Origin of the sequence: Bacillus sp. LUNF1 (assembly GCF_011008975.1) — a bacterium.
GTDB lineage: Bacteria > Bacillota > Bacilli > Bacillales > Bacillaceae > Bacillus > Bacillus velezensis.
Map to the genome: position 1 here is coordinate 2,977,501 of NZ_CP048876.1, position 56,727 is coordinate 3,034,227.

Annotated in this window: 56 protein-coding genes, 1 tRNA gene, 1 rRNA gene, 1 pseudogene and 1 riboswitch (2 of these 60 cut by a window edge); of the genes and pseudogenes, 23 read left to right on the top strand and 36 right to left on the bottom strand. The window is 46.5% G+C overall.

The features are described from left to right. Window positions 1–738: ribosomal RNA gene (locus G4O42_RS14705) — 16S ribosomal RNA — on the bottom strand (it extends 812 nt beyond the left edge of the window). 366 nt (window positions 739–1,104) lie between these two features. Then, window positions 1,105–1,205: riboswitch (TPP riboswitch) on the top strand. Window positions 1,206–1,305: 100 nt separating this feature from the next. On the opposite strand from G4O42_RS14705, the gene thiT reads away from it, so the two are divergent. Next, on the top strand, window positions 1,306–1,887 hold the full coding sequence (gene thiT / locus G4O42_RS14710) for an energy-coupled thiamine transporter ThiT (RefSeq protein ID WP_032876884.1): 582 nt from the start codon (window positions 1,306–1,308) through the stop codon (window positions 1,885–1,887). Between the two features lie 30 nt (window positions 1,888–1,917). Here the strand turns inward: thiT and G4O42_RS14715 are convergent, their stop codons facing one another. Both G4O42_RS14715 and G4O42_RS14720 read right to left on the bottom strand, forming a co-directional pair. Then, a complete protein-coding gene (locus G4O42_RS14715) occupies window positions 1,918–3,447 on the bottom strand; it encodes a flotillin lipid rafts scaffold protein FloT (protein WP_032876881.1) in 1,530 nt (509 codons plus the stop codon). Window positions 3,448–3,466: 19 nt separating this feature from the next. After that, window positions 3,467–3,997 (bottom strand): NfeD family protein, encoded by a 531-nt coding sequence (locus G4O42_RS14720; RefSeq protein WP_032876878.1) that lies wholly within the window; start codon window positions 3,995–3,997, stop codon window positions 3,467–3,469. Window positions 3,998–4,143: 146 nt separating this feature from the next. Here G4O42_RS14720 and G4O42_RS14725 point away from each other — a divergent pair, with 146 nt between their 5' ends. Continuing rightward, complete coding sequence (locus tag G4O42_RS14725) at window positions 4,144–4,632, top strand: DinB family protein (protein ID WP_032876875.1); 489 nt, start codon at window positions 4,144–4,146, stop codon at window positions 4,630–4,632. 1 nt (window position 4,633) lies between these two features. Here G4O42_RS14725 and G4O42_RS14730 read toward each other — a convergent pair whose 3' ends face one another. The 3 genes from G4O42_RS14730 to betB all read right to left on the bottom strand — a co-directional run bounded on the left by G4O42_RS14730 (window position 4,634) and on the right by betB (window position 7,985). After that, entirely contained in the window at window positions 4,634–5,215 is a 582-nt protein-coding gene (locus G4O42_RS14730) for an MOSC domain-containing protein (protein ID WP_003152182.1), read from the bottom strand. Window positions 5,216–5,286: 71 nt separating this feature from the next. Beyond that, window positions 5,287–6,495 (bottom strand): choline dehydrogenase, encoded by a 1,209-nt coding sequence (gene gbsB, locus G4O42_RS14735; protein WP_003152181.1) that lies wholly within the window; start codon window positions 6,493–6,495, stop codon window positions 5,287–5,289. Between the two features lie 17 nt (window positions 6,496–6,512). Beyond that, window positions 6,513–7,985, bottom strand: a complete 1,473-nt coding sequence (gene betB, locus G4O42_RS14740; RefSeq protein WP_032876872.1) for a betaine-aldehyde dehydrogenase — start codon at window positions 7,983–7,985, stop codon at window positions 6,513–6,515. Between the two features lie 200 nt (window positions 7,986–8,185). Here betB and cudC point away from each other — a divergent pair, with 200 nt between their 5' ends. From cudC to ktrA, 3 genes are all read left to right on the top strand, one after another. Next, complete coding sequence (gene cudC / locus G4O42_RS14745; RefSeq protein WP_007613329.1) at window positions 8,186–8,740, top strand: transcriptional regulator GbsR; 555 nt, start codon at window positions 8,186–8,188, stop codon at window positions 8,738–8,740. Window positions 8,741–8,897: 157 nt separating this feature from the next. After that, a complete protein-coding gene (gene bslA, locus G4O42_RS14750; RefSeq protein ID WP_032876869.1) occupies window positions 8,898–9,434 on the top strand; it encodes a biofilm surface layer hydrophobin BslA in 537 nt (178 codons plus the stop codon). A gap of 166 nt (window positions 9,435–9,600) precedes the next feature. Next, complete coding sequence (gene ktrA / locus G4O42_RS14755) at window positions 9,601–10,269, top strand: potassium uptake protein KtrA (RefSeq protein ID WP_007613331.1); 669 nt, start codon at window positions 9,601–9,603, stop codon at window positions 10,267–10,269. Between the two features lie 33 nt (window positions 10,270–10,302). Here the strand turns inward: ktrA and G4O42_RS14760 are convergent, their stop codons facing one another. Continuing rightward, the gene (locus tag G4O42_RS14760) at window positions 10,303–11,148 is read right to left on the bottom strand and encodes a glucosaminidase domain-containing protein (RefSeq protein ID WP_007613332.1); all 846 of its coding nucleotides are present in this window, start codon (window positions 11,146–11,148) and stop codon (window positions 10,303–10,305) included. A gap of 141 nt (window positions 11,149–11,289) precedes the next feature. Beyond that, the gene (gene hmpA, locus G4O42_RS14765; RefSeq protein WP_032876996.1) at window positions 11,290–12,465 is read right to left on the bottom strand and encodes an NO-inducible flavohemoprotein; all 1,176 of its coding nucleotides are present in this window, start codon (window positions 12,463–12,465) and stop codon (window positions 11,290–11,292) included. 217 nt (window positions 12,466–12,682) lie between these two features. Between hmpA and G4O42_RS14770 the strand changes: the two genes are divergently transcribed. Next, window positions 12,683–13,324, top strand: a complete 642-nt coding sequence (locus G4O42_RS14770; RefSeq protein WP_032876866.1) for a cupin domain-containing protein — start codon at window positions 12,683–12,685, stop codon at window positions 13,322–13,324. 66 nt (window positions 13,325–13,390) lie between these two features. Here G4O42_RS14770 and G4O42_RS14775 read toward each other — a convergent pair whose 3' ends face one another. The 4 genes from G4O42_RS14775 to G4O42_RS14790 form a co-directional block, all read right to left on the bottom strand. After that, the gene (locus tag G4O42_RS14775) at window positions 13,391–13,711 is read right to left on the bottom strand and encodes a hypothetical protein (RefSeq protein WP_032876862.1); all 321 of its coding nucleotides are present in this window, start codon (window positions 13,709–13,711) and stop codon (window positions 13,391–13,393) included. 112 nt (window positions 13,712–13,823) lie between these two features. Further along, window positions 13,824–13,896, bottom strand: a tRNA-Ala gene (locus tag G4O42_RS14780). Window positions 13,897–14,023: 127 nt separating this feature from the next. Next, window positions 14,024–14,854, bottom strand: a complete 831-nt coding sequence (locus tag G4O42_RS14785; protein ID WP_007613337.1) for an undecaprenyl-diphosphate phosphatase — start codon at window positions 14,852–14,854, stop codon at window positions 14,024–14,026. Between the two features lie 91 nt (window positions 14,855–14,945). After that, window positions 14,946–16,106 carry an AI-2E family transporter gene (locus G4O42_RS14790; RefSeq protein WP_007613339.1) on the bottom strand — a complete coding sequence of 387 codons (1,161 nt, stop codon included), beginning with the start codon at window positions 16,104–16,106 and terminating at the stop codon, window positions 14,946–14,948. Between the two features lie 179 nt (window positions 16,107–16,285). On the opposite strand from G4O42_RS14790, the gene G4O42_RS14795 reads away from it, so the two are divergent. Next, entirely contained in the window at window positions 16,286–17,272 is a 987-nt protein-coding gene (locus tag G4O42_RS14795; RefSeq protein WP_032876860.1) for a Gfo/Idh/MocA family protein, read from the top strand. 31 nt (window positions 17,273–17,303) lie between these two features. Here the strand turns inward: G4O42_RS14795 and G4O42_RS14800 are convergent, their stop codons facing one another. The 6 genes and pseudogenes from G4O42_RS14800 to G4O42_RS14820 form a co-directional block, all read right to left on the bottom strand. Beyond that, window positions 17,304–17,828 (bottom strand): type 1 glutamine amidotransferase domain-containing protein, encoded by a 525-nt coding sequence (locus tag G4O42_RS14800; protein WP_163263800.1) that lies wholly within the window; start codon window positions 17,826–17,828, stop codon window positions 17,304–17,306. Between the two features lie 65 nt (window positions 17,829–17,893). After that, window positions 17,894–18,865 (bottom strand): methyl-accepting chemotaxis protein, encoded by a 972-nt coding sequence (locus tag G4O42_RS20285; RefSeq protein WP_425340276.1) that lies wholly within the window; start codon window positions 18,863–18,865, stop codon window positions 17,894–17,896. After that, window positions 18,860–19,996: pseudogene (locus G4O42_RS20290) on the bottom strand (HAMP domain-containing protein); the annotation flags it as partial. The pseudogene G4O42_RS20290 and the gene G4O42_RS20285, both read right to left, overlap by 6 nt. Before the next feature lie 19 nt (window positions 19,997–20,015). Then, complete coding sequence (locus G4O42_RS14810) at window positions 20,016–22,001, bottom strand: HAMP domain-containing methyl-accepting chemotaxis protein (RefSeq protein ID WP_032876853.1); 1,986 nt, start codon at window positions 21,999–22,001, stop codon at window positions 20,016–20,018. A 127-nt stretch (window positions 22,002–22,128) separates the two neighbouring features. Further along, on the bottom strand, window positions 22,129–24,117 hold the full coding sequence (locus tag G4O42_RS14815; protein WP_032876850.1) for a methyl-accepting chemotaxis protein: 1,989 nt from the start codon (window positions 24,115–24,117) through the stop codon (window positions 22,129–22,131). A 184-nt stretch (window positions 24,118–24,301) separates the two neighbouring features. After that, on the bottom strand, window positions 24,302–26,287 hold the full coding sequence (locus G4O42_RS14820) for a methyl-accepting chemotaxis protein (protein ID WP_032876993.1): 1,986 nt from the start codon (window positions 26,285–26,287) through the stop codon (window positions 24,302–24,304). A 143-nt stretch (window positions 26,288–26,430) separates the two neighbouring features. On the opposite strand from G4O42_RS14820, the gene G4O42_RS14825 reads away from it, so the two are divergent. Next, complete coding sequence (locus tag G4O42_RS14825; protein WP_007408635.1) at window positions 26,431–27,168, top strand: protein-glutamine gamma-glutamyltransferase; 738 nt, start codon at window positions 26,431–26,433, stop codon at window positions 27,166–27,168. Window positions 27,169–27,185: 17 nt separating this feature from the next. Here G4O42_RS14825 and G4O42_RS14830 read toward each other — a convergent pair whose 3' ends face one another. The 7 genes from G4O42_RS14830 to G4O42_RS14860 form a co-directional block, all read right to left on the bottom strand. Next, window positions 27,186–27,437 (bottom strand): hypothetical protein, encoded by a 252-nt coding sequence (locus G4O42_RS14830; RefSeq protein ID WP_032876847.1) that lies wholly within the window; start codon window positions 27,435–27,437, stop codon window positions 27,186–27,188. 25 nt (window positions 27,438–27,462) lie between these two features. Beyond that, complete coding sequence (locus G4O42_RS14835; protein WP_032876844.1) at window positions 27,463–28,494, bottom strand: NAD(P)H-dependent flavin oxidoreductase; 1,032 nt, start codon at window positions 28,492–28,494, stop codon at window positions 27,463–27,465. Further along, window positions 28,491–28,907: a secondary thiamine-phosphate synthase enzyme YjbQ gene (locus G4O42_RS14840; RefSeq protein ID WP_032876991.1), complete on the bottom strand. Its 417-nt coding sequence runs from the start codon at window positions 28,905–28,907 to the stop codon at window positions 28,491–28,493. The genes G4O42_RS14835 and G4O42_RS14840 overlap by 4 nt, the downstream gene beginning before the upstream one ends. Before the next feature lie 121 nt (window positions 28,908–29,028). Continuing rightward, window positions 29,029–30,687 carry a glycoside hydrolase family 13 protein gene (locus tag G4O42_RS14845; RefSeq protein WP_032876841.1) on the bottom strand — a complete coding sequence of 553 codons (1,659 nt, stop codon included), beginning with the start codon at window positions 30,685–30,687 and terminating at the stop codon, window positions 29,029–29,031. Window positions 30,688–30,776: 89 nt separating this feature from the next. Next, window positions 30,777–32,066: a hemolysin family protein gene (locus tag G4O42_RS14850; protein ID WP_007408640.1), complete on the bottom strand. Its 1,290-nt coding sequence runs from the start codon at window positions 32,064–32,066 to the stop codon at window positions 30,777–30,779. Window positions 32,067–32,108: 42 nt separating this feature from the next. Continuing rightward, a complete protein-coding gene (locus G4O42_RS14855; protein ID WP_003152125.1) occupies window positions 32,109–32,786 on the bottom strand; it encodes a zinc metallopeptidase in 678 nt (225 codons plus the stop codon). A gap of 46 nt (window positions 32,787–32,832) precedes the next feature. After that, window positions 32,833–33,096, bottom strand: coding sequence for a YuzI family membrane protein (locus tag G4O42_RS14860; protein WP_032876839.1), 264 nt, complete (start codon window positions 33,094–33,096; stop codon window positions 32,833–32,835). A 132-nt stretch (window positions 33,097–33,228) separates the two neighbouring features. Here G4O42_RS14860 and G4O42_RS14865 point away from each other — a divergent pair, with 132 nt between their 5' ends. Next, complete coding sequence (locus tag G4O42_RS14865) at window positions 33,229–33,483, top strand: Atypical membrane-integrating protein (RefSeq protein ID WP_015418086.1); 255 nt, start codon at window positions 33,229–33,231, stop codon at window positions 33,481–33,483. Then, complete coding sequence (locus G4O42_RS14870) at window positions 33,480–34,466, top strand: potassium channel family protein (RefSeq protein ID WP_007408644.1); 987 nt, start codon at window positions 33,480–33,482, stop codon at window positions 34,464–34,466. The genes G4O42_RS14865 and G4O42_RS14870 overlap by 4 nt, the downstream gene beginning before the upstream one ends. On the opposite strand, the gene G4O42_RS14875 is transcribed toward G4O42_RS14870, so the two are convergent. Genes G4O42_RS14875 through G4O42_RS14885 form a run of 3 tightly spaced genes read right to left on the bottom strand, consistent with a single transcriptional unit; the run spans window position 34,463 to window position 36,662 of the window. Continuing rightward, window positions 34,463–34,867, bottom strand: a complete 405-nt coding sequence (locus tag G4O42_RS14875; RefSeq protein WP_032876836.1) for a YugN-like family protein — start codon at window positions 34,865–34,867, stop codon at window positions 34,463–34,465. The genes G4O42_RS14870 and G4O42_RS14875 overlap by 4 nt on opposite strands. Before the next feature lie 22 nt (window positions 34,868–34,889). Further along, on the bottom strand, window positions 34,890–35,288 hold the full coding sequence (locus tag G4O42_RS14880; protein ID WP_032876834.1) for a hypothetical protein: 399 nt from the start codon (window positions 35,286–35,288) through the stop codon (window positions 34,890–34,892). 21 nt (window positions 35,289–35,309) lie between these two features. After that, window positions 35,310–36,662, bottom strand: a complete 1,353-nt coding sequence (locus G4O42_RS14885; RefSeq protein ID WP_032876832.1) for a glucose-6-phosphate isomerase — start codon at window positions 36,660–36,662, stop codon at window positions 35,310–35,312. A gap of 397 nt (window positions 36,663–37,059) precedes the next feature. Between G4O42_RS14885 and G4O42_RS14890 the strand changes: the two genes are divergently transcribed. Continuing rightward, window positions 37,060–37,626, top strand: a complete 567-nt coding sequence (locus G4O42_RS14890; protein WP_032876830.1) for an NADPH-dependent FMN reductase — start codon at window positions 37,060–37,062, stop codon at window positions 37,624–37,626. A gap of 124 nt (window positions 37,627–37,750) precedes the next feature. After that, window positions 37,751–38,395: an isochorismate family cysteine hydrolase YcaC gene (gene ycaC / locus G4O42_RS14895; RefSeq protein ID WP_014418745.1), complete on the top strand. Its 645-nt coding sequence runs from the start codon at window positions 37,751–37,753 to the stop codon at window positions 38,393–38,395. Between the two features lie 309 nt (window positions 38,396–38,704). Here ycaC and G4O42_RS14900 read toward each other — a convergent pair whose 3' ends face one another. Together G4O42_RS14900 and G4O42_RS14905 are read right to left on the bottom strand one after the other, a co-directional pair. Further along, on the bottom strand, window positions 38,705–39,877 hold the full coding sequence (locus G4O42_RS14900) for an iron-containing alcohol dehydrogenase (protein ID WP_003152109.1): 1,173 nt from the start codon (window positions 39,875–39,877) through the stop codon (window positions 38,705–38,707). Window positions 39,878–39,963: 86 nt separating this feature from the next. Then, entirely contained in the window at window positions 39,964–41,127 is a 1,164-nt protein-coding gene (locus G4O42_RS14905; protein ID WP_032876828.1) for an iron-containing alcohol dehydrogenase, read from the bottom strand. Window positions 41,128–41,357: 230 nt separating this feature from the next. Between G4O42_RS14905 and G4O42_RS14910 the strand changes: the two genes are divergently transcribed. After that, window positions 41,358–41,594, top strand: a complete 237-nt coding sequence (locus G4O42_RS14910; RefSeq protein ID WP_003152104.1) for a DUF378 domain-containing protein — start codon at window positions 41,358–41,360, stop codon at window positions 41,592–41,594. 51 nt (window positions 41,595–41,645) lie between these two features. On the opposite strand, the gene yugI is transcribed toward G4O42_RS14910, so the two are convergent. The 3 genes from yugI to G4O42_RS14925 all read right to left on the bottom strand — a co-directional run bounded on the left by yugI (window position 41,646) and on the right by G4O42_RS14925 (window position 43,905). Continuing rightward, complete coding sequence (gene yugI / locus G4O42_RS14915) at window positions 41,646–42,038, bottom strand: S1 domain-containing post-transcriptional regulator GSP13 (RefSeq protein ID WP_007408653.1); 393 nt, start codon at window positions 42,036–42,038, stop codon at window positions 41,646–41,648. 196 nt (window positions 42,039–42,234) lie between these two features. After that, window positions 42,235–43,404: an aminotransferase gene (locus G4O42_RS14920; RefSeq protein ID WP_025285179.1), complete on the bottom strand. Its 1,170-nt coding sequence runs from the start codon at window positions 43,402–43,404 to the stop codon at window positions 42,235–42,237. After that, window positions 43,405–43,905 (bottom strand): Lrp/AsnC family transcriptional regulator, encoded by a 501-nt coding sequence (locus tag G4O42_RS14925; protein ID WP_003152098.1) that lies wholly within the window; start codon window positions 43,903–43,905, stop codon window positions 43,405–43,407. Between the two features lie 152 nt (window positions 43,906–44,057). On the opposite strand from G4O42_RS14925, the gene G4O42_RS14930 reads away from it, so the two are divergent. After that, window positions 44,058–44,879, top strand: coding sequence for an alpha/beta fold hydrolase (locus tag G4O42_RS14930; protein ID WP_032876825.1), 822 nt, complete (start codon window positions 44,058–44,060; stop codon window positions 44,877–44,879). A 24-nt stretch (window positions 44,880–44,903) separates the two neighbouring features. Here G4O42_RS14930 and G4O42_RS14935 read toward each other — a convergent pair whose 3' ends face one another. Beyond that, entirely contained in the window at window positions 44,904–45,164 is a 261-nt protein-coding gene (locus G4O42_RS14935) for a DUF1871 family protein (RefSeq protein WP_003152094.1), read from the bottom strand. Window positions 45,165–45,250: 86 nt separating this feature from the next. On the opposite strand from G4O42_RS14935, the gene G4O42_RS14940 reads away from it, so the two are divergent. The 3 genes from G4O42_RS14940 (at window position 45,251) to kapB (ending at window position 48,254) form a co-directional block, all read left to right on the top strand. Continuing rightward, entirely contained in the window at window positions 45,251–46,414 is a 1,164-nt protein-coding gene (locus G4O42_RS14940; protein ID WP_007613397.1) for a MalY/PatB family protein, read from the top strand. 122 nt (window positions 46,415–46,536) lie between these two features. Next, a complete protein-coding gene (locus G4O42_RS14945) occupies window positions 46,537–47,820 on the top strand; it encodes a sensor histidine kinase (RefSeq protein ID WP_032876822.1) in 1,284 nt (427 codons plus the stop codon). 47 nt (window positions 47,821–47,867) lie between these two features. Beyond that, window positions 47,868–48,254, top strand: a complete 387-nt coding sequence (kapB, locus tag G4O42_RS14950; protein ID WP_032876819.1) for a kinase-associated lipoprotein KapB — start codon at window positions 47,868–47,870, stop codon at window positions 48,252–48,254. A 24-nt stretch (window positions 48,255–48,278) separates the two neighbouring features. Here kapB and kapD read toward each other — a convergent pair whose 3' ends face one another. Further along, on the bottom strand, window positions 48,279–48,896 hold the full coding sequence (gene kapD, locus G4O42_RS14955; RefSeq protein WP_003152084.1) for a 3'-5' exonuclease KapD: 618 nt from the start codon (window positions 48,894–48,896) through the stop codon (window positions 48,279–48,281). Window positions 48,897–49,047: 151 nt separating this feature from the next. Between kapD and G4O42_RS14960 the strand changes: the two genes are divergently transcribed. The 3 genes from G4O42_RS14960 to G4O42_RS14970 all read left to right on the top strand — a co-directional run bounded on the left by G4O42_RS14960 (window position 49,048) and on the right by G4O42_RS14970 (window position 52,691). Next, on the top strand, window positions 49,048–50,292 hold the full coding sequence (locus G4O42_RS14960; protein ID WP_074534242.1) for a multidrug efflux MFS transporter: 1,245 nt from the start codon (window positions 49,048–49,050) through the stop codon (window positions 50,290–50,292). A gap of 89 nt (window positions 50,293–50,381) precedes the next feature. Further along, complete coding sequence (locus tag G4O42_RS14965) at window positions 50,382–52,256, top strand: transglycosylase domain-containing protein (RefSeq protein ID WP_012118304.1); 1,875 nt, start codon at window positions 50,382–50,384, stop codon at window positions 52,254–52,256. Window positions 52,257–52,277: 21 nt separating this feature from the next. After that, window positions 52,278–52,691, top strand: coding sequence for a thiol-disulfide oxidoreductase DCC family protein (locus tag G4O42_RS14970; RefSeq protein WP_007408661.1), 414 nt, complete (start codon window positions 52,278–52,280; stop codon window positions 52,689–52,691). A 14-nt stretch (window positions 52,692–52,705) separates the two neighbouring features. Here the strand turns inward: G4O42_RS14970 and G4O42_RS14975 are convergent, their stop codons facing one another. Continuing rightward, entirely contained in the window at window positions 52,706–53,263 is a 558-nt protein-coding gene (locus G4O42_RS14975; RefSeq protein ID WP_007613405.1) for a YufK family protein, read from the bottom strand. A gap of 174 nt (window positions 53,264–53,437) precedes the next feature. On the opposite strand from G4O42_RS14975, the gene malK reads away from it, so the two are divergent. The 3 genes from malK to G4O42_RS14990 form a co-directional block, all read left to right on the top strand. After that, window positions 53,438–55,039, top strand: a complete 1,602-nt coding sequence (gene malK, locus G4O42_RS14980) for a malate sensor histidine kinase MalK (protein ID WP_032876816.1) — start codon at window positions 53,438–53,440, stop codon at window positions 55,037–55,039. Beyond that, window positions 55,032–55,739, top strand: coding sequence for a response regulator (locus G4O42_RS14985; protein ID WP_029326021.1), 708 nt, complete (start codon window positions 55,032–55,034; stop codon window positions 55,737–55,739). The genes malK and G4O42_RS14985 overlap by 8 nt, the downstream gene beginning before the upstream one ends. Before the next feature lie 401 nt (window positions 55,740–56,140). After that, on the top strand, window positions 56,141–56,727 hold the 5' portion of the coding sequence (locus tag G4O42_RS14990) for a BMP family lipoprotein (RefSeq protein ID WP_007408665.1). It continues 487 nt past the right edge of the window; only the first 587 of its 1,074 coding nucleotides appear in the window; the start codon lies at window positions 56,141–56,143; the stop codon falls past the right edge of the window.

Below are 56,727 nucleotides of genomic sequence, written 5' to 3' on the forward strand. Positions count from 1 at the left end.
CCTTCGCCACTGGTGTTCCTCCACATCTCTACGCATTTCACCGCTACACGTGGAATTCCACTCTCCTCTTCTGCACTCAAGTTCCCCAGTTTCCAATGACCCTCCCCGGTTGAGCCGGGGGCTTTCACATCAGACTTAAGAAACCGCCTGCGAGCCCTTTACGCCCAATAATTCCGGACAACGCTTGCCACCTACGTATTACCGCGGCTGCTGGCACGTAGTTAGCCGTGGCTTTCTGGTTAGGTACCGTCAAGGTGCCGCCCTATTTGAACGGCACTTGTTCTTCCCTAACAACAGAGCTTTACGATCCGAAAACCTTCATCACTCACGCGGCGTTGCTCCGTCAGACTTTCGTCCATTGCGGAAGATTCCCTACTGCTGCCTCCCGTAGGAGTCTGGGCCGTGTCTCAGTCCCAGTGTGGCCGATCACCCTCTCAGGTCGGCTACGCATCGTCGCCTTGGTGAGCCGTTACCTCACCAACTAGCTAATGCGCCGCGGGTCCATCTGTAAGTGGTAGCCGAAGCCACCTTTTATGTCTGAACCATGCGATTCAGACAACCATCCGGTATTAGCCCCGGTTTCCCGGAGTTATCCCAGTCTTACAGGCAGGTTACCCACGTGTTACTCACCCGTCCGCCGCTAACATCAGGGAGCAAGCTCCCATCTGTCCGCTCGACTTGCATGTATTAGGCACGCCGCCAGCGTTCGTCCTGAGCCAGGATCAAACTCTCCGATAAAGTAGTTTGACTGACTACGCACATCGCTGTGCGATTTATTTAAAACTTTGAATTAACAGGTGCGTTTTGTCTTGTTTAGTTTTCAAAGATCATTACCGCTTGTTGAAGCAGCTTTATTATCTTACCACTCAGCTTCTTTTATGTCAACAACTTTTTTCAAGTTGTTTCCGAAGCTTTTCGTTGTTGTCTGCTGTTCATCAGCGACGTTTAATAATATAACACCCTTTTGAAAATATGACAATAGTTTTTTTAAAAAAATCATTAATTATTTTCTTTCATACTTATTTCAGTTTCTCTTCTATAGAAAGATAAGCTGTCTTGTGGTTTGGCATATTTTCTTGTATAGTAAGATTGAACTAAATACTTGATGACCACAAGGGGAGCATTAAAGCTGAGAGTGAACATTTTGTTCTGACCCTTTGAACCTGTTAGTTAACGCTGGCGTAGGGATGTGGCAAAGCCAAATGATTTGCAGTTTATGTAAGCAGCGCGCGGACTTTTCCCATCCTTCCCCGCGCTGCTTTTTTGTTTATCCTTGATACGGTTGTCTGACCAGGGGGGAAAACTATGAATCATTCAACACAGCTTGTGCGCTTAATTGAAATAGCGATTATGACCGGGGCGGCTGTCATTCTGGACATTGTCTCAGGTATGTTTCTCCGGATGCCCCAAGGCGGTTCGGTCTCTATTATGATGATTCCGATTTTTTTGATTTCATTCCGCTGGGGAGTGAAGGCCGGGCTTACGACAGGCTTTTTAACAGGGATTGTCCAGATCGCCATCGGCAATTTGTTTTTGCAGCACCCGGTGCAGCTATTTCTTGATTACATCGCGGCATTCGCAGTCCTCGGTTTCAGCGGCATGTTAGCTTCCGGTGTACGGGGATCGGCATTGAATAAAAAAAGAGGCGTTTTAACGATGTATGTTATAGGCGGTGTTTTCATCGGCAGTGTGCTGCGCTATGCGGCACATGTGGTCTCCGGAGCTGTCTTTTTCGGAAGCTATGCTCCGAAAGGCACGCCGGTCTGGATTTATTCGTCCGTCTATAACGCGACTTATATGATTCCTTCTTTTATCCTTTCGGCCATTGTCCTTATCTTATTATTCATGACTGCGCCGCGGCTTCTTGAAGCTAAGCGGACGAACTGAAACAGCAGGCGGTTTACGCCTGCTGTATTTTTATTCCGGGCTGTGCCGTTCGTTTGAATCACTCAGTTCTTTTGTAAGTTCATTTATACTTTGTTTTATGTTTCCTTTGCCTGAAAAATTCTCAATAAGCTCTTTTACATTGATTCCGGAAGATGCTTTTAAGCTTTCCTGAAGACCGGCCATTAAATTGGTTGCGTAGCCTGTGACTTTATTGGCCCCGCCGTTTTCACCGCTTCCTCCCGTATCAACGACGGTTATTTTATCAATGTTGGAAAGAGGCGCTGAGACTTGCTTCGCATATTCAGGCAGCATTTTCACAATCATATCAAGGATTGCAGCCTGCCCGTATTTTTCGAATGCTTCGGCGATTTTTTCTTTAGCTTCCGCTTCTGCGAGTCCTTTCAGGCGGATGACTTCCGCTTCGGTTTCCCCTCTCGCCTTTTCAGCCTCCGCTTTAGCAAGACCGTCAATTCTCACGCGTTCCGCTTCCGCCTTGGCCATCGCTTCGATACTGTACTGCTCGGCATCCGCTTCTGCGAGCTGCTTCGCTTTTGCGGCCGCGGCCGCTTGTTCCACCGAGTAACGGTCAGCATCGGCTTTTTTCTTCACTTCAGAGTCATATTGGCGCTCACGGCGCAGAATTTCTTTTTCCTCCAATTCAATCTGCTTTTGCCGCTCAATAATTTTAATTTGCATTTCCTGCTCTGTCACCTGCTGGCGGGCTTTTGCTGTTTCAAGATCATATGCCTGGTCGGCATTGGCTTTTGCTGTATCCTGCTCTCTTCTGTATTCCGCCATTTTCAGCTGATTGATTTTTTCCGCTTCAGCTATTTCCGTCGCCCGCTCCAGCTCTGATTTTTTTGCGTCTTTATCAGCGGCCGCGCGTTTAATCCTCGTCTCTTTATCCGCTTCTGCCGTGGCAATGTCCGCATCCCGCTTGACTTGGGCGATTCTCGGCTTACCTAATGATTCAAGATAGCCGTTTTTATCTCGGACGTCTTTAATCGTAAAAGATACGATCATCAGCCCCATTTTAGCAAGATCCTGAGACGCGACCCGCTGGACTTCCTGAGAAAACTTTTCCCTGTTTTTATAAATCTCTTCGACGGTCATAGAGCCGAGGATGGAGCGCAGATGGCCTTCCAGCACCTCCCGCGCCTCCTGCTCACGGTCGTCCTTGGATTTCCCTAAAAATTGTTCAGCTGCTGTGGCGATTTCACCGATGGAGCCTCCGATTTTAATAATGGCGGTTCCGTCGGCCATTACCGGCACGCCTTGTTCTGTATAGACTTCAGGTGTAGAGACATCAAGTTTGCTTGACAGTAAACTGAGAGGTTCTGCCTGTTGGAATACCGGGAGCACGAACGTTCCCCCGCCCCGGACGATTTTCAGACGATTTCCGCCTTCATCAATGTGAACATTCTTATTCCCCAAATAACTTCCGGTCACGATAAGGGCTTCGTCCGGCCCCGCCGTCCGGTACTTCGTAATAAATACAGCAATAAGTGCGATGAGTAAAAAGAATACGATTCCGATAACGATGATAATCGGCATAGTCATAACAGTTCCCCCTTAGATATCAGATTGGTTCATGCGGCGTCACAAAAAGCACTCCGTCTTTTACATCAATCACTAATACGGCCGTTCCGTACTTGATCTGTTCTTGATCAAAGCTGACGGCTGATTTAGAAATGGCGCCCCCTATTCCCTCTATGATCACTTCTCCATAGCCGTCTTTCGGGACGGAAGTAATGACTCTGCCGACTCTGCCCTTTAAATCTGTCTCCCGATACGCGAGCGATTCTTCCGCTGATGAAAGCGGGACAAGGACGAAGAAGTGAAGCAGGCTGACCAAAAGAACCGAAAGAACAAATGAAAGCAACGCAATGACAGGACTTGATAGCGGAGCGGCGATTTCGCCGATATAACCTGAGGCTGAAAAGATTGTTAAAAAAGACAGAATCAATGCAGGGTTTAAAAATGAAACAGGAATGGCTTCCGAGAGGCCGTGAAACACATCTTGAAAAAACAGAATCAAAAGCGTGAGACTTCCCGAAATAATCAATGTGTAAAGATAGACCGTTTCAAGCGGCAGATGAAATATGTCCACATTCTATCCTCCTTTCGGCTGAGGTGTCGGAGTGTTACTTTATATACGGATGTAAAGGTAAATGGTTTCAATTTTCTGATAAGGAAGGCTGATTACATGATTATCCAATCCGGATATGATATGTTTACTCTAAAGGAGGAGATAGGATGAGCATTTTTAATGAAGCAAGACAGCAGACCTGGGAAGAACTGAAAGGACTCTCTGATGAGGAATTCAACCGAAAGCCCGCGGCTGATGAGTGGAGCGTGCGGGAAGTCCTTGACCATTTAAAGAAAATTGACGAAACAGCGCAGACCCTTTTATCAAAGCAGGCAAAAGACGCACCGTTAAAAGAAATAGAAGAACAACCGATGGAGTTTATAGAGGACAGAACAAATAAACGGCCGGCTCCGTCACACCTCGAACCTGAGCAAAACCGAATATCAGTCATTGAAGCAAAACAGGAATTAGATACGGCAAGACAGCAGCTGACCGCCGTCATTTCATCATTAAACGAGGAAGACTTAGAACGTGTGCTTCCGCATCCTGTTTTTCAAGAACTGACGATCCGCCAGTGGATTGATTTTATCGGCCATCATGAAAAGCGTCACATTAATCAAATAAAAGAAATCAAACAAAAAATCGAGAAGGTCTGAGTCAGACCTTCTCGATTTTTTTCTTGGCGCGTTTCGGTTCATAAGAATGGATGGTGACCGCATCTCCCGTGCATATATCACCCGGGCGTTCAACAATACAGACAATTCCTCTCCTGCCCATCGCGTGCCTCACAAACGCCGCGGCGAGTTTTGGCTGATCCGGATAAAAGGATTGAATGACTTCTCCCGGCTGAATGCACGGATCATTTTCTCCCTCGCACAACAGAGACGCACCGCTTGGAAATATCATTCTGCTTCCTTCTTTAAGCGGCGTCAGTGCAGAAAAACCGCTGATTGCGATATTAGCGCCGAGCCATTCGGGAAAGATATGAGAAATCCCCATCTTCTCTGCAATGTCATCACATTCCTCCATGGACACGATTGAAATTTGTCTCCGGTTAAAAATTTCTGTTCCTCTTTCATACATCGGCTCACGCGCGCCGGCCTTTTTTGTCAGTCCGAAATGCAGGTCACCGGGGAACCCGCCGTATTCCGCACGAAGCTTGTCCATCTTTTTGGTAACAAATTGTTCGGTATCCGCTATATATACGCCTTCCGTCTTTGCTGTTATGCGTTTCCACATCAGCCACCACCGCCTTTTTCTTGACATTATCCTTAAAAAACCCCGCTCTGTAAAGGAGCGGGGTTCATTTATTATACCGTTTTCGGCGTTAAGTCGAAGCAGCGTTTGTAAATCCAGTTGTATGCTTTCTCATTCAAATCTCTTGGATTTCCGAAAGTTTGCGGATCTTTCATGGCTTCTTTTGATAAACGTTCAATCATGTCCGGAGACACACCTTGTTCTTCTAAACTCGGCACCTCTAAATCTTTTACAAGATCATACATCCAGTTGACGGACGCTTTTGCCGCTTCTTCGGTTGTCATGTTGCTTGTATCGATTCCGAATGCTTTGGCGATGCGGGCGAATTTTTCCGGATAGCCTTTCCAGTTGTATTCCATTACCGGCCCCATCATAGCTGCGACGCATTGTCCGTGAGCGACAGGGATGATGCCGCCGAGCGTCTGGCTCATCGCATGCGCCGCGCCTGCTGATTCACTGCCGTATGAAAGGCCGGCAAGCATCGCCGCCTGCGCCATGCCGTATCTTGCTTCCAAATCCTCTCCGTCCGCAAACGCGCGCTTAATATAATGCGCCGCATATTCAATGGCCATTAAAGCGACGGCATCAGTGATCGGCTGCGCAAATTTCATCGTATAGCACTCGATGGCGTGCGCAAGGGCGTCAATACCTGTCATGGCCGTCACATGCGGAGGCATGGACGTGTGCAGCTCAGGGTCAATGACCGTTAAATGCGCGGCGATAAGCGGTCCGCCCGTATTGAATTTAAATTCTCTTTCTTCATCTGTAATGACCGCCCATTGTGTGACCTCTGAACCTGTTCCCGCAGTCGTCGGGATCGTTGTCAGCGGAGGAATACGGTTTTCCAGCGGCTTTTTGCCTTCCGCGGCTTCATAATCAAGCACGCTTCCTTCGTGTGTCGCTTCTACCCCGATCGCTTTCGCTGTATCCATGGAGCTTCCGCCGCCGACAGCCACAAGGCCGTTGCAGTTTTCTTTTTTATACAGTTCTGATCCTTCGTTTACAAGACGTACAGGCGGGTTCGGCTCCACTTTGTTAAACAGGACGACTTCGATGCCCGCTTCCTGTAAAGATTCAATGACCGGGTTTGCCACTCCCGCGTTATAAATTCCCGGGTCTGTTACGAGCAGAGCTTTTGTGACGCCAAGCGCTCTGACTTCACTTCCCGCGTGCTGAATCGCACCGATTCCGTGTTTAATGACTGTCGGGATTTCGAATGTATGGAATTTATGCATGCTTTCTACTTTCATATTTAATGTCATATTGTATCTCCTCCTCGTTATGCTTGAAACCAGTTCACAGCCGCAGGTTTCGTGTTGCGGTAAATATGTTTGATTTCCGTGTATTCTTCCAGACCGATTTTGCCGAGTTCGCGGCCGAAGCCCGATTGTTTGTACCCGCCCCATGGCGCTTGCGCGAAATACGGATGGAAATCATTGATCCATACCGTTCCCATCCGCAGTTTGGCGGCTACGCGTTCGCATTTTTCAATATCCTTTGACCATACCGCTCCGGCCAGCCCATAAATGGTATCGTTGGCAAGTCTGATCACTTCTTCTTCAGAAGAAAATGACTCAACTGTTAAAACGGGGCCGAAGATCTCCTCTTGGACTATCCGCATATCAGACTTGCAGTTTGAGAAAATAGTAGGTTCATAGAAGAAACCGTTTTGAAGGGCGGGATCATCAGGACGTTTGCCGCCTGTTTCCAGTTTTGCCCCTTCTTCGATACCGATTTCTACGTATTTTTCGACTTTGGCCCGATGCTCGGCGGAAATCAGCGGACCGCTTTCCGTATCTTCATGAAAACCGTTTCCTAATTTGATGCGTTTCGTGCGCTTGATCAGCTCGGCTAAAAATTCATCATGAATGGCTTCGTCCACCAAAAGACGGGACCCTGCCGAACAAACTTGGCCGGCATGGAAAAACACGGCGTTCAGCGCTTGATCTGCAGCGGTTTCGAGATCTGCATCTTGAAATACGATATTCGGATTTTTGCCGCCAAGCTCCAGGGCAATCTTTTTCACATTGCCGCTTGCCGCCTGCATGATTTTTTTGCCTGTTTCAATTCCGCCCGTAAAAGAGACCAAATCGACGTCGAGGTTTCTCGCAAGCTCGTCGCCGACAGAGGCGCCCGGCCCCAGCACGAGATTGGCGACCCCTTTCGGAATACCGGCTTCTTCTATTAATTGAAAGACTTTAATGGTTGTCAGCGGAGTAATCTCGCTCGGCTTTAAAACGATCGTGTTTCCGGCCGCAAGAGCGGGAGCGATTTTCCAGCTCGCCTGAAGGAGCGGATAGTTCCACGGCGTAATTTGTCCGCATACGCCAATGGGCTCTCTGACGATTTTACTTACGGAATCAGGAATCGGAGATGAAATGACCTCGCCTCCGTCTTTATCCGCCAAACCGGCATAATATTGAAATACATTTGCGATATCATCCATATCGGCTTTACTTTCTTCAATCGTTTTTCCTGTATCGAGCGATTCCAGCTCAGCTAATTCGTTCAGATCGCGTCTGATTAATTCCGCAATTTTCAGAACAAATTGTCCGCGCTCGAGCCCGGAAAGCACCGGCCACTCCCCTTCATCAAATGCTTTTCTGGCTGCGGCGATGGCTTTCACCGCATCGTTCCGGTCTCCTTCGCATACCGTTGCAATTTCTTCTTGATTAAATGGATTAATGATACGGCGGGTCTGTTTTTTTTCTGCACTGATCCATTCGCCGCCGATATAAAGCGTTTTGCTCATAAAAGTCCTCCTTACCGAAAAGTAAGTTTGTTAAATAAAAATTTAATGTTTTTAACAATATTAATTTAACACATGTTTTTTTGCCTGTCAAAACCCGGTCAGTCCGTTTAGATTTTGACATTTTGTCATGATTCGTTAAGATTAAGAACATAAAGAAATGACTTAATAAATTTAAACTTCAAGTGGAAAAGAGGGACAGTATGGATGAGAATCCAGAATTCGCAGCTATAGAACAAGCCAGGGATCTTGTCATTGATTCCATTGCAGAGACGATGGATCTTTACGGAATCACACGGAGTGTCGGGATTTTATACGGAACAATGTATATGAGGGATGAAATGACGCTTGACGAAATGCGTGAGGAACTGCAGATGAGCAAACCGAGTATGAGCACAGGCGTCAAAAAGCTGCAGGATTTAAATGTGGTTAAAAAAACCTTTCACCGCGGCACACGGAAGCATACGTTTGTAGCGGAAAAAGATTTCTTTACGTTTTTCACGAATTTCTTCCCGCCGAAATGGGATCGTGAAGTTCAGGTGAATTTATCCGCCATTGAACAGGCCCAGGCGGATTTGCAGTCCGTTTTGCTGGCCGAGAAAGGCAACGCGGAATTACAGGAAGAAGCGCGGCAGTTATATGATCAGCTTGAAAGCTCGAAAGCTTATTATCATTGGCTGAAGCGGCTCGCCGACTCGGTTCAGAGCGGGGAGATTTTTAAATTTATTCCGATAGAAACGGACGAAAAAAACGCCTGAATCAAAATCAGGCGTTTTTTTGTCGTGATTTGATTATTTTTGAGAAAATATAGGAACATAACCCCATTTACTTCCATTAAAATTGATGGTAAATTTTTATAGGTATGGTCGTTCTTTTTTAAGAACAATCAGCAAATTTTTTTTAGGGGGATTTAAAATGAAACAGAAATTTTTCTCAACTGTCATGGCAAGTTTATTCGGCCTGGTTTTGCTTCTTTCTCTGCCGACAGCGTCATTCGCCGCTGAGTCGGGCTCAACCGTTCACGAGCCGGAAATGTCCACGAAAGCGACTGCTACCTTATTTGCAAAATATACAGGTGCCAGCCAGCAGGAATGGTCATTTTCTGATATCGAATTGACGTACCGTCCGAACACGATCCTGAGCTTAGGCGTTATGGAATTTACCCTTCCTAGCGGATTTGCGGCTACTACAAAAGATACAGTCAACGGACACGCTTTACGCGAAAGACAGATTCTGAATAACGGCAAAACAGTCAGACTTCCGTTAAACATTGATTTGCTCGGCGCAGCGGAATTTAAGCTTTCTCTTAATAATAAAACATTGCCTGCTGCAGGTACATATAAGTTCCGTGCAGAAAATAAATCATTAAGCATCGGCTCTAAATTCTATGCTGAGGACACAATTGTTGTTCAAAAACGCAGCACACCGCCGACACAGCCTTGCGACTGCTAATAATTGCGAAAAAAGACCGGCACAAGCCCATCGCTTGTCAGCCGGTCTTTTTTTTGTGCTGTTTTCTTTCTTCCGGCCCGCGCATTGACAAACCCTTGAAACAGGAGTACATTCTTGTTTGTTGTATTTGGAGTGACGAAAACAGTTTCTTAAGGAGTTATGAGGATTGGGAAAAATCAAAAATAAACAATTTGCCGTCATCGGACTCGGCCGTTTCGGCGGAAGCATCTGTAAAGAGCTTTTTAAAATGGGGCATGAGGTGCTTGCGGTCGATATCAGCGAAGAGCGGGTCAACGCATACTCCTCTTATGCCACGCATGCTGTGCGGGCAAATTCAACGGAAGAAAGCGAGCTTCAGTCGCTCGGCATCAGAAATTTTGAATATGTCATCGTAGCAATCGGCGCCAACATTCAGGCAAGCACGCTGACGACGCTGTTATTGAAGGAGCTGAACATCCCTAATATTTGGGTGAAAGCGCAAAACTATTATCATCACAAAGTGCTTGAAAAGATCGGCGCTGATCGTATTATCCATCCCGAAAAGGATATGGGCGTGCGGATTGCACAAAGCCTTTCAGATGAAAATGTCTTAAATTACATTGATTTGTCAGATGAATACAGCATTGTGGAGCTTTCAGCCACGAAAAAACTGCATTTAAAATCCATTCTTGATCTCGGCGTCCGGGCCAGATTCGGCTGCACCATTCTCGCCTTGAAACATAATGGAGACATTCAGCTGTCCCCTTCTCCGGAGACTGTCATTCATGAATGTGACTGCCTTGTGCTGATGGGGCATAAACGTGATATTAAAAGGTTTGAAACTGAAGGAATGTAAAAAAGCCGGCGGGCTGCCGGCTTTTTTTGATGCTTATGTTTCTTCACTTAACTGGACGGCGGTTTGGTCAACCCAGCCGATCAGCTCATCTTTCACTTGAATTTGGTACCAGACGGATTCTCCGTTTTGTTTTTCAGATACGACTTTAATATGCTCGCCGGTAAACTTTTGCGCCGATGCCAGTTTAATAGAATGCCGCTCTTTTGACGGCTTGGACCACACGTCTTCAATGGCGTGGTCTTTGATGGCGCCTTTCATATCAACTGCTTTAAGAGAGGCATTGATTTTGTCATATTCATTCAGGTTATAGGTTTCTATGACATCTTTAATTTTTTCAGCATAGCCGGGGTCTGTGGCGTAGCCGGATTTTTGAAGGGCAGCCGCCGCAGTTTTATAATTGTCCGCTTCAATGACGGGCTTGTACTTCTTTTTATTCCAAGACGTTCCGTTGACAAATAATTTGGCATGATCATCCATTGATTCAAAAAACGTGCTGTATTTACGGAATTTTGCCCGAATCGTTTTTCGTTTTCCTTTTTCAAATTCATCCGTTTTCATCGTGACGTGTTTTCCTTTATAATCACCTTTTACACCGAACAGGTTGCGCGCTTTCCCCGCAAGCTCACTGTTCCCCCAGTCCGATTCGAGAATGGCCTGTGCGAGGGTGATGCTCGGAAGGACATGATATTTCTCATATAAAATTTGAGCATGCCCGGAAAGGCTGTCAATAAAGACCTGCTGCTCGTCCACCTCTTCAGGCGGTTTTTCTTCCGTCACTATGAATTTCGAAAACACCATTGATACCAGAAATAATCCGAATATAAGAGATACAGCAAAAAGGCACCCAAGCACCCTTTTGGTCTTTGCTTTCTTTTTCATATCAACCTTCCTTTAATTCCGGAATCACTAGATTTATAATTTTACTGGTCATTGATGAAAATTTCAATAAAATAGGGAAAAAGACGGAGAAAGAACACATTGCGCAAATAAAAAAGACTCCTCTTTGAGGAGTCTTTTTTGTTATGCCATGCTCAGCTGAGGGCCAAACAATTCATATTGAACGGAATCAGAGTCAAACCCGAGTGCAAGAATCATGTCTTTCATTTGCGTCATAAACTGCGCTGATCCGCACAAGTAAAATTCAGCATTTTGATTCAGATGAAGCTGCTCCAGGAAGGTTTGATCAATCCGGCCGCTGTAAAAAGGCTTGTCTCCTGAGCGGTCTTGTTCTGCCGGTTCACTGTATACGTAAATGACGTTAATATTCGGATGATTCTCCGCAGCTTGTTCAGCCTCTTTGCGGAACGCGGCGTACTCTCCGTTTTTCGCCGCATGAATAAAAGTAACGGAACGCTCCGGCTGTTTTTCGGCGGCTGTTTTCAGCATGCACATCATCGGCGTAATTCCGGAACCGGCACTGATAAGAACAACCGGTTTATCGGCAGCAGACAGCTTGAAATCTCCGGCGGGTGCGCTGACTTCAAGTTTATCTCCCTCTTGAACTTCATTGTGGAGATGAGAAGAAACCGCTCCGTCCTTTTTCACAGATATCCGATATGCGCCTTTTCGAGAAGCATCAGACAGGCTGTACTGGCGAATGTGCGTATAAGGAGAATCCGCAATCCTCACTTTAATGCTGATATATTGTCCCGCTTCAAATCCAGGAAGCGAAGAGCCGTCACTCGGTTTGATATAAAATGATGTGATATCTTTGCTTTCTTTTGTTTTCTGTATAACCGTAAATTCTTTATACCCCTGCCATCCGGCTTCATTGTACATGTCTTTTTCAATGCCGATAAAAGCCTCCGCAATAACACCGTAAGCTTTTTCCCATGCCTGCATAATTTCAGGAGTTGCGGCATCCTGCAGCACATCCTTAATCGCCAGAAGCAGATACTTTCCGACAATCGGATAATGTTCCGGTTTTACACCGATGCTTGTGTGTTTATGGCCGATCTGTCTGACCGCCGGAATGATTTGTTCTAATTGATCAATATTCGCCGCAGCCGCAATGACTGCATTTGCCAATGCTGCGCGCTGAGTCTGTTTCTTTTGGTTCGTTTGGTTAAACATATTTAACAGTTCGGGATGATCTTGAAACATCAGGTTATAAAAGCGTCCGGTGATGTTTTCTCCATGTGTTTTCAATACAGGTACTGTGCTTTTGATGATGTCTATTGTTCTCTCGTCCAGCATGTTCATCCTCAACCCTTCTAAAGATGTATTTTCAATATATCTTTATAGTAAGAGATATTTCGAATAAAAGATATATCTAAAATGAATCTTTAAAAAAGCCGTCACAATATTGTGTTGGTTTTGGAATTTATGGATTTCACCTCCTTTTTTATCACCCGGTGAAACAGGGACACATATATTTGGGAATATACGTTTAAAGATGAAAGCGGGGGATTGCATGGTTTCCGATATCGATTACACGTCTCCGAATACACAGTTCACTTATGATGTGAATGAGAGCCGTTTTTTTACGAAAGATGCTCGGAACTTTATCAATGTATTGGGGATTAAACAGTTAAACACGCTTGAAAATATTTCATTATTAGATATCTTTCTGAGTAAAACAAATGTGATTGAACCGCATACCCATCAAAACGCCGCTGAATTGGTGTACTGTATTTCGGGTTCCGCGGTGGTGTCGATGCTGAATCCGTTCACCCAGAAAATACGGAATTATCCGATCTCTCCAGGGCAAGTGGCGAATATTCCGCAGGGGTGGTGGCATTATGAAGTCGCCACTTCAGACAAAACCCATCTTTTGGCCATATTTGACGCCCCTTCGCCTGAAGTGATATACGGCTCGGATATTCTCCGTCTGACGCCGCCGGAGATCATGGCGCATACGTACTGTCTGAATGAGCATGAGTGGGAAAAAGCCGTTTCACCGATCCGGCAATCAACTGTGATAGGCCCCGATAAATACTGCGGACAGTCTGAAAACACGGGTATTCATGATATGAATAAGCCTTATCAGCCAAATACGCCTTATCCGAATGATCCGTATCGGCATTATGATACGCCGTTATATTGGGGATATTAAACGGAGAGCCTGAGCGGCATTCAGCTCGACAGAAAGAGCCCCTCATTGGAGAGGGGCTCTTGATCATTACGGTCCGGTTCCGCAGCTTACTTTGTACTCGCCTTCGGACGATTTTTTTGAATAACATACGTGCGGCGTCTGTCCGGTTTCATCTTTCCAATTGAACCAATTTACATAATAAAGGTTCCCGGCCTCTCCACCGCCTTCTTCTTTTTGAAGAATCGCAAAGTAGCTTTGATACGGATATCCTTTTTTATAAATGTCATGCCTGATGGCTCCTTTTTCTGAAGCAGACGTGAAGATGACAGGAGAAAGAGGCGAAAGCGCTGTCAAAAAAAGCGCCAGTGCAGCTGACAGAGATAATATAAGATAGATTTTCTTTTTCATTTTCTCTCTTTCCTTTATTTTCAATTGTTAGAAATGAAGCAGAACACAGAGGCTGCCGCAGAAGATGAAAAAACAAAAAAACCCTTATTTATAGAATAAGGGTTTAAAGGTATGGAGCCAAGGGGGCTCGAACCCCTGACCTCTACGCTGCCAGCGTAGCGCTCTCCCAGCTGAGCTATGGCCCCGTGCTGTAACGTCATGTTTTATTATAGACGACTCTTCTATGAATTTCAAGCAGAAAATTCAGTTTGCTCATATTTTCCTGAGACGTTTTTCGAACATAAAAAGAAGACCCTCCGGGGGCCTCTTCGTTTATCGCACGAGCATGATTAAAATGATGCCGAGGATGACACGGTAAATGGCGAACGGGACAAGCTTAATCCGGTTAATGAGCCGAAGAAAAAACTTGACGACTAAGAGGGCGACGACAAAGGCGCAGATAAAGCCGACAAGAAAAAACGGAATCATGTCATAAGAAAGACTGCTCCAGTATTTCACCAGCTTCAGAAGGCTTGCGCCCGCCATAATCGGAATAGCCATAATAAATGTGAAGTCTGCGGCTGCCCGGTGATTCAAGCCTACAATGACACCTCCGGCAATCGTTGAGCCTGAGCGGGAAAATCCCGGCCATAAGGCGAGACACTGGAATAATCCGACACAGAAAGCCTGTTTGTAGGTGATTCTGTCCACCGTATCGATCGTTTCTTTCCTTTTATTGATCCAGTCCGCTATAAGCATAAGCACGGCTCCGGCAATTAATCCGTAAGCGACCGTTCTGACGGAGAATAAATAGCGGTCAATGAAATCCTCAAATAAAAAGCCGAGCACCGCTGCCGGAACAAGACCGACGGCGATTTGCGCGATGGTCAGCCTGTATCCCTTCTGCTGATCGCGCGTGACGTTTTTTTTGAGGCCGAGTAAATGTAATATCCGATCCTTAAACACAATGGCCACCGCCAGAATCGAACCGAGCTGAATCACCACTTTGAAGGAATTTGCGGCTTCCGGATTCATCAGGCTTCCGGATTTCAGCCAGATGTCATCCGCTATGATCATATGTCCCGTGGAAGAAACCGGCGCGTACTCCGTCAGCCCTTCCACGATTCCTAAAACGGCTGCTGTGAACATCTCCCATAGTGTCATCCCATTCTTCCCTTCATTCATCATTTACAAAAGAGAAGCTCTCCTCTGAAGGAAAGCCTGTCTTATAATAAATATCATGTCCGTTCCGATTTTATGACTTCGATACAGCATCATTTTTTTCTTCTTCATATAAATGCGAACGCATTTTGAACCAATCAAACAGATGGGTCGTGACCACTTTGATGACCGCATACCCCGGGATGGCTAAAATAATGCCGACAACCCCGAACAGCTTTCCGGCAGTTAAAAGAACAAAGATGATGGTAATCGGGTGAATGTGAAGATTTTTCCCCATGATCTGCGGAGAAATTAATTTTCCTTCCACGAGCTGGACAACGGTCCAGACAATCGCAAGCTTCAGCAGCATAAGGGGCGAAGTGACCAACGCGATAATAATCGCCGGCGTGATAGCAATGGTCGGCCCTAAATACGGAACGACGCTCGTACAAGCGGCAATGACCGCAAGCAGTGACGCATAATCAAGTCCGATAATCAGATAGCCGATAAATAATAAAAACCCGATGCAGAAGCTGACGATGACCTGTCCTCTAATATAGGAGCTTAATCTGTGGTTCATTTCACTAAGCATCGTATACGTTTGTTCTTTCAGACGGGTGGGCACAAACTTTAAGATATAGATTGGCAGTTTTTTGCCGTCTTTCAGCAAATAGAACAGAATAAACGGCACGGTCACAATTGAAATAATCACTTCCGTCAGCGCGCCGATAAAATTCCCGACCCCGGTAAATGTGCTGTTTGCAATTGTCGCCGCCTGCGCCGATACTTTATTAGCAAGATCGGAAATGTTGATATTCATCGTCTTTTGCGCCTGATTTACAAAATCGCTTCCGATCAGGCTTTTCGTCTGATCTTCAACAATATCCACATATTTCGGCAGATTGTCGATCAGGCTCATGATCTGTTCCTTTAAAAACGGAATAATTGAAACGACCGTAATCGTAATCAGCCCTATAATAATGAGGTAAAGGAGCAGGATGGAATAGACTCTTTTCACTCTTATTTTTTCCAATATATCTACGATCGGATTAAGCAGATAATAAACGATTCCTGTCAAAATGACGGGGAGCGCAATCGTTTTGAGCAGGACGATAATGGGTGTGAAAATAAATGATGTCTTCATAAAGACAAGGATATTGAGACCGATGAGCAGCAATACAAGCAAAAACAAGACAAATTTATTGTCTAAGAAAAACTGTTTAAATCTGCCGCCCCATGTTTGCAATGTTTCCACTATTGTTCCTCCATCATATGTATTTTACTTAAATTGTACACTATCGTTCCTGTAATGAAAAATAATAACCGGTCTCTATGGGAATTTTTCCTATCTCTTTAGCTGCCAGCCTTTTTTCCATTTATGTTTCTCAGAAAAAAAGCTATAATGTAAGCCAATACATAGAAGGAGCGATAGCAATGATTCGATTTGCAACAGTCGGAACGAATTGGATTACAGAACGATTTCTGGAGGCGGCTTCTGCTATTGATGATTTTCAATTAACGGCGGTTTATTCCAGAACTGAGGAACGTGCGGCGGAATTCGCCGGCAAACACGGCGCTGCTCATTATTTTACCAGCCTGAAAGAAATGGCGGAAAGCGAAGCCTATGACGCGGTGTATCTCGCCAGCCCGAATGCATTTCACAAAGAGCAGGCGGTCCTTTTTATGGAACACGGCAAGCATGTACTGTGCGAAAAACCGTTTGCGTCTAACGCAAGGGAAACGGATGAAATGATTCACGCAGCCAAAACGAACGGCGTTCTCTTGATGGAAGCCATGAAAACAACGTTCCTGCCGAACTTCAGCATGCTTCAAAACCACTTACATAAAATCGGACCCGTCAGGAGATTCACGGCAAGCTACTGCCAATATTCATCACGATATGATGCATATAAAAACGGTACGGTGCTAAACGCGTTTAAGCCTGAATTATCGAACGGTTCATTAATGGACATCGGCGTGTACTGCATTTATCCGGCCGTCGTCCTGTTCGGCAAACCGAAAAACGTCATTGCGACCGGTCATAAACTAGCATCCGGCGTTGACGGCGAAGGCACGGTCATTCTGTCATACGACGGATTTGAAGCGGTGCTGATGCATTCGAAAATCTCAAATTCGTTTGCCTCGGCGGAAATTCAGGGTGAAGACGGCACGATCGTGCTGGACAGCATTCACGGACCGGAACGGGCGGAAATCCGCTATCGTGACGGACGGACGGAAGACATTTCAGTCCCTGATCTGAAACCGTCGATGTACTACGAAACGGCTGAATTCATCAATCTTCTTCGAAACGGACAGCGGGAGTCTTCCGAAAATACATTTGAACGTTCTTTCATTACGGCAAGCATTATGGAGGAAGCGAGAAAACAAATCGGAATTGTCTTTCCCGCCGATCAAAACTAAAAACATCCGCCCGGATTCGGGCGGATGTTTTTTATTTGGACGCTAACAGGTCAGCAAACGCTTTTGCATACTGCGGAAGGTCGGGCGGGCGGCGGCTTGATACAATGTGGCCGTCAGTTACGACTGCTTCATCCAGCCACTGTGCCCCTGCATTTGTCATGTCGTCTTTGATGCCGGGCGTGCTCGTTACTTTTTTTCCTGCGAGAATTCCGGCAGATATGAGCACCCAGCCCGCATGATAGATCTGGCCGATCGGCTTTTTCTGCTCGTTCATCGTACGGATGATGTCCAAAACTTCGGGATATCTTCGCAGTTTGTCAGGAGCCCAGCCGCCAGGCACGAGCACGGCGTCATACTCCTGAATAATCAGGCTCTTAAAATCGTAATCCGCCGTCGCGGGCACGCCGTATTTTCCTTTGTATGAACGGCCCGCTTCTTCTCCTATTAAATGAACGATCGCGCCTTCCTCTCTCAGACGGTAGACGGGATACCAAAGCTCTAAGTCTTCAAAATCGTCACTGACAAGCGCTATGACTTTTTTGCCTTCTAATCTCATCACTGCCACTCCCTTCTTTTATACTAGTGTATCGCTTTTTTCAGATGAGGAAAAGAAACAGCTCGCTACAGCTGTTCTTCGTCTTCAGACTGAATCGTAAATTTCCGTGTGACCTGCTGCAGTTCTTCAGCCATATGCGCAAGCGTTTCGGCGGATGAACTGATTTCTTCCATGGAGGCCAGCTGCTCTTCAGCTGAGGCGGCGATGTCTTGAATGCCGGCGGACCCTTCTTTGGCGACTGAGGTAATGTCCTCCACCGCGTTTGTCACATTTTGCGACCCGGCTGCAAGCTTCTCAAGCGTTCCGTTCATATGCTGCAAGGCGCCTGAAATCTGAGTCGTCATTTCTGAGATTTTTTTGAAGCTTTCGGCCGTTTGATCCGTAATATCGAGGCCTTCCTTCACATCTTGATTCACCGCTTGGAATACGGAAAGCGATGTGGCGATTTCTTTGACGATTTCCTGAATCAGCGTTTCGATTTCCTTCGCGGAGCCGGCTGATTGTACGGCAAGCTTTCTCACTTCTTCCGCAACGACGGAGAAGCCCCGCCCGTATTCGCCTGCTCTGGCTGCTTCAATGGCAGCGTTTAAGGCAAGCAGATTTGTTTGATCGGCAATGCCGTTAATGACGTTGAGAATGCTCTTAATGTCGTGCGACTTCGTTTCCAGCCCTTTTACGACCGCTTCCGCCTGCTGTACGGAACGATCAATTGTTTTCATCTGGCCTACCGTTTTCGCCACTAATTCTTCTCCGCTTCCGGCCGTTTCAGAGGTTTGGATGGCGGATTCAGTGATTTCCGCCGATACATTCGCCGTCTCGGCAATGCCGGCATTCATTTGGGAAAGGTGATCAGCACTTTCTTCCAATTTCTCGCTTTGTGATTCGTTTCCGTTTGAGAATTGTTCAATCGCCAGTGTAATATGCTCTGTCGCCTTGCTCGTCTGTCCGGCGGATGCCGTCAGCTCTTCGGATGAAGAAGCGACATGTTCGACGGATGATTGAATGACGCCGATGACAGACCGGAGTGAGGCCGACATCTCATTGAAGCTTTGGCTGAGCTGCCCGAATTCATTTTTTGATTTGATGTCAATGACTGCCGTTAAATCGCCGTCACTGATTTTAGCTGATGTCGAAACAAGTTTTTTGAGCGGTTTTGCAATCGAGCGAATGATAAAAAAGATTAAAACCCCGCCGACGATAAGAGAAACCGCCAGGATGATCAGCGCCATTTTCATGACAGGCGAGGCTGCGTCATGGATCTCACTGACAAAAAATGTGCCGGCGATTTTCCAGCCCGTCAGTTTGTTTGTCGTGAAGGCCATTTTCTTCTGCTGTCCTTCAAACATGTATTCAAACGATCCGCTTGATTTGGAAAACACTTCTTTCGTCCACTCTCCGGAGCCTTCCGTTCCCGCTTTTATAGTCGGATGGGCGATGTATTTTTTATCTCCCGTTGTAATGAAGGCAAATCCTTTATGACCGATCTGCACGCGTTCGGAAGCGTTCAGCAGGTCGCCCAGATTAATATCAAGCGCCACAACGCCTGATCCGTCTTTTGTCTGCTGGGCAATCGTAACGACCGTCTGTCCGGTTGCAGCGTCTTTATAAGGCTCGGTAAACACCGGCTGCCCGCTTTTTTCAACCGCCTTTGTATACCACTCGCGCGTGAGCGGATTATAATCGGACGGCATGTCAGCGGACGGATATTTCACAAACGCTTTGTCGCGAGACGCGGCGTAAATTGACGCGACATCGCCATTTACGGTGACATACTGCTTCATATTGTCGAGCAGTGCCGATTTATTTTTCGTGTTCAGTTTTTCCTTTGTGATTGATTCGCTGTAGTAGTCAATCGCTTTCAGCTTGCCTTCGAGCATGTTTTCCAGCACGCTGTTCAGTTCACTGACATTTCCCTGGGCGCTGTGGGTCAGTTCTCTTTCTAATGTACTCCCCGCCGTTTGGTAGCTGAAGTAGGCGAGTATGCCGACCGGAAGCACCAATACGGCTAAAAATGCCGCGATCAGCGGCTTGCTGATGGATGGCTGTTTGATCCAATGTATCAGTTGTTTCATTTTTTCAGTCTCCTTCTTTGAAAAGCTAAATCTAATATCGTCAGATAGGACAAAAGATTTATTAAAAAAACTAAAAAAAACACCCAAACAGCACATTTGGGTGTTCTATGACCTATTAATCTATTTTAAATCGTTTCGTCATATCACGTAATTCTTCCGCCATTTGGGATAACGTTTCCGAAGACGAACTGATTTCTTCCATTGAAGCCAGCTGTTCTTCGGCAGAGGCCGCGATATCCTGAATGCTGGCGGAGCTTTCTTTTGCGATGGACGCGATTTGCTCAGAAGCTCCTGAAATCTGCTGTGATCCTGCTGTCAGCTGTTCTACCGTCGCATTCATATTTTGAATTTCTCCGGCGATCTGGTTCGTCATTTCAGAAATCCGTTTGAAGCTCGTTTCGGTCTGATTCGTAATATCCAGTCCGCTCTCCACCTCTTTGTTGACGGATTGGAACATGCCGAGAGATGTATTGATTTCGTTGACGATTTCTATAATTAAGCTTTCGATTTCTTTCGCTGAATCGGCAGACTGGACCGCAAGTTTTCTGACCTCTTCGGCGACGACTGAGAAGCCCCGGCCGTATTCACCCGCACGCGCGGCTTCAATTGCCGCATTCAGTGCAAGAAGGTTTGTCTGATCAGCGATTCCGTTAATGACACCGAGAATGTTTGTAATGTCTTTTGATTTTGTTTCAAGTCCGCGCACCACTTGTTCAGCTTCTTTCACTGACCGGTCAATGACGTTCATTTGGCCGACCGTCTGGTGGACGAGCTTTCCGCCTGAATTGGCGACTTCCGCTGATGTGACGGAGGATTCGGTAATGACGGCAGATGCTTTCGCCATATCTTTAAGCCCGCTGTTCATTTGATAAATATGTTCCGCCGCGCTTTCGATATTTTCACTTTGGCTTTCATTTCCGTTAGAAAATTGTTCGATCGCCAGTGTGATATGTTCCGTTGCCTTGCTTGTCTGCTCCGCTGAAGCCGTCAGCTCTTCTGAGGAAGATGCGACGTTATTCACGGAATCCTGAATGGCATGGATGAGAGACCTGAGTGAAGCGGCCATATTGTTAAAGCTTTTGCCCAGCTCGCCTAATTCATCTTTTGACTGAATTTCGATCGTTTCTGTTAAGTCGCCTTCACTGATCTGTTTCGATGATGTCACAAGCTGCTTGAGCGGTTTTGTGATTGAACGAATAATCAGCACCATGACGATGGTTCCGATGACAATCGCTAATACGAGAACGAGCAGGGACAGATGAAGGATCGGCAAAGCCGCTTCATGAATTTCGTCCAGATACATCGTTCCGGTAATCTTCCAGCCTGTCAGCCCGTTCGTATCATAAGCCATTTTCTTTTCCTGGCCGTCGTATTTGTATTGAAAATCACCTTTTTTGCTGTTGTACAGCTGTTCAGCCCAATCCCCGTTTAATACTGTGCCTGACGTGCGGTTCGGGTGGGCGACCACTTTTTTGTCTTTCGTCAGGATAAAAGCGTAGCCTGATTTTCCGATGTTCACTTTCTTTGTCGTTTTCAGAAGTTCATCGATTTTCATATTGATGGCGACGACCCCTGAGCCGTCTTTCGTCTGCTGAACGACCGTCACGACCATCGTATTGGTGGAAGCCGTGCGGTAAGGATCTGTTACAACAACTTTCCCCTTATTTTCCACGGCCTTTTTATACCAGTCTCTTTCAAGCGGATTATATCCTTTAGGCATCTGCAGATCCGGATACCGTGTGAAATGTCCTTCCGTGTCACTCGTATAGATGGATTCCACGTCTTTATTGATCTTCATGTACTCTGTGAATTTATCGGTAATTTGCGATTGGTTTTTCGGCTTGTACCGATCCTTTGTGAGCCAGTCGCTGAAATATGCCGTTCCGTCTTCCTTTTGGCTGATGCTTGTGTTGATCATATCGTTAATCTGCTGCACATTATCTAGTGCGCTTCCCATCATCTGCCTGTCAAGCGTGCTTACCGCCGATTGATAGGCGATAAAAGCCAGCGTTGAAATAGGAAGAATGAGAATGGCCAAAAAAGAAATGAGCAGTTTTCTTGTAAGCGATCTCTGCTTGATGATTTGCACAATTTTTTTCATCTGCTATATCTCCTCTTGCGTGTTTACCCTTCATATCGGCAATTATGGGTAAATATACACATCCAAAAAGAAGAAATATAACGAAACATACTTTTTACCTATTGCAAAATTAGTCTTTTAGACTTAATTAAGAGTTTATCTTAAAACGCTTTGTCAGTTCGCGTAATTCCTCCGCCATTTTTTCCAGCGTGACGGCTGAGGAACTGATCTCCTCCATGGACGCAAGCTGCTCTTCAGCTGAAGCCGCGATGTCCTGAATGCCGGCCGCGCTTTGTCTGGAGACTGCCGCGATATCCTCTGAAGCGTTTGATACTTCCTGAGATCCGGCAGAAAGCTGTTCCACGGTTGCATTCATATTTTGCAGTTCACCGGCAATCTGATTTGTTTTAGCGGAAATGTCCCGGAAGCTTTTTTCCGTTTCGTCCGTTAACTGAAGTCCGCTTTTCACCTCGTGATTGACGGATTCCAGCATTCCGAGCGAAGTATGAATTTCTTTGACGATTTCATGAATTAAGGATTCGATTTCTTTCGCTGAATCGGCGGATTGGACGGCAAGCTTTCTCACTTCTTCGGCAACGACTGAAAAACCGCGTCCGTATTCTCCCGCTCTTGCCGCTTCAATGGCTGCATTTAAAGCAAGCAGATTCGTTTGATCCGCAATGCCGTTAATGACGCGCAAAATGCTGGTGATGTCCTGCGATTTGAGTTCAAGCCCTTGTACGACTTGCTCCGCTTTACTTACGGATTGGTCAATGGCGCCCATCTGGCCGGCTGTTTTCTTGACAAGCCGCTCACCGGCGCCGGATATCTCCGCCGATTCAATTGACGTTTCCGTCACCACGGCTGCCGCTTCCGCCAGATCGCTGAGCCCGTCTTTCATCTCATTCACTTGTGCTGTCGCTTTATCAATACTCTCACTTTGGTCTTCCGTTCCATTAGAAAACTGTTCAATCGCAAGGGTGATATGTTCCGTTGCTTTGCTCGTCTGCTCAGCCGAAGCCGTCAGCTCCTCTGAGGAAGAAGCGACATGTTCAACAGAGTCCTGAATTCCCTGAATAAGCGAACGGAGTGAATCTGTCATATGATTAAAACTTTTACCGAGCACGCCGAGCTCATCTTGAGAGCCGACATCAATGGTTTCCGTCAGATCTCCGCTGCTGATTTTTTCCGCTGAAGCTACGAGACGTTTTAACGGTTTGGTAATTGAGCGGATGACAAAATAAATGAAAATCATCCCTGCGGCGATGGCTATCGCCAATATGATAACGGCCAGAGTCAGAACCGGTCTTGCCGCATCCTTGATTTCATCCACGGACATGGTTCCGCTGATTTTCCAGCCCGTCGCTTCATTGGTCACGTACGCCATTTTTTTCGCTTTCCCGTTCAGCGTATATTCATAGTCGCCTTTTTGCCCGCTGTATAATGTATCAACCCATTTTCCCGATACCGCCGCACCGGCTTTTTCATCACTGTAAGCAACGGCTTTTTTATTTTTGCTGAGGATAAAGGCGTATCCTTCTTTTCCGATGTTCACTTCTTTTGTCATCGTGATGAGATCGTCGATTTTTATATCAATGGCGACGACGCCTGATCCGTCTTGCGCCGCGCGGGCCATGGTGACGACCATCTTTTTGTTTGAGATGGACTCATAAGGGTCCGTGATGATGGTTTGGCCTTTATTCTCCATGGCTTCCTGATACCAGCTTCTTTCAAGCGGATTGAAATCGGACGGCATATCGGCATGCGGATAACGGGTAAACGTTCCTTCCTTGCTGCTTGAAAATATGGCGGACGCTTTATCATTGCTTTCAATAAACTGTTTGAACCTTTCTTGCATTTCCGTTTGGTTTTTTTCTTTAAATTTAGCGCTTGTCGCCCATTCGCTGAAATATGCTGAGCTTTTTGTAAACATTCCGATCCGGTCATCAATCATATTGTTTAAGATTTGCACATTTCCTTCGGCGCTTTCCATCATTTGCTTTTCAACGGATGAAGCCGCCGAACGGTAGGCGCCGGCAGCCAATACTGCTACCGGAATAATTAAGATCAGTAAAAATGAAATGATAAGTTTTTTGGCTATTGATTTTCTGGCGATTTTTTTTGCTGTTTTTTTCAATTTTGTAAACCTCTTTCAATCATTTACTGTTTATATCGGCCGACTCCCTTTTTATTACATTGAAAATTAAGTCATAAATGAAAAATAGTTCTATGTACTCCCGTTGTATGCAAGACTTTTTATTTAATTTTCCGGCTGTCACTATAAAAAAGGACGCCTTCCATCCGGAAAGCGTCCTTTTTTACTAGTTGATTTTAAATTGTTTCGTTAATTCCCGCAGTTCTTCGGCCATTTGCGCCAAAGTATCGGCGGATGTGCTGATTTCTTCCATTGATGCAAGCTGTTCTTCTGCGGATGCGGCAATATCCTGAATGCTTGCTGCGCTTTCCCGTGATACGTCCGCGATATCGGTCACTGCGGCTGAAACGTGCTGAGAGCTGTCTGACAGCTGTTCAACCGTGCCGTTCATCGATTGAAGCTTCTCGGCGATGTCGTTTGTCATGCCGAAGATATTCTGGAAGCTTTCTTTCGTGCGGTCCGTTACGGCAAGTCCTGATTGAACTTCTTCATTAACGGATGTGAACATGTGAAGCGATGTATTAATTTCAGCCGTGATTTCCTGAATGAGTTTTTCAATCTCTTTGGCAGAACCGGCGGATTGGACGGCCAGCTTGCGCACTTCTTCGGCTACCACTGAGAAGCCCCGGCCGTATTCTCCCGCTCTTGCCGCTTCAATGGCTGCATTTAACGCAAGCAGGTTTGTCTGATCGGCAATACCGTTGATGACTCTTAAAATATGAGTGATGTCTTTTGATTTGGCCTCAAGACCTTTTACAACCGCTTCCGCCTGCTGGACCGATTGATTGATGAGATTCATCTGCCCGACGGTTTGCTGCACATATTCTTCCCCGGTGCCGGCAGCTTCCTTCGATTGTTTAGATGCTTCCGTAATGGATGATGATGTGCGGGAAACGGCGGCGAGTCCGTCATTTATATGATTCAGCTTAGCTGAGCTTGAATCGACTTTTTCGCTTTGCTCTTCGTTTCCGTTTGAAAACTGCTCAATCGCCATTGTAATATGTTCCGTCGCTTTGCTTGTCTGCGAAGCTGAAGCGGTCAGCTCTTCCGATGACGCGGCCACGTTGTCGACAGAGTTTTGGATCGCGCTGATCAGTCCCCGCAGAGATTCTCCCATTTCATTAAAGCTCGCGCCGAGTTCGCCCAATTCATCTTTCGAGCGGATATCAATGGTCTCGGTCAAGTCTCCGCCGCTGATTTGTTTAGAAGAGCGGACAAGCCGTTTCAGCGGTGACGTAATGGATCTGACAATGAACAGAATTAAAATTCCCCCGATGATAATGGATGCTGCAAGGACGATCATTCCCATCGTCAGCACCGGTTGTGAGGCGTCTTTAATTTCGTTGAGCTCCATGCTCCCTTCTATTTTCCATCCGGTCAGTTTATTTGTCGTAAACGCCATTTTTTTATTTTGATCATCGAGCTTGTATGAAATAATGCCGCTGTCTTTGCTGTATACCTCATTCAGCCACGGGGTTGAAACTTTATCACCCGGTTTGTGGTCTTTATGCGCGACATAGGTTTTATTTTTGGACGTGATAAACACGAATCCTTTTTGTCCGATTTTGATTCCCTGCATCTGCTTCAGCAGCTGGTCAATCGTAATATCCATGGCCACTACGCCTGTTCCGTCCTGCATCTGCTTTGCCACGGTGACGACCATGCTGCCGTCGCTTGCCGCGGTGTAAGGGTCGGTGACAACGAGCGTGCCGCCAGCCTTCACAGCGTCTTTATACCAAGTGCGTGTTCTCGGATCGTAATCGGCCGGAGTATTCTCCTTCGGCGCCTGTGCGTAGCTGCCGTCTTCCGTTCCTCCGTAAATGCGGGCTACGTCCTTATGAATAGACGTGTATTGCCCGAACTTTTCTTCAAGAGCAGACATGTTTTTCTTTGAGAAGGATGACCCTTTTAACGTTTCACTGAAAAATTCAATCGCCTTTGCTTTTGCGCCGATATCATTTGTAATGGTTGTGTTAAAAGATTCAATGTTATTTTTCGCGTTGCCTGAAATCTGATCATCCAGCGAATTGCTCGCCGTATGGTATGAACTGAATTCTAACACGAGAATCGGTATGATTAAGATCACGATAAATGAAATGATTAATTTACGTGAAATCGATGCCTTCGTGCACCAATTGATGAATTTTTTCATATTAAGCTGCTCCCTCAAGTGTGATACCTTATATATCGGCTCAGCCTTCACATTTTGTTAACATTTCCTCCTTTTTTATGACTTGATTTTCGTTGCCCAAGCTTCCTGCATATCTTATAAAAAAAGAGAAGGGGGGCGCGCAGATGATTATCATATCCGGCCAAGTGCTTCGGCCTCAGGACATCGCGAACTGGCAGACGGAAGAAAGCCTTGTTCCGTATATAAATGAACTGCTCAATTCTCCCGTACAATTCGATTACGGGTCGATTGCTGAACTGATGTTCGAGGTGCGGCTGCGCCGCCATATTGTGGAAGCCGCAAGAGAACTGCACGGATCAGGTGTGAAATTTGCAACTTTCGCCAAAACATACGGAAATACGGCTTATTGGAGAGTGACGCCGGAAGGAGCCTTGGAGCTGAAGTACAGAATCCCCGCTTCAAAAGCGATTCGGGACATTATTGAAAACGGGGCGTTTTACGCATTTGAATGCGCTACCGCCATTGTTGTGATTTATTATCTGGCCGTCTTAAAGACAATCGGTGAAGAACGGTTTAACCGGCGTTTCCGGGATATCACTTTGTATGACTGGCACTATGAGCATCTGCCGATCTACACGGAAACCGGCAGCCACTTTTTACGGGGAGATTGTTTATATTTTAAAAATCCTGATTTTAATCCTGCAAAGGCTCAGTGGCGGGGAGAGAATGTCATTGTGATGGGGAATGATCAATATTTCGCCCACGGTCTCGGGATTCTGACCGCTGAACAAATCATCCAGAGATTGAATTCTTTAAGAAAAAAAAATGCCGTGCAGCCGGCTTATCTGCTTAACCAGGCAACAAGGCTTGATGCACCCGCGCTTTATCAAATCATGCATTAAAACAATCCCATCGTCTGTCATTGTGACGATGGGATGCGGAATGCTTTTCTTTTCCGGTAAAAAGCCGTCGTGCCGAGCGCTTGGTTTGCAGCCCATTCAAACTTCTCTAAATCATGTCGGGTGACGGCTCTGTCCCGTCTGCTCCATTTAATGGCGCGGACAAAGTAATACCCTTTAATCGGCGCCATGGTGACTTTGGAATGCGGAAAATCTTCAAAGACAAACTCAATAGTCCCTCTTTTTTCGTAGGACATTTGAAGAATCTTCATCATCCATCACCTCACGATTTCTGGATTATGATTCGCACAATCTGTCCAAAACGGTTTTCACGTCTGTCGGCCCTTCAAGTTTCGCGGCGGACTGGCCGGCCCATAAAGACATATACTCCGCGTCTCCTGATTGAGCCGCGTGCCCGCGCATCGGCTTTGTCAGCGTATTATGCAGCGGATAAGGCAGCGTATTTCCCTCGTCGGCTTCATATGTTTTCATGAACTGATTCACGATTCCCCGCGCCAGTTTTCCCGAAAACAGGGTGGTCAGCCGCGTGTCGGCTCCTTTTGATTCGGCAATGGCTTTTTGATATGCCGGTGAGGCGCTGCTTTCTTCACAAAGGAGAAACGGTGTTCCTACTTGAACGCCGTCCGCACCCAAACATCGGGCCGCCTGCACCCCGCGGCGGTCAAAAATGCCGCCTGCCGCAATCACCGGGATATTCAGCGCGTCTTTAGCCTGCGGAATCAGCGCCATAAGGCCGAGAGCCGGTTCTCCTTTAACCGGCAGAAACGACCCGCGATGTCCGCCGGCTTCTATTCCCTGCAGAATAACGGCGTCCATCCCCCGTTCTTCAAAGGCTTTCGCTTCCTCCGGCGTTGTCGCCGTGCCGAAAAGGAAACAGCCGCTTTTCTTCAGCTTTTCCGCCGTTTTTTCCGGCGGCAGGCCGAAGGTGAATGAACACGCTTTGACTCCGTAACGGATCAGAAGCTCCGCTTTTTCCTCGAAATCATTCCATTCTTCTTTCAGATCAGAGAACGGCTTGGCGTCTTTTGCCCTTGGGATGCGGGCTTTCCATTTTTTAACCAGTTCCGCCTCAGGCATCTGCCTTTCTTCCGGGACGAAAAGATTTACTTGAAAGGAGCGGTCCGTCAGCTCTTTCATCTCGATAAGCTGTTTTTCAAGCGCTTGCGGGCTGACGTATCCTGAAGCGAGGCTTCCGAGCGCCCCTTCATTTGATACCGCCGAAGCCAGACGCGGCGTGACCAGCCCGCCGGCCATCGGCGCCTGAATGACGGGCTTTGTTAATGATAATGCACTCATCCACTCACTCATTTGTTTTCCTCCGTTTCAGCCTGTATTTTGATATAACATGTTCTGTTTCGCGGACCGTCAAATTCGCAAAAATAAACGCCCTGCCATGTTCCGAGTATCAGGCGCCCGTCTTCTATGATGACATGCTGGGAGGCGCCGGTTGTACTCGCTTTCATATGTGCCGCCGTATTTCCCTCCATATGCCGGTCCAGTTCGTGGTCCCACGGATATATTTCATCAAACCTTCTGAGCATATCCCTCTTCACATCCGGATCGGCATTTTCATTTATGGTAATGCCGGCGGTTGTATGGGGACAGTATATGAGCGCCAAACCGTTTTTTACGCCTGTTTTGCGGAGAAACGCTTCAGCTTCATGTGTGATGTCGATCATTTCATCCCGTCTGTTTGTTTGAATCTGCAATTTTTTCAGCATATAAATGCCTCCTTTCTTTTTCTCTTCCTTTCCCATATTCGTTTCTGTATTTGTCTTTTCCTGTCGGATCGCGATGATAAACGCAGATCACAAAAAACTTCAGCCTCGGGACTGAAGTTTTTCACCATATATATACGCGGGCCTCATAAGGCTTTAAAACAAAGGATGTCACATGGCGGTGCACTTCTGTCTCCGCGTTTGCAAGCACGAGAGAATCGGAGTCAAGCGGATAACCGGGATGCCTGTATAAAGCGGGGGTTCGGGACAGATTTGTGATGATCAGGGCGGTTGTTGTTCCGTTTTTTCTTAGATAGGCATAAATCTGCCGGTCATTCGGAAGCAGCAATTCGTATGTGCCGCTGATCAATACGCCGTGTTCTTTTCTGAGGGCGAGCAGCCGTTTGTAGAAATGGTATACGGATGTTTCATCCTGCATTTGTGATGCAGCATTCAGCCATGTGTAGTTCGGATTCACTCCGAGCCACGGAGAAGCATCAGAAAACCCGCCGTTCGCCTCACCGCTCCATTGCATCGGTGTCCGTGAATTATCCCGGCCCTTCTTCCAGATGATCTTCATCACTTTTTCATGCGGAACGCCGCGGGACGTCTCTTTTTCATACAGATATTTCATTGCGGCATCATCATAATCTTCAATGGATGGGAACGAAACATTGGTCATTCCGAGCTCCTGCCCCTGGTAAATAAACGGCGTGCCTTTCATCAGCATATACATCGCGGCGAGTGCCTTGGCGCTTTCTGTCAAAAACCGTTCGTCACCCCATACCGAGACGGAACGGGGCTGATCGTGGTTCTCCATAAATAACGCGTTCCAGCCCTTTCCTTCAAGACTGTTCTGCCAGCCGGACAAGACGCGCTTAAGCGCCGGAATGGAGATGCTTTGATCACCTTCCGTATCCCAGAGGCCGAGATGTTCAAATTGAAAAATCATTTGAAAGACGCCGTTTTCTTCACCGGCCCAATCAGCCGCCTCCCAAGCCGCCACTCCGTTCGCCTCGCCGACCGTCATGATCGGATAGCGCGAAAATGTTTCCCGTTTCAGCTCTTTTAAGAGATCCATTATGCCTTCCCCATTCATATGATACGGGAAAGACGGGACGTATGGGAGACCGTCCGGATTCGGCATGTCAGGGAGCCCTTCTTTTTTCTTAATGTGAGAAATGGCATCCACCCGGAAGCCGTCTATGCCTTTATCAAGCCACCAGCGGACCATCTCATAAACGGACTGCCTCATCGCTTCGTTTTCCCAATTTAAATCAGGCTGTTTTTTGTCAAAGAGGTGCAGGTAATACTGGTCGGTTTCTTGATCATATTCCCACGCTGATCCGCCGAAAATGCTTTCCCAATTGTTCGGCTCTTTGCCGTTTTTTCCGTCTCTCCAGATGTACCAGTCCCGTTTTTCGGAATCTTTCGCTGAGCGTGATTCGATAAACCAAGGGTGCTCATCGCTTGTATGGTTGATGACGAGGTCTATAATCAGCTTCATGCCGAGCGCATGGACATCCGCAAGGAGCCGGTCAAAATCCTCCATCGTCCCGAATTCGCCGGCAATTTGTTTATAATTCCGAATATCGTAGCCGTTGTCCGCGCCCGGCGAGTCAAAAACGGGACAAAGCCAGATCACATCCGCCCCCAACTCTTTTATGTAATGAAGCTTTGCTCTGATGCCGTTCATGTCGCCGATTCCGTCCCCGTTCGAATCCATAAAACTTCGGGGATAAATTTGATAGACGGCCGCCGTTTTCCACCAATCCGTTTTCATACCGACACTCCTTTCTTTACAGCATATGAAAGAGCGGGACGAAGAAGCATTTTTTTCATAAAAAAAGCCTCATTGCAAAAGCAGGAGGCTCAGAAATCAGTTTTTTTAATTTCAACGAAGCGGATATGATGGTCTTCCGCTTCCAGCACCTTAAATTCACACCCTTCGGCATGAAACACATCACCATTTTTCAGCTCCATTTTTTGTGTTAAGAGCCAGCCGGCAATCGTGTCAATGTCTTCATTTTCGATGGCGATATCAAGGAGATCATTCACCTCTTCTATGAGCGCCTTGCCGTCCATCACATAGTGGTGTTCGCCTTTTTTGACGATGTGGGGCATTTCATCCTGGTCATATTCATCACGGATTTCCCCGACGATTTCCTCCAATATGTCTTCGACGGTCACAAGTCCCGCCGTGCCGCCGTATTCGTCAACGAGAATCGCCATATGAATCCGCTCCTTCTGCATGCGGATCAAAAGCTCCTGAACGGGGATGCTTTCAATGACTCTGATGACCGGACGCATAATTTCTTTTAATTCAATGGAGCGGCCGAGAAAATACGCTTTAAATAAATCCTTATTGTTAATAATGCCGAGAATGTGATCTTTGTCTTCCTTAATAACCGGATATCGCGTATACCGTTCGTTGATGATCAAATGTATGGCTTCATCAACTGACTGTTCAAGCGAGATGGCGGCGATTTCGGTGCGCGGCACCATGATTTCTCTGGCGACCCGGTTATCGAATTCAAATATTTTATTGACGTAACGGAATTCGGATTGATTGATTTGACCTTTTTTATAGCTTTCGGACAAAATCAGCCGCAATTCCTCTTCACTGACCACGACCTCATGTTCTTTCACCGAATGAAAACCGAACAGCTTGACCAAAAATCCGGCTGAGCCGTTTAACAGCTTAATAAACGGATACATCACTTTATAAAACAGAATGAGCGGTTTCGCCGTCCACAGACTGACGGCTTCGGCTTTTTGAATGGATATCGTTTTCGGCGCAAGCTCTCCGATGACGACGTGCAGATACGTGACGGCGATAAACGCCGCAATAAACGTGACGACGTGCGTAATAGATGACGGCATTCCGATCAGGCTGAAAACAGGATGAAGAAGCCGCTGAATCGTCGGTTCACCGAGCCAGCCGAGTCCAAGCGCCGTAATCGTAATGCCGAGCTGGCACGCTGATAAATATTCATCGAGATTTGAAATCACCCTGTGCGCCGCGAGCGCCCGGCTGTCTCCGGTTTCAACCAGCTCCGCGATTTTTGAACCGCGGATTTTGACAATCGCAAATTCCGCAGCGACAAAGATGGCCGTTAATCCGATTAACAGCATAATGAGAATCAGTTTTAATATAAGCAAAAAAACCCCTACCGCAAACGGTAAGGGGCCACCTCCTTCGTGTTAATTCTCATCACGACCATTTAAGAAAATCATCACAAAACGAAGCAGCTCGAATAATGAAACGAGCGCCGCAGCCACATACGTCAGCGCGGCGGCGTTCAGCACTTTATTCACGCCGTGTTCTTCACTGTTGCGAATGAATCCTTCCGACACGATAATCCGCTTCGCCCTCGCGCTGGCATTAAACTCGACAGGCAGTGTGACAAGCTGGAAAAAAACAGCGGCCGAAAACAAAATAATGCCGAGTCCGATTAAGTTCAAGCTGCCCAGGAGCATCCCGCCCAAGAAAAGCAGAGGGGCAACCCCGGAGGCAAAATTGACGACCGGAAAAATTTTGTGCCTCAGCACAAGCGCGCCGTATGATTCCTGATGCTGCAAAGCATGTCCGACTTCATGGGAAGCGACGGAAATGGCGGAAATGGAGCGGCCGTAATATACCGGCTCAGATAAACGCACCACCCGCTCCGTCGGGTCGTAATGGTCTGTTAAAGTGCCTCTTACCGGTTCTACCGGCACATCATATAAACCGTTAATATCAAGAATCCGTCTTGCCGTTTCCGCCCCCGTCCGCTGACTGGAAGCTTCCACGTCTGAGTATTTCTGAAAATTGCTTTTCACTTTAAATTGTGCCCAAAACGACAATCCCAATGCAGCAATTGTTAAAAAGATAAACAGCATATTATCCTCTTCCTTTTTCTCTTATATCGTACGATCTGCTTATATATTATTTTAATGATTGTCCGCTTTCCTGTACAGAAATCCGCTTCTTTTTTCTGACAGGAATCAATCCTCCGAGCATGATGAGGATACACCCGGCCAATCCGATGTAAAACGGAAACGTGCCTGCGGTCTCTTTTACAAAAACAAGCCATGAAAATCCGCCTGACATGTGATTGTATCCATTCAAATCAAAAATAAGCAATACGGCCGCCGAAGCGAGCAGCTGCGCTCCGGCCAGCGCCGCCAGCAGTTTTTGAATGACTGTCATTTGACTCACCCTTTTTCGGTCCGCTTTCTTTATCATATGAAAAAATGAGGGTGAATATGTTTTCGGCGATTTTTGAAAGACATCAAACGAACTGGGACATACTGTATAAAAAAAGATACAGGTGTGATCGACATGAAAGTGACAAATGGCGAGAAAGAACAGCTGAGCAATGCGATAGACAGAATGAACGAAGGGCTTGACGCCTTCATCCAGCTCTATAATGAAGCGGAAAACGATGAACCTCTCATTCAGTTTGAAGATGAGACGGCCGATTTAATCAGACATGCGCGTGACTCATACGGCCAGGAACAGCTGGACGAAAAACTAAACACCATTATTAAACAGATTTTATCCATCTCTCTGTCGAAAGAAGAGCCGGACGAATGAAATCAAACCGTTTATTTATTTCCTGGCTGAGATGGCCGTTATATGTTCGGATCGGGCTGATCATTATCGCCTTGATTTTATTGTTCGGCCAACTCATTTACATGCTCGAACCGAAGCAATTCACGTCTGTGTTTGAAGGGGTTTGGTGGGCGGTGATTACGGTGGCCACAGTCGGCTACGGCGATTACGTTCCCCAGACACCGCTCGGGCAGATTGCCGGTATGGTGCTTGTATTAAGCGGAGCGAGTTTTGTGACCGCCTATTTCGCCACGCTTTCTTCAGCCGTGTTCAGCAAACAGCACCGCTATGTCGAAGGGAAGGTCGCCTTTAAAGGCAAGGGGCACGTCATTCTTATCGGATGGAATGAGAAGTCGCATATGCTGCTGAAAGAACTGCAGCACATCGCACCGTCAAAAACTGTCGTCCTGATTGATGATTCATTAAGGGAAGGGCCGCTTATTGAAAACGTCCATTTCATCCGCGGACATGCCGCTGATGACAGCACGCTCAATAAAGCGAATATTACGGAAGCCGATACCGTCATTCTGACAGCGGATCAGCAGAAAAATGAATCCGAAGCTGATATGCTGTCGGTATTAACGCTTCTCGCCATCAAAGGGCTGCACCCGTCCGTTTATTGTATCGTGGAAATTTTAACGGAACGGTATGTCAAAAACGCCGAGCGCGCAGGAGCCAATAAGATTCTGTGCACATCACGGCTGTCGAGCCGGGTGATGTTTGAGCATTACCGGGTCAAGCTGCAGCTTGCCAAACCGCAAACGCTGTCAGATCTGACGCTGGAGAAAAAGGTGCGCATCATTCCCGTCCCCGAGGAATTAAAGGGTTCATCTTATCATGACTGTGCGCTCTATTATCTCAAACGGAATACCACGATCATCGGCATACAAAAAGAAGAGGGGCCGATGCTGACCCCTCCCCTGTCATACCAGGTGCTCGATACTGATCTGTTTTTGGCTCTTTAATGCAGCAGGACGTCTTCCAGCTCTTTCACAAGCGAGATGCCGATATCTGTATATGAGCGGTCAATTGCCGCATCCCGCCGTTTCGGCTCGGAGAATTGGTTGAATAATGACTCAAAAACACCGCCGCCTGCGTGATCATCCGTTTCCTGCTGATAGACGTGCCTCAGCAAAAAGGGTGTGCCGATTGTAACGGCGGCCCCCCGTTCATCCAGGTGTCCCTTATTTGCTTCAATAGGGATGCGGAGAAATAAATAGCCGTCCTGATCGGAAATTTTGTAATCAAAGAACCCGCGGTCATACTCCCAGCCGCCTCCGATGGTATAACCGATCGGTTTCAGCACCTGTTCCAATTCGCGGAGTAAAAACGATTGCCCTTCAAGTGAAGATGGAATGCTGATCATGTGCATATACTCCTTTTTGTCTTTAGCGTCCCCGCTCTGCGGCATCTTCATACGGCGTCTGGGAAGAATCGGGAGCGGCAGACAGACGCCGGAAAGAGGTAACGGCGCATTCAATCAGAACATACGTCACAATTGCGGAGAGAACGGCTTCCGTTGAAATATAGAAAACGGCGGAATAGAGACAGCACTTCGTCATCAGCGTATGCATCCGGCCAATCTTCAGTTTCAGCCGGACCATGTCCGTAAACAAGCCGAGAGGGAAAGCGAAAAACAGGATGGTTTGTAAGAGGGATTCAGGAGACAGTTTTAGTGCCGAATAGACAATAGCGGCGGAACAGACGGAAATGACGGCATGCTTACATAAGAGCCGCATCAATTCATCATCACACCTTTCACGGTTTAAAAAAGGCTGACCCGTCATGCTGAGGGCCAGCACTTTTTTTTATTTTTCAAGACGTTTTTCAAGCTCTGCTTTTTTCTCTTCAAAGCCCGGTTTGCCGAGAAGCGCGAACATATTCACCTTATAGGCTTCAACACCCGGCTGATCAAACGGGTTGACTCCGAGCAGATAACCGCTCATCGCCACCGCTTTTTCAAAGAAATAGACGAGATATCCAAATGTATATGCATTAAGCTGCGGAATATTGACAATTAAGTTCGGCACTTTTCCGTCTGTATGGGCAAGCATCGTGCCTTCGAACGCTTTTTTATTGACGAAATCGACCGTTTTGCCGGCTAAGTAATTTAAGCCGTCGAGATCATTTTCCGCTTCTTCAATTGTCAGCTCATGCTTCGGTTTTTCAACGTTTAATACAGTTTCAAACAGATCGCGTCTGCCTTCCTGCACGTATTGACCGAGAGAGTGAAGGTCTGTTGAGAAGTTAGCGGAAGAAGGATAGATGCCTTTTTCATCTTTTCCTTCACTTTCGCCGAAGAGCTGCTTCCACCATTCCGCAAAGTATTGCAGCGCAGGCTCATAGTTGATGAGCATTTCAATAGTTCTTCCTTTATTATACAGAACGTTGCGGACGACGGCGTATTGATAAGCCGCGTTCTCCTCTAATTCCGAGCTGGAAAAGTCTTTGCTTGCATCAAGAGCGCCTTTCATCATTTCATCGATATCAGCCCCGCTTACCGCAATCGGCAGAAGACCTACCGCAGTCAGAACGGAGAAACGTCCGCCGACATCATCAGGAATAACGAATGATTCGAAGCCTTCTTCATTAGAAAGCGTTTTTAAAGCGCCGCGCTCTTTATCTGTCGTCGCGTAAATCCGCGCTTTCGCTTCTTCTTTTCCGTATTTTTCTTCAAGAAGTTTGCGGAAAATCCGGAAAGCGATTGCAGGTTCCGTCGTCGTGCCTGATTTAGAAATGACATTGATAGAGAAATCAGCGTCTTCCAAAAGATCCATAACATCTTTCATATAAGTTGAGCTGATATTGTTGCCGATAAAGATAACTTGAGGGTTTTTGCGCTTGTCTTTCGGCAGAACATTATAGAAAGAATGATTGAGCGCTTCGATCGCCGCGCGGGCGCCTAAGTATGAACCGCCGATACCCACGACGAGAAGCACGTCTGAATCTGATTTAATTTTTTCAGCGCTTTTTTTAATGCGCGCGAATTCTTCTTTATCGTAGTTTTCAGGGAGGTCCACCCATCCTAAAAAGTCGCTTCCGGCGCCTGTTTTTTCATGGATATTATGGTGTGCCGTTTTTACGAAATCACGTGCGTATGTAAGTTCATGTTCATTGAAAAAAGGTAACGCTCTTGAGTAATCAAAGCGTACATGCGTCATTTGCTTGTCCCTCCATCACGGTGAATTGTTTTCTCTTTCACTTTATATGAACTCACCCGCTAAATCAAGTCATGAAGAAGGGCGGATGAATACGGGATTTGCGCTAAAGATGCGTTCATTTTTTATACAATATTCCGGATTCGAGATGGTTATATTTGTATTAACTGTGAGAGGGATAACGAATCGAATGTTGGTGATCCAGGAATGTATCACCTTTACTTTGGAGCAGGATGACATCCATCGCCAATCCCGAGGGGACGGTTCTTTTTATATAGTACTCCTCTTGAGAGGCTGCCGCACAGGAATATTAAGGCATAAATGTCCATTTTTAAAAATAGTGTCTATATTTGGGGTATCGTGTTAAGATGAAAGTGATTTTATACCGGGAGGTGATTTTATGACTAAAACCATTGGTCTTATTTGTGGAAGTTTACGAAAAAACTCGTATAATCGAGCGATTGCTCAATCATTGATTGACTTAGATAATGCGGCTCAATTTCGCTGGGTTGAAATAGACAGTCTTCCTTTTTTTAACGAAGATTTAGAAATTGCCGGAGCACCAGACTCCGTAACATCCTTTAGAACTGATATACAAGACGTTGACGGCGTCATCATTGTAAGTCCAGAGTACAATTCCGGAATTCCGGGGGTATTAAAAAATGCATTGGACTGGGCATCGAGACCGCGGACCTCTTCTGTTTTAAACAGAAAACCAGTTGGCTTAATCGGAGCAACCCCCGGAGGGTTCGGCACTGCCTTTGGTCAAACGCAATTGAGAGAAGTACTCGAAGCTATGCAAGTCAATGTTTTGCCATTTCAAAAAATGCTGATTTCGCAAGTCCATGAGAAAATTGATTCCGCTCAAAACATACTTACGGATGAACAAACAAAACGTTATCTTCAACGCTATTTACAACAGTTCATCCATTGGATTGATCATGCTCCGGTTCCCGTTCCAGATTAATTGAAGGATCATCACCCTCACGAAAAGTCACCTCAGAAATAACTTTCTATCTACACAGCATATGAATAGATTTACCGTTTTCAATTCACAAACTTACTTGCCTTAATTCAAGGAGGATTATAAAATGTCTGATCTATATTCCCGTCTTTCAAAAGATGATGCTGCCGTGCTTTTAGTTGACCATCAAACCGGCCTTATTTCCGGTCTCGTGCGTGACTATGGCGTTGATGAATTTAAAAACAATGTATTGGCTCTCGGTGATACGGCTAAATTCTTTGATTTACCGGTTATTTTAACAACCAGCTTTGAAAATGGACCCAACGGACCGCTCATGCAAGAACTCGTTGATCTCTTTCCTGATGCGCCAAAAATAGCCCGTCCTGGACAAATTAATGCATGGGACAATGAAGACTTTGTTAAAGCCATTGAAGCGACTGGCAAAAAACAGCTGATTATTGCGGGGGTCGTAACAGACGTCTGCGTTGCTTTTCCTGCGCTTTCTGCCATTAAAGCAGGCTACGAAGTGTTTGTTGTGACAGATGCTTCGGGGACGTTTAATAAGCAAGTAGCAGATGCATCATTAACGCGTATGGCTCATGGCGGCGCGCAGCTTATGAACTGGTTCAGCGTAGCGTGCGAGCTTCAGCGTGATTGGCGCAACGATGTTGAAGGTTTTGGCGCATTAATCTCCAGTCATCTTCCCGGTTATCAAAACTTAATGGGAAGCTATATGGGGGCGCAGCGGGACCTTAGTACACAAAATGCATAAAAGGAGCGCTGATTGAATCAGCGCCCCTTTTTTAAATTCGAAGTATAGCAAGGCTCTTCATCTTCATGATTTAGATTTTGTGTAAAAAGATGATCGGCAATCGCAAAGTTAATTGATCCTTTTCTGCTAAATGTACAGAAACAGGGAGTCAAAACCGCATCATGTGAGATTTCCATAGTTGTCTCATGGCAAGGGGTGTTTCACTTGCTCTTGATGCATTAATGAAAATATGGAAAGAGGGACTCCCCAAAACGGTTACATCTGCAGCTTGAAAATCTATTTCATCTTCACCCCGGGCGGGAATGTATCTTACAGTGACGCCTTTAAGATGGCAAGTACGTCATCTTTGTTCAGTTTTTGGAAATTGCCGAATCCGCCGTATTCCATTTCTTTTGCGGCGATGTCTGCGATCAGCTCAAGCTTGTCTTCACCAATGTCATAATCCGCAAGGCGGGACGGTGCGCCGAGGCTTGTCCAGAACGCGGACAATTTATCGATCCCTTCAAGCGCAATTTCTTTATCCGTTTTGCCTTCAGTATCAATGTCAAACATGTTGAGCATGAGGTTTTTAAAACGGTCTACATTTGTATCAAGCGTGTATCTCATCCAGTTCGGGAACAGAATCGCAAGTCCTCCCGCGTGAGGGATGTCATAAACCGCTGATACGGCGTGCTCCATCGTATGGGAAGCCCAATCGCCGAAATAGCCCATTTGCAGCGTGCCGTTTAATGCGATCGTACCCGCGTATAAAATCGTTTCACGGTGCTTATAGTTCTCAAGGTCTTCCAAAAGTTTCGGCGCTGTTTCAATTACCGTCTGAAGGACCGCAAAACACATTCTGTCCTGAAGCGGCGTGTTTTCAACATTGTGGAAGTATTGTTCAAATACGTGGCTCATCATATCCACCATGCCGTATACGGTTTGGTTTTCCGGAACGCTGAAAGTATTCTCAGGATCTAAAATGGAGAAACGCGGATGAGTGACATTGCTGCCCCATACGAATTTTTCGTTTGTTTCCCAATTTGTGATAACGGAATCAGGGTTCATTTCAGAGCCTGTCGCCGCAAGCGTCAGCACCGTGCCGAACGGGAGCGCGTCCTGCGCCGTTACTTTTTTGCTGTAAATGTCCCATGCGTCACCGTCATATTTCGCACCGGCCGCAATCGCTTTTGTACAGTCAATGACACTTCCGCCGCCGACTGCGAGAAGGAAATCAATCTCATGCTGTCTGCACAGCTCAATTCCTTTATTTACCGTTTCCAGACGCGGGTTCGGTTCAACACCCGCAAGCTCATGAACGGTTGCGCCTTCTTCTTTTAAGATGCCTGTTACTTGGTCATACAGGCCGTTTCGCTTAATGCTGCCGCCTCCGTAAACAAGCAGCACGTTTTTCCCGTATTGCTTCAGCTCTTTTTTCAATTGGTCGATTTGACCTTTTCCGAAAATCAGTTTCGTCGGATTGTAGTACGTAAAGTTCTCCATTTATCATGACCTCCAAAAAAATCGTAAGGGAATTACTATAACACAGAAAAAAAGGAGCTGCCAATCCGGCCGCCCCCTTTATGTTATTACAATGATGCTTTCAGTATCGCAAGCACGTCTTCTTTCTGCAGTGACTTGAACTGTCCGAATACTCCGTTTGCCATCGCTTTATCTGCAATCGTATCCAGCTTCTCATCAGAAATATCATAATCAGCGAGTCTGTTCGGAGCGCCGAGGCTCGTCCAGAAATCAGACAGCTTGCTGATTCCTTCAAGTGCGATCTCTTCATCTGATTTGCCTGTCTCGTCAATATCAAAGACACGGACGGCAAGCTGTTTAAAGCGGGCCGGATTTTCTTTGAGCACATGTCTCATCCAGTTAGGGAACAGAATCGCTAAACCTCCGGCGTGCGGTATATCGTAAACCGCTGATACCGCATGCTCGATGTTGTGTGTGGCCCAATCCCCTCTTGCGCCCATTGACAGCATTCCGTTTAATGCGATCGTGCCTGTATATAAAATCGTCTCACGAAGCTCGTAGTTCTCCAGATCATCGATCAGCTTCGGCGCTGTTTCAATCACCGTGCGCAGAAGCGATTCACACATCCGGTCCTGATACGGCGTGTTTGACGTGTGGTGGAAATATTGTTCAAACACATGGCTCATCATATCGACCATGCCGTAAATGGTGTGGTCTTTCGGAACGGTAAATGTGTTTACCGGATCGAGAATAGAGAATTTAGGGTAAACGAGCGGGCTTCCCCATCCGTATTTCTCTTGTGTCTCCCAGTTTGTGATGACTGATCCGGAGTTCATCTCTGAACCGGTTGCCGCAAGGGTCAGCACTGTTCCGAACGGCAGCGCTTCTTTCGGCTGGTGTTTTTTCGTGACGATATCCCACGCGTCGCCGTCATATTTAGCGCCCGCCGCGATGGCTTTCGTGCAGTCAATGACACTTCCGCCGCCGACGGCCAATAAGAAATCGATGCTGTTTTCTTTACAGAGCGCAACACCCTTGTTCACCGTTGAGACACGCGGATTCGGCTCTACGCCTGCCAATTCATGTACGGTAACTCCTGCTTTTTTCAGCAGTTCGGTTACTTGATCATAAAGACCGCTGCGCTTAATGCTGCCGCCCCCGTATACGAGCAGTACGTTCTTTCCGTACGGCTTGATTTCTTCAGGAAGTTTTTCGACCTCTCCCTTTCCGAAAATCAATTTGGTCGGATTCCAATATGTAAAGTTTTGCATGACATCTCCTCCTTTGGATTTATATTATGCAGAAAGATGACATTCAATGTAAAGCAATCCGCTTTTTTGACGGCACATCACACGGTTTACAGGCAGCGGCTTCGCGGGAAAGGCACTTGTGCAGCTTGAGACAGTGTGTGATTTACACAGCGGAGAATGTAGTATGCATAGATTCTTTGCTTTGTCACAATCTATAACTGTTTCACGAATTCATAGAGGAGGTTGTTTACATGAGTGTTATTCAGCGTATCTGTCTCGTATTAACGATTATCGGCGCTATTAACTGGGGACTGATCGGATTTTTCCAATTTGATTTAGTAGCAGCCATCTTCGGCGGCCAAGGATCAGCTCTGTCGCGGATTATTTACGGTCTTGTCGGCATCGCCGGTCTGATCAATCTCGGCCTGCTGTTTAAGCCGAACGAAGAAACATCCCGCGAGGAAGCGGCAAATCCGGAAGTCAGATAAACAAACATAAAAAAAGCACCGAACATACATATCCGGTGCTTTTTTTAATGATTATTTTTTGATAAGGTCTTTGCGGTTGGACTGTTCAATCCACTCTTCAAGCTTATCTTTCAATGTGTTGAAACCTTGCGGAGCAGATGTTTCTTCAGAAGCTTGAGCCGCTTTCGGTTTTCTTGGTTTGCTTTCTTTTCTTTCAGGCGCCGCTTGAGTCGCACGGATAGAAAGGCTGATTTTGCCTTTTTCTTCGTCAACCGCAAGTACTTTTACTTGTACTTCGTCACCGATTGAAAGGTGCTCGTTAATGTCTTTTACGAAACCGTGAGTGACTTCAGAAATGTGAACAAGTCCTTGAGTTTCTTCATCTAATGCAACAAACGCACCATACGCTTGTAATCCTGTTACTTTACCAGTGTAAACACTGCCCACTTCAAATTTTGCTGCCATTCATAACAACTCCTAAGTTAAATTAAATACAGATTATACGCAATTTAAAATTATATCATACAAGTTTGTTTTTCGCAAAGAGAACTTTTTTACATGATCATGTTTAAGCACAGAAAAATGGGGGTATACTATGATTACGAAGGCTTTCTAGTATTCCCCCCTTTTATTTGGATGCGAACCGGGTTCGTATCTTTTTTTATGCCCTTTTTTCAACAAACCGTTTGATTCTGACGAGCGCTTCCTGAATCTGCTCAATGGATGTCGCATAGGAACATCTGATGTAGCCTTCGCCGCTCGGGCCGAATACATTCCCCGGAACGACGGCTACTTTTTCTTCAATGAGCAGCTGTTCCGCGAATTCTTCTGAACTCATGCCGGTCGACTGAATGGAAGGAAACGCGTAAAATGCTCCGCCGGGGTGGTGGCAGCCGAGTCCGATTTCGTTCAATGTCTCCACAATCAGGTTTCGGCGTCTCCGATAGCTTTTCTTCATTCTTTCGACGTCTTCCTGGCCGTTTTTCAGCCCTTCAAGCGCCGCGTATTGCGCCATGGAAGGCGCGCACATCATCGCGTGCTGATGAATTTTGAGCATCGCATCCCTGATTACGGGAGGCGCCGCCGTAAATCCGAGTCTCCATCCCGTCATGGCAAATGCTTTGGAGAAGCCGGAAATGAGAACCGTGCGTTCCTTCATGCCGCGGATGGCCCCCATGCTCGTGAATGGCTCATCATACGTCAGCTCAGCATAAATTTCATCGGCAAGCACGATCAAGTCGTGTTTTTCAGCGAAAGCAGCGATGGATTCAAGCTCTTCTTTCGAATAGACAGAACCTGTCGGATTTGACGGCGAGCATAGAAGCAGCGCTTTTGTTTTGTCCGTCAGGGCCGCTTCAAAATCGGCGGCTGATGCTTTGAAACCTTTTGCAGCGACAGTCTGAATCGGCACCGGCTTCGCCCCCGTCAGGGTCACGAGTGATTCATATGCGACAAAACACGGTTCGGGAATTAACATTTCCTCTCCAGGATTCATAATGGCGCGGACAGCGAGATCAAGCGCCTGGCTTGCCCCTACAGTAACGATCAGTTCACTGTCAGGCGAATAACTCAGGCCGAACCGCTGATCTAAGTAGCGGCTGATTTCTTCTCTCAGTTCATAAAGACCCGCATTTGCCGTATAAGCCGTATACCCCTGTTCTAAAGAAAGAATACTCGCTTCCCTCACATTCCAGGCCGTCACAAAGTCAGGCTCTCCCACTCCCAGTGAAATGACGCCTTCCATCGTAGCGGCCAGATCAAAGAACTTGCGGATGCCTGACGGTTTAATCTGCTGCACGTAGTCAGATAAATAAGAAGTCTTCGTTTCCATTTACGGAGACACCACGATTCTTTTGTCATCGTCTCCGCTTTCAAAGACTTTGCCGTCATGCTTATATTTTTTCAGGATGAAGTGCGTTGTCGTGGAAACGACAGACTCAAGGGTGGACAATTTTTCAGACACGAAGCTTGCCACGTCTGACATCGTGTTGCCGCGAATAACGACGGATAAGTCATACACCCCTGACATCAGGTACACTGATTCAACTTCCTGGAATCTGTATATCCGCTCAGCGACTTCATCAAAGCCGACATTTCGTTTCGGAGTGACTTTTACGTCAATCATCGCCGTGACGCCTTCCAAACCGTCGACTTTGCGCCAGTCGATCATCGCCGCATAATCAATGATGACTTTTTCCTTTTCAAGCTTTTCAATGATGCTTTTAACTTCTTCAGCGGGAATGTTTGCCATTTTCGCGATCGTTTCCGCATCAACGCGGCTGTTTTCGTCTAAAATTTCTAATATTTCTGTTTCTTTTTCGGTCAGCTTCATACGTTTCACACCTTTGCATTATCAAAAATCTTCATGACATTATATCACGATTTTCGACAAATGCTAAGAAAAACCCGAAAGAAACCAGAGCTAAAATCTGACAATCAAAAAAGCCTTTACATTACAACAAAGAAAGGACGGCGAAGGCTCTCATGGAAGCTGTTTCACCGATTAAACGGGCCGCGATAGACGGAGTTGAGCTGTATTACGAGCATTATGAAAATCCCGGCAGACAGACACTCGTCTGCGTACACGGTTTTTTATCTTCGGCATTCAGCTTCAGAAAACTGATCCCGCTGCTCAGAAACCATTATGATATTATCGCCGTTGACCTGCCTCCTTTCGGGCAATCGGAAAAGTCACGGACTTTCGTATATACTTACGCAAACCTCGCCAAGCTTCTGATCGGACTTCTGGAAAAGCTCGGTATCAGCCGGGCCGCACTCATCGGCCATTCAATGGGCGGCCAGATTTCCTTATCCGCGTCTCTTCTCAGACCCGAGCTTTTTTCTAAAATCGTCCTGTTGTGCAGCTCGGGGTATTTAAAGCGCTCGCACCCGTCGATTATATTCGGGACGCATCTCCCTTGTTTTGACCTGTACCTTAAGTATTGGCTTTCAAAAGACGGCGTGCTGAACAACCTGTTAAATGTCGTTCACGACCGGACGCTTATCGATCAGGAAATGATTGACGGTTACGAAAAACCATTTACAGACCGCCAGATTTTCAAAGCGATGACAAGGTTTATCAGACACAGGGAGGGCGATTTAAAGCCCGAGGATTTGAAGAAAGTGCAAAACCCCGCTCTTTTAATCTGGGGAGAAGAAGATCGGGTCGTTCCGGTCTCAGTCGGAAAACGGCTTCATGACGACCTGCCGGATTCCATTCTGTATTCACTCAAGGATACGGGGCACCTCGTACCCGAAGAGCGCCCAGAGTTTGTTTCGGAGCGGATTTTTGAATTTATTCAATAAAAAAACCGGCGGAACCGCCGGTTTTTAAGGGGTGCAGGAGCTGCTTTCTTTTATGAACAGAAGCTGCTCGGCGGCCTTTTGGCAGCCTTCGATCGGAAGCTTTTGCTCAAATGAAGCTTCAAAGATATCCTGAATGGCTGCTGCCAGCTTGTCGGCACGGTCTTCACTGTAGACGGCCTGAACGATATCGACGGCTTCTGTCTCATAAAAATCTTCTCCATATTTAAACGGGTCCCACTTGGCAATGATTTTCATCATTTCCATGACCGCTTGGCTTTCTTCCATTTTCATCACCGCTTATAATAAAGTTTGCAATTCTATTTTATCATAGATACGCTGTGCAAAATAATGATACTACAGGAGTGACATACATGAACTTTGATCTTCGAGAAAACCGTCTTGGCACACAATCGGTGAAATGGGACAAGGCGGAAGCGTTATTCGGCGTATCGGATGCGCTTCCGATGTGGGTTGCCGATATGGATTTCCGCGCTCCCGAAGCGGTCACTGACGCCTTAAAAGCCCGCCTTGACCACGGCATATTCGGTTATACGTCTCCTGACGAAAACACAAGAGAAGCCGTCGCTTCATGGCTTGAGACGCGGCACGGCTACCGACCCGATCCCGCAAGCATCGCGTTCAGTCCCGGTGTTGTCACGGCAATCAGCATGGCCGTACAAGCCTTTACCGAACCGGGCGATCCGGTGTTGATTCAATCACCGGTGTATACGCCTTTTTATCAGATGATCAAGGAAAACAAACGGCAGGTTTTACATAACCCATTACGGGAAGAAAACGGCGTCTACTGCATGGATTTTGAGGATCTTGAGAAAAAACTGAGCGATTCTGAGGTCAAGCTGATGATTCTTTGTAATCCCCACAATCCGTCCGGCAGAGCGTGGAGCCGGGATGAGCTTATGAAGCTCGGATCGCTGTGCGCCGCCCATAACGTCACCGTCGTTTCTGACGAGATACATTCCGACTTGATGCTGTACGGAAAGCCGCATACGCCTTTCGCTTCTCTGTCTGAGGAGTTTGCGCGGATTTCCGTTACTTGTGTCGCGCCGAGCAAGACGTTTAATATTGCCGGCATTCAGGCATCCGCCATTATCATTCCCGATCGGTATAAGCGGGCGAAATTCTCCGCCGCATTGCATCAGAACGGGATTTCCAGCCTCAACACATTTGCGGTTGCAGCAATCGAAGCGGCCTATACAAAGGGAGGCCCTTGGCTTGACGCGCTGATTCCTTACATTGAAGGGAATATGAAATTGGCTGAGGACTTTTTAAGAAAAGAATTGCCGAAAGTCCGCATGATGAAGCCTGACGCTTCCTATTTGATCTGGATGGATTTCAGCGAATACGGATTTTCGGATGCCGAGCTCAAAGAAAGAATGCTCAAAAAAGGGAAAATCATATTAGAGCCGGGAACAAAATACGGACCGGGCGGCGAAGGATTTATGAGACTTAATGTCGGCTGTTCAGCCGCCGCCGTAAAAGAAGGGCTTGAGAGAATGAAAGCAGCGCTCGCTTAGCAGCGGAAAGAACGCCTTTATCAGATGAGATAAGGGCGTTCGCTTTAGAGAAATATATACTTTTTTTTCCGGTAAAGATGTTATAATAGATTCATATTTACATAGGAAAGGATTTCGCATAAATGGAGATTGTAAAGGATTACCTGCTTCACTTCTCTTTTATTCTATTCCCTATTTTTCTTTATCAAGTCTTCTGGCTCAGCAAGCCTGATTTGCTTGTGCCGAGAGCGAACCGCCTGCTGGTCGCCGTATTTGCAGCGTCATCTTCCTTATTATGTACGGCTTTTCCCATCCAGGAGCTTCATTCCGTCCGTTACGGTTTGCAGCTGATTCCCATTATCGTCTGCCTGCTTTATTCCGGTACCGCCGCAGGACTTGCCGCAGGGGCGGCATCCGTTTTTTTTCAGCTCATATGGTTTGAACCTTCCGCTCTTTTTTTCTTATCCTTAATTCCTTTTTTAATCATCATCCCTATCCAGCTCCAAACGAAATGGCCTTTTTTTTCAAAGCGGAAGAAACTGCTTTTCGCTCTTCTCATCGGCTGCACTGAAACCGCCTTATTAACCGCATCTGTCTTCATCTATTCCGCGACCAATATTTTCAATTTTCAAAATCCATCTTCCGTTTACTATGAGGCGGCAGTATCTGTTTTTTTTCAAGTCAGCTCCCTTTTGCTGTGCATTTATTTGATTGAGATCATCGATGAGAATGCATCCATGCGGGCAAGGCTGATTCACTCAGAAAAAATGGCCGTCGTCAGCGAGCTTGCGGCAAGCGTCGCCCATGAAGTCCGCAATCCGCTTACGGTCGTCAGAGGTTTTGTGCAGCTGCTGTTCAGCGGCGAGCAGCTTCAGGACAAATCCCACTCCGGATATCAGAAACTTGTGCTGTCCGAACTCGACCGGGCTCAGACGATCATTACGAATTATCTCGATATGGCGAAGCAGGATGACTATGAAAAAGAAAAGTTTGATATTTCTCTGCTCGTAAAGGAAACAGGTTCCTTAATGGAGTCTTATGCCCATTTTAAATCGGTGACCGTGACTGTTCAAAGCGAGCCTGATTTATATGTGTTCGGCGATGTAAAAAAACTGAAACAGGCCTTCATTAATCTGATTAAAAACAGTATTGAAGCCGTGCCCTCTGAAAACGGCCGAATCGAGGTCTCCGTCCAAAAACAGGAAGAGATGATTCTCATTCAGATTACGGATAACGGAATCGGCATGTCCGATGAAGAACTGCAGAAACTCGGCAAACCGTATTATACGCTGAAAACGAACGGCACCGGGCTCGGGCTTACCGTGACATTCTCGATTATTCAGCATCATGAAGGCTCCGTCTATTTCACCAGCGGCGAGCACTCGGGCACAACGGCCTCAGTCAGGCTTCCGGCAGCTGTTCACTAGCCAACCGCGTTGATCTTTTATAGAATAACTAGAGAGAGGTGAACGCTATGAATACGTTTGAAATCGGCACAATCGTAAAAGGGTTTTATAAAACAGGAGCATACATAGGGGAAGTGACAGACGTCAGGCCCAATCACTATTTAGTGAAAATTAAAGCCGTTCTGACGCATCCCGCTCAAGGAGATCTTCATCATCCGAAGCAGGCGGATGTTCCGTTTTTTCATGAAAGAAGAGCGCTTGCATTCGGGGAACAGACAAACATACCGCATCAGATGGTCAAACCGTTTGATGGCGAGGTGCCTGATTATACGGCTTCCTTACAAGCGGCGTCTGCCCGGCTGAAAGATCAGCTTACAGCGGACGGCTCAGAATGGGCGGAACGTTCGCTTACCAACTTGGCCGCGTTAGAGCGTGACTATTTTAAAAGAACTTGACCCAGTCGGCATGATTGGGTTTTTTTATGTGGCCCGGCGAAACAGTTCAGTCAGATCGACGCGATCACCGATCGTCGGAGGTTTCGGTTTTTCAAGATATTGTTTATCCCGCTCGACAAGCTTGAATAATTTGTATGTCGTCCGCGCATCATCCAGCGCTTTATGATGCGTGCCCGTCCCTTTATCGCCATACTCTTCTGCCGCTTTCCAAAGGCCGGTCAATGTTCTGTCGCCGAAGAAGTTTTTGTATTCAAGGGACAGATCCCGAAGTTCTCCTTTGAACGGAAAAGGGATGTGGTTAAACATGCAATTTTGCTTTAACACTTTCATATCCATATTGCCCCAGGTGACGATCGTGCAGTTTTTATCAGGATCAAGCTCATTTAATTTGCGGATGAATTCATTAAACGTGATTCCGCCGTCCACGTCTTTTTGGGTGATGTTCAGAAAGGTTTTGCATCGTTTCGTCAGCTTCGGAAATTTTTTCGGTTTGATATAACTCGAAAACGTTTCAGTCACTTCATCATTCACCGTCTTGACAATTCCCGCTTCAATAATTTCGGGAAAGAAATTTTGCGGGCTGTATTTTCCGTCAGGCATTGTAAATTCAAAATCAATAATGAGCAGACTGCGCTGATCCACTTTTTTTACACCTGCCTTTCCTCCGATCAAAAATGATATTTTATGATAGTATATCAGTTTCCCCTCTGAAACTTTCTTCATTTTCTAAAAATAATGAATTTTCCTATATCCGCATCGAAAATACAAATACCGGATTTATTCCTATATACTTATGATTAGACACACGAAAAGTAAAGAAGGTGATGTTATTTCTGTCCGTAAGAAGAACTTCGTTGTCATTTGGATTACAAATTTCTTTATTTCCGCCAGCATGACCATGATTGTTCCGTTTCTTTCGTTATATATCGAAACGATCAGCCCCCATTCGGGCGGGTATGTGCAGAGATGGAGCGGGTATGTGTTCGGCGTCACGTTTTTAATGGCGTTTGTGATTTCCCCGTTTTGGGGCAGATTCGGCGATAAGCGCGGCTACAAAAAAATTCTCTTGATTACAGGCACCGGCATTGCCGTCAGCATTTTATTGATGGGGTTTGTGACATCCGTTTATCAGCTGTTTGTCCTGCGGCTGCTTATGGGTCTAGTAACAGGCTTTGTTCCGACATCGCTTGCCATGATTTCGGCGCAGACGCCGAAAGAGACTGCCGGGAAAACGCTCGGCACGCTGCAGATGGGTCAGGTGTCAGGCACTTTATTCGGGCCGATGCTGGGCGGGCTGCTCGCTGACAGCTTCGGGTTTACGTACACGTTTTTTATTACGTCTTTTGTTATTTTCGTATCCGTGCTTCTCGTTTTATTTCAGGTGAATGAGCAGCCGCTCGGCGAGAAACAAAACAAGCGGAAAACCTATTCCAGAAAACAGGTGCTCTCCTATATTTTTCACCAGCCCGCGCTTTGGGCGATGATGGTGCTTACCATGATCGTGCAGACCGGCAATTTCAGTATTCAGCCGCTGCTCGCTTTATATGTCAATGAGCTGCACGGACCTGTTAATTTAGCTTTTTTCTCCGGAATGGCGTTTTCAGCGACCGGACTCGGAAGCTTATTGCTTGCCCGGAAATGGGGGGACTTCGGCGACCGCTTCGGCCACAGCCGGATCTTAATCGTGCTTTTGATTGCCTCAGCGGTGTTTTTCATTCCGCAGGCGCTCGCCTCCTCCCTCTCCATTCTGTTAGTCTTCAGATTTCTGTTCGGCATGGTCATGGGCGGCACGCTCCCCTGCATTACGGCCGCGATCCGCGTCAGGGCGCCGGGCAGCATCCAGGGAGAGGTGCTCGGCTATAACGTCAGCTTTCGTTTTCTCGGAAATGTGCTCGGCCCTCTGCTCGGAGGTGCGGTCTCGAGCGGTTTTTCCATTTCGGCTGCTTTCTACGTCACCGCCTTTCTCTTTTTAATAGGCGCGGGGCTTTTATGGATGGCGGGACATCTGCAAAAGGATACAGCGTCAAATGCGGGCTGACCGGCAGCGATCACGATTTCTTCTAAATTTAACCTTCTCGTATTCTTAAAAGAATGATACGATATGGCTAGAAATCAGGAGAAAAGAGAGTGACCATGGTACGTAAAATAATCGGATGGATTTTGCTGCTCGGCATTATCCCGTTGTGTGCATTTACAGTTATTGCTTCCGGCAAAGAGGTAAAACAAATCAAGCCTTTTGATCAGGTGCTCGATAAACATATTGATTTAAAAGCGATCAACCTGGTTCAAAACAGTTACATGTATGACAGGGACGGAAGCCTTGTTTCTGAGATTGTCAGCGATCATGAGAACCGCGTGATCGTGCCCTTTAATAAAATACCGAATGAGGTAAAACAGCTGTTTTTAACCTCTGAAGACCGTCATTTTTATGAGCATAAAGGGTTTGACTTTATGGGGATGGTCAGGGCGGCCGCCTCCAATTTCAAAGATCATAAAATTGACCAGGGCGCCAGCACCATCACCCAGCAGCTGGCAAGGAATGTGTATTTAAGCCATGAACGCACCTTCAGCCGAAAACTGACGGAGCTGGCCTATTCCTATCAGCTTGAGAAAAAATACAGCAAAGATGAGATTTTAGAAGGCTACTTAAATACGATTTATTTTAATAACGGCGTATACGGTGTCGGTTCGGCGGCACAATTTTATTTCAGCAAGCCGCTGAAATCTCTCACTTTGGGAGAGATGGCCTTTATCTGCGCCATCCCTAATAACCCTACATTATATGATCCTCTCAAGCATTTTGATTATACGAAAAAACGACAAGTCAGATTGCTTAACGGATTAAAAAAAGCAGGCGTTATATCCGGGAAACAGCTGAAAAAAGCCGAAAAAGAAAAGATCAAGCTTGATATAAACGAAAAAACAAATAAATATCCTGACTATGTTTCCTATGTAAATGATGAATTCACACAGCTTGTTTCATCATCCGAAGGCTATGACAAACGTCTTGAAAAAGCTTCCGGAAAGGCGAAACAAAAAATACAGAGTGAGCTTTCCGACAGAGTCAGCACATTGTTAAAAGACGGCGTGAAGATTTATACGGCGCTGAATCCGTATATGCAAAACCAGGTCGTCGCCCAAGTGAATCAAAATCTGCCGTATGCAGGCGTCCAGGGCGGAGCGGCCGTGATTAATCATCAGACACATCAGATTATCGCGCTTTCAGGCGGGAAAGATTATCATAAATATGATTTCAACCGCGCCTATCAAGCATACAGACAGCCCGGTTCTTCCATTAAGCCGCTGCTTGATTACGGACCTTACATTGAAAAGACCGGCGCAACGCCACACAGCAAGATTGACGCAAGCAAATTCTGCAGTGCGGATTACTGCCCGCAGAACTACAATAACCGCACGTACGGTACGGTCACGCTGGAAACGGCGTTTAAATACTCGTACAACACACCGGCCATCAGAATCATGGACCGCGTCGGCGTCAATAAGGCGTTCAGCTACCTTGAACCGTTTCATTTCGCGAAGCTGGTCAGCGCGGATTACCGTCTGCCCGCGGCGCTTGGCGGTTTTACAAACGGCATGACGCCGCTTGAAATGACCAATGCGTACACCACGTTCGGCAACAACGGCGTTTATACGCCGAGTCACGCGATTACAAAAGTGACTGATTTAAAAGGAAAAACGATATTAAAATGGAAAGATGAGCCGACGCAGGTATTCAGCGTGCGGACCAACATGCAGATCAAAGAAATGATGAAAGCCGTCGTCAAAAGCGGTACAGGAAAAAAAGCGAACTTTAAAGCTCCGTACGTCGGCGGAAAATCAGGAACGTCAAATGACTATCACGATATGTGGTTTGTCGGCCTGACGGACGCTTATACGATGGGGGTATGGGTCGGAAAGGATACACCGTCAAGCGTCGAATACCTTCATGACGCAAGCCCTCAGCTTTCGATCTGGAAAAACACGCTGCAGGCAGCTTATTAAAGATAACGGAGGGGATCCGCTTTGAAACCAGCTCAGCTTCCGGACCGCGTGCTTTTGTTTGACGGCGTCTGCAACTTATGCAACGGCGCCGTTCAATTCATCATTAAACGCGATCCGGCCGGCAAAATCTCATTTGCTTCATTGCAATCAGATACCGCCCGGGAGCTTTTGGCATCAGAAGGACTTCCGACAGAACAATTTGACAGCATGATTTTTATCGAGAACGGGCGGATATACAAAAAATCCGCAGCCGTGTTAAAAGTTTCCCGTCATCTCCGCGGAGCCTGGCGGCTGTCAGCGGTTTTTTTCGCGGTGCCCCGCCCCCTCAGGGACAGAGCCTATTCTTTCATCGCCCGGCGCCGTTACAAATGGTTCGGAAAAAGGGAAGCATGCATGCTCCCCTCCCCTGAGATCAAAAATAGATTTCTGTCTTAACAAAAATGGCTAGCTTACACAGGTAAGCTAGCCATTATGCTATTATAAAGCTTGATAAAGATGTACAAAATACCGATAACAAAAGTAAACCAAAACAAAATTTCAAGCAATATAAAACCGATCAGCGAAACGATAGAGAGTGTCGAATAGATTCTGTACACCATGAAAATCAAATAAACGAGCGTAACAACGGCAAATAACGCCGCAATCCAAAAACCATTCTGCACGAGCGCAAAGGAAAGAATTCCTCCGCCTACATAAATTAAAGAGCCTAATCTGATTTTTTTCAGATTGTCCCCCTCAGGGTCATTTGTGAAAAACAAAAGAGACAGCTCTGTCACTGTGTTTGCAATCAGCTTCAAAGCCGAAAATAGCATAAAAAACACAAGGGCGAACGCTGCAAAAAGCGCCAGTCTGATCCCTTTCTCAGAGAAATAATCCAGCATCCCCTGATACATGCCGAGCGTCTGAAGTATCTTCATGACATAAAGCGAGGTAGAAATGGATAATGACGAACTAAAAAGCAGAATCGCAACGAGCGGAAAATAACCCGTCCAATAAGTATTTTTCATATAAAAAGTCCCTTTCTGTAATCTACCTCACTTATTATGGAGGACTTAAAACACATTGACAAGATAAAAAATACCATTTTTCCTCACTTTTACGAAATAAGGGCCTGATCTTCACAAACCGGCTTTTTCGGAGTAAAGTAGAACGCGGGAATGATAAACGTAAGGAAGGCTGTTATGAAAAAAACATTAAAATTGCAAACCCGATTAACGATATTCGTCTGTATTGTCGTCCTTATCGCACTTTGTATCACCTTTTTCACGATCAGCGTCCAAACAGCAGACCGCGTGAAAGAAGAAGAACGGACAACCGCGCTGCGCACCGCAAAGCTGGTCGCGGAAACACCGAGTGTCGCGCAGGCATTGCAAACAAGAAAAGGGCTGAAAGAGCTCCGGGATTATACATTAGACGTCCAGCATACGACAGGAACCGAATTTGTCGTGGTGATGGATATGAACAGCATCCGCCTCACCCACCCCGACGCAAATAAAATCGGGAAGAAATTCACCGGCGGAGACGAACAGCCGGCGATGCACGGCCATATCAAAACGAGCACATCAGCGGGGACGCTCGGAAAATCCATGAGAGCCTTCGTACCGATCTATGGAAAAGATAAAAAACAAGTGGGCGTCGTTTCGGTCGGAATTTCGCTTAACAAAATACAGGATGTCGTCAGCCACAGTTTGAGACCGCTTTATTTCATCATCTGCGTAAGTATTTTTGTCGGCGTCATCGGAGCCGTCATTGTCGCCCGCACCGTCAAAAACATTATGTACGGTCTTGAGCCTTATGAAATCGCCACCCTCCTGGAAGAGCGGAGCGCCATGCTCGAATCAACGAAGGAAGGCATTCTGGCGGTTGACGCGCGGGGAAAAATAAAGCTCGCCAATGCGGAAGCGAAACGGCTTTTTATTAAAATGGGTATTCCGACTAATCCGGTCGATCAAGATGTGAACGATATTCTCCCGAAAAGCAGGCTGAAACAGGTGATTGAAAAGAAAAAACCGCTTCAGGACAGGGATATCCGCATTAACGGACTTGAGCTGGTCTTTAATGAGGTTCCGATTCATCTGAAAGGACAAACCGTCGGAGCGATCGCCACGTTCAGGGACAAAACGGAGGTCAAACATTTAGCAGAACAGCTGTCCGGTGTTAAAATGTATGCAAACGCATTAAGAGCCCAGTCTCATGAATTCATGAATAAGCTTCATGTCATTTTAGGGCTTGTCCAGTTAAAAGAATACGATGATCTCGGCACTTACATTAAAGACATTGCCATTCAGCAGAAGACGGAAACAAGCGAGATTATAAGTGATGTCAAAAGTCCGGTTCTCGCAGGGTTTCTTCTAGGAAAACAAAGCTACATACGCGAGCAGGGCGCTGATCTGGACATTCAGCTCGGCAGCCTGATCCCGAATGCGGCAGATCCGGCCGTCATCCATGAGCTCATTACGATTATCGGAAATCTGTTAAACAACGCGCTCGACGCGGTGGCGCAGATGCCGAAAAAAAACATTACGTGCTCGATGCGGTTTCAGGATCGCCAGCTTGATATAGAGATTACGGACACGGGAGCCGGAATGTCTGCGGCAGACCAAGCCCGTATTTTTGAACAAGGTTATTCCACGAAAGGGACAAACCGGGGGTTCGGCCTCTATTTCACCCAGCAGGCAACAGAAAATTTAAAAGGCCATATGATTGTGACAAGTGAAAAGAATGAAGGAACGACTTTCAGTCTTCGCATTCCGTATGAACCGAAGGAGGAAAATGATGATTAATGTACTCATAGTTGAAGACGACCCCATGGTGGGTGAATTAAATAAGCGCTATCTCAGCCAGATTGAAGGATTTCAGCTGAAAGGGATCGCATCATCCTTTCAAAGCGCGCTGCACGTGCTGAGCGAGCATCATATCGATCTCATCCTTCTTGACATTTACATGCCGGGAAAAAACGGGCTTGAGCTTTTAACGGAAATCCGCAAGCAGAATGAATCGGTTGATGTCATCGTCATTTCGGCCGCAAGCGAGCTGGACGTCATCAAAAAAACGCTTCGGTACGGCGCCGTCGATTATTTAATCAAACCATTTGAATTTGACCGCTTTCAAACCGCTCTTTCCGACTACAGACGCAAGCAGAAAGTTTATCAATCACACAGAAGCATGACACAGAAAGAATTGGATGCCGAGCTTTTTCAAAAGAAAGAAGCGGCGGAAAAGGTTCACCTTCCGAAAGGATTGACAAAGAGCACGCTTAAACTCATCTGGGCGAGCATTGAGTCTTTCGGCGACAGTTCTTTTACTACGGAAGATCTCGCCAAGCATACTGAAATCTCGCAAGTCTCCATCCGGAAGTATCTTAAATTTCTGGAAGACATTCAAGTGCTGAATGTAGAGATGGCGTACGGCACAATCGGAAGGCCCGTCTTTCAATACCATATCAACACAGGCAATGTCAGCAGCATCAAACAATATTTATAATGTCAAAAAGCGCCGTTCCGCTGTGAACGGTGCTTTTTTACTGTCATATCCCGTGACAAAAGGCTTGAGATTCCTTTTTTGTATGCTATATAAGGATAATGACCTGGCTGATCCTCCTCTGTTTTATCCAGATGAGGAAGACGATTCATAAAATTGATATTTTTTAAAAAATAAGCAAATTTCTATTTATTTATGGCGGGTAAAATGATAAATTATGATTGGTTAGCAGATCTTTTCAGGTAAGTCATAAGTCCCGAACCTGGAAGAGACAGCCGCTTAAGGCGGGAAAAAGAGAGACGTCTCATCGTTATTATCAGAAAGTTTTTTCGATTCCGCATCCGGTACGGGGACTCAAGACTGAATTGAACGGCACAGCCATATTTTACAGGGGGGTTATATCTTTGAAAAAACGCAAAATCGGAATGGCGATGGCGCTCATCGCGGCGGCCGGAACCATATTAAGCGCATGCGGTTCAAGTGACAAAGCAAACGGCTCCGGCAGCAAAAACTTTACCGTCGGCATGGTAACGGATATCGGCGGTGTCGATGACAAATCATTTAACCAGTCCGCCTGGGAAGGCATCCAGGCATTCGGAAAAGACAACGGGCTTACAAAAGGCAAAAGCGGTTTTGACTATCTTCAATCAAAATCAGATGCAGATTATACAACGAACTTAAATAAATTAGCGCGGGAGCACTTTGACCTGATTTACGGCGTCGGGTATCTGATGCAGGATTCCATCAGCGAAATCGCCGATCAGCGCAAAGACACAAATTTTGCGATCATTGACGCCGTTGTCAAAAAAGACAACGTGGCGAGCCTTACATTTAAGGAGCAGGAAGGTTCATTCCTCGTGGGAGCGGCCGCTGCGCTATCGAGCAAAACGGGAAAAGTCGGATTCGTGGGCGGAATGGAGTCTGAATTGATCAAAAAATTCGAAATCGGCTTCCGCGCGGGTGTACAAGCCGCAAATCCGAAAGCGACCGT

Excerpts from the sequence above, each read along its gene's own strand:
- G4O42_RS14810 (WP_032876853.1), bottom strand. The coding sequence starts at position 22,001 with ATGAAAAAAATTGTGCAAATCATCAAGCAGAGATCGCTTACAAGAAAA.
- G4O42_RS14960 (WP_074534242.1), top strand. The coding sequence starts at position 49,048 with ATGATTAGACACACGAAAAGTAAAGAAGGTGATGTTATTTCTGTCCGT.
- G4O42_RS14925 (WP_003152098.1), bottom strand. The coding sequence starts at position 43,905 with ATGAAGCTGACCGAAAAAGAAACAGAAATATTAGAAATTTTAGACGAA.
- thiT (WP_032876884.1), top strand. The coding sequence starts at position 1,306 with ATGAATCATTCAACACAGCTTGTGCGCTTAATTGAAATAGCGATTATG.
- G4O42_RS14715 (WP_032876881.1), bottom strand. The coding sequence starts at position 3,447 with ATGACTATGCCGATTATCATCGTTATCGGAATCGTATTCTTTTTACTC.
- hmpA (WP_032876996.1), bottom strand. The coding sequence starts at position 12,465 with ATGCTGGACGAGAGAACAATAGACATCATCAAAAGCACAGTACCTGTA.
- G4O42_RS14870 (WP_007408644.1), top strand. The coding sequence starts at position 33,480 with ATGAAATCAAACCGTTTATTTATTTCCTGGCTGAGATGGCCGTTATAT.
- betB (WP_032876872.1), bottom strand. The coding sequence starts at position 7,985 with ATGAGCAAAACGCTTTATATCGGCGGCGAATGGATCAGTGCAGAAAAA.
- G4O42_RS14770 (WP_032876866.1), top strand. The coding sequence starts at position 12,683 with ATGGTTTCCGATATCGATTACACGTCTCCGAATACACAGTTCACTTAT.
- G4O42_RS14940 (WP_007613397.1), top strand. The coding sequence starts at position 45,251 with ATGAACTTTGATCTTCGAGAAAACCGTCTTGGCACACAATCGGTGAAA.
- G4O42_RS14985 (WP_029326021.1), top strand. The coding sequence starts at position 55,032 with ATGATTAATGTACTCATAGTTGAAGACGACCCCATGGTGGGTGAATTA.
- G4O42_RS14900 (WP_003152109.1), bottom strand. The coding sequence starts at position 39,877 with ATGGAGAACTTTACGTACTACAATCCGACGAAACTGATTTTCGGAAAA.
- G4O42_RS14945 (WP_032876822.1), top strand. The coding sequence starts at position 46,537 with ATGGAGATTGTAAAGGATTACCTGCTTCACTTCTCTTTTATTCTATTC.
- G4O42_RS14910 (WP_003152104.1), top strand. The coding sequence starts at position 41,358 with ATGAGTGTTATTCAGCGTATCTGTCTCGTATTAACGATTATCGGCGCT.
- G4O42_RS14730 (WP_003152182.1), bottom strand. The coding sequence starts at position 5,215 with ATGTGGAAACGCATAACAGCAAAGACGGAAGGCGTATATATAGCGGAT.
- G4O42_RS14840 (WP_032876991.1), bottom strand. The coding sequence starts at position 28,907 with ATGCTGAAAAAATTGCAGATTCAAACAAACAGACGGGATGAAATGATC.
- G4O42_RS14935 (WP_003152094.1), bottom strand. The coding sequence starts at position 45,164 with ATGGAAGAAAGCCAAGCGGTCATGGAAATGATGAAAATCATTGCCAAG.
- G4O42_RS14775 (WP_032876862.1), bottom strand. The coding sequence starts at position 13,711 with ATGAAAAAGAAAATCTATCTTATATTATCTCTGTCAGCTGCACTGGCG.
- malK (WP_032876816.1), top strand. The coding sequence starts at position 53,438 with ATGAAAAAAACATTAAAATTGCAAACCCGATTAACGATATTCGTCTGT.
- G4O42_RS14785 (WP_007613337.1), bottom strand. The coding sequence starts at position 14,854 with ATGACACTATGGGAGATGTTCACAGCAGCCGTTTTAGGAATCGTGGAA.
- G4O42_RS14890 (WP_032876830.1), top strand. The coding sequence starts at position 37,060 with ATGACTAAAACCATTGGTCTTATTTGTGGAAGTTTACGAAAAAACTCG.
- G4O42_RS14905 (WP_032876828.1), bottom strand. The coding sequence starts at position 41,127 with ATGCAAAACTTTACATATTGGAATCCGACCAAATTGATTTTCGGAAAG.
- G4O42_RS14885 (WP_032876832.1), bottom strand. The coding sequence starts at position 36,662 with ATGACGCATGTACGCTTTGATTACTCAAGAGCGTTACCTTTTTTCAAT.
- G4O42_RS14825 (WP_007408635.1), top strand. The coding sequence starts at position 26,431 with ATGATTATCATATCCGGCCAAGTGCTTCGGCCTCAGGACATCGCGAAC.
- G4O42_RS14865 (WP_015418086.1), top strand. The coding sequence starts at position 33,229 with ATGAAAGTGACAAATGGCGAGAAAGAACAGCTGAGCAATGCGATAGAC.
- G4O42_RS14800 (WP_163263800.1), bottom strand. The coding sequence starts at position 17,828 with ATGAGATTAGAAGGCAAAAAAGTCATAGCGCTTGTCAGTGACGATTTT.
- G4O42_RS14830 (WP_032876847.1), bottom strand. The coding sequence starts at position 27,437 with ATGAAGATTCTTCAAATGTCCTACGAAAAAAGAGGGACTATTGAGTTT.
- G4O42_RS14725 (WP_032876875.1), top strand. The coding sequence starts at position 4,144 with ATGAGCATTTTTAATGAAGCAAGACAGCAGACCTGGGAAGAACTGAAA.
- yugI (WP_007408653.1), bottom strand. The coding sequence starts at position 42,038 with ATGGCAGCAAAATTTGAAGTGGGCAGTGTTTACACTGGTAAAGTAACA.
- G4O42_RS14835 (WP_032876844.1), bottom strand. The coding sequence starts at position 28,494 with ATGAGTGAGTGGATGAGTGCATTATCATTAACAAAGCCCGTCATTCAG.
- G4O42_RS20285 (WP_425340276.1), bottom strand. The coding sequence starts at position 18,865 with ATGTCGGCCTCACTCCGGTCTGTCATCGGCGTCATTCAATCATCCGTC.
- G4O42_RS14855 (WP_003152125.1), bottom strand. The coding sequence starts at position 32,786 with ATGCTGTTTATCTTTTTAACAATTGCTGCATTGGGATTGTCGTTTTGG.
- bslA (WP_032876869.1), top strand. The coding sequence starts at position 8,898 with ATGAAACAGAAATTTTTCTCAACTGTCATGGCAAGTTTATTCGGCCTG.
- ycaC (WP_014418745.1), top strand. The coding sequence starts at position 37,751 with ATGTCTGATCTATATTCCCGTCTTTCAAAAGATGATGCTGCCGTGCTT.
- G4O42_RS14860 (WP_032876839.1), bottom strand. The coding sequence starts at position 33,096 with ATGACAGTCATTCAAAAACTGCTGGCGGCGCTGGCCGGAGCGCAGCTG.
- G4O42_RS14760 (WP_007613332.1), bottom strand. The coding sequence starts at position 11,148 with ATGAAAAAGAAAGCAAAGACCAAAAGGGTGCTTGGGTGCCTTTTTGCT.
- G4O42_RS14795 (WP_032876860.1), top strand. The coding sequence starts at position 16,286 with ATGATTCGATTTGCAACAGTCGGAACGAATTGGATTACAGAACGATTT.
- G4O42_RS14880 (WP_032876834.1), bottom strand. The coding sequence starts at position 35,288 with ATGACGGGTCAGCCTTTTTTAAACCGTGAAAGGTGTGATGATGAATTG.
- G4O42_RS14930 (WP_032876825.1), top strand. The coding sequence starts at position 44,058 with ATGGAAGCTGTTTCACCGATTAAACGGGCCGCGATAGACGGAGTTGAG.
- G4O42_RS14845 (WP_032876841.1), bottom strand. The coding sequence starts at position 30,687 with ATGAAAACGGATTGGTGGAAAACGGCGGCCGTCTATCAAATTTATCCC.
- G4O42_RS14920 (WP_025285179.1), bottom strand. The coding sequence starts at position 43,404 with ATGGAAACGAAGACTTCTTATTTATCTGACTACGTGCAGCAGATTAAA.
- gbsB (WP_003152181.1), bottom strand. The coding sequence starts at position 6,495 with ATGACATTAAATATGAAAGTAGAAAGCATGCATAAATTCCATACATTC.
- kapB (WP_032876819.1), top strand. The coding sequence starts at position 47,868 with ATGAATACGTTTGAAATCGGCACAATCGTAAAAGGGTTTTATAAAACA.
- G4O42_RS14975 (WP_007613405.1), bottom strand. The coding sequence starts at position 53,263 with ATGAAAAATACTTATTGGACGGGTTATTTTCCGCTCGTTGCGATTCTG.
- cudC (WP_007613329.1), top strand. The coding sequence starts at position 8,186 with ATGGATGAGAATCCAGAATTCGCAGCTATAGAACAAGCCAGGGATCTT.
- G4O42_RS14875 (WP_032876836.1), bottom strand. The coding sequence starts at position 34,867 with ATGATCAGCATTCCATCTTCACTTGAAGGGCAATCGTTTTTACTCCGC.
- G4O42_RS14820 (WP_032876993.1), bottom strand. The coding sequence starts at position 26,287 with ATGAAAAAATTCATCAATTGGTGCACGAAGGCATCGATTTCACGTAAA.